The following is a 56,181-nucleotide window of genomic DNA, read 5'->3' on the forward strand; positions in this document are numbered from 1 at the left end:
GATGGTAGTGTGGGGTTACCCATGTGAGAGTAAGTCATCGCCAGCTCATTATTCCGAAAAATCCCCCTCCGCTATAAAGCAGAGGGGGATTTTTTATGCCTGAAGGAAAGGGAAAGTAAAGAGACTTTATCTGTACAATTCCTCATTATTTTCAGACTTGTAGTCTGGGAAAGGAATAATGCAAAATATGTAAAATAAAAATATAGGAATATAAAATGAAACAGAATAAGCAATTCGAAATACAATTAAACGAAGACCAAGCAGCACATCTTTTAAATATTTTAAAAATACGATTTGAACAGAATATGCAGCGGCATAAAGCAATGCAATGGTCAAAAATCCAGCAAAAGCTGGAAGCAAGCCCAACTAAAATGTGGTCATTGCATGAAATGGAACGAACAGGTGGTGAACCTGATGTCGTATTGCATGATCATATCACCGATCACTATGTTTTTATGGATTGTAGTATAGAGAGCCCATCGGGTCGTAGAAGCTTATGTTATGACCGAAAAGCACTAGATTCCAGGAAAGCCCATAAACCTGAAAATTCAGTCTTAGATCTTGCTTCAGTTATGGGAGTCGAATTGTTAACCGAGCATGATTATTATGAACTGCAAGCAATAGATTCGATTGATATGAAAACTTCAAGCTGGTTATTTACACCGGATGATATCCGCAAGAAAGGTGGCGCTCTTTTTGCTGATAAGCGTTATGGACGAGTTTTTGTTTATCATAATGGAGCAGAATCTTATTATGCTTCTCGAGGTTTTCGGGCGTTAGTTAGAGTCTAGATATAACAAATGAATATGAATAATATCCTCCTATCCAATAGGCAGGAGGATTTTGATTAAATTTATAAAGCACCCTTTAAAGTGTTGTGATGTTGTTTAACTTGCCTTGCATACTTTTCACCTTGTTTTTTCATTTTAGAGCTGGAGTTATAGCCCGCAGGTCCAACATTATAATAAGCAAGCGCTTTAGGCCAACTTCCTGCTTTATTGTTATAGGTGGATAAAATATAGGTGCCGCAATTAATATTATGATATTCATCACTTAAATCACCTGGACATGTTTGTTGCCAGTAACGTGGAATCACCTGAGTGAGTCCAACGGCACCCGCGGGTGAAATGGCATAGTTCCTATAACTTGATTCTTGTCGAATCATGGCAGCTACTAGTAATGGATCAACAGCATATTTGTCCGAACTTTGGATAATCATGGGAGATACACGATTTGCTGTATCGGGTGCAACAGCATATGCTTTTTGTATGCCTGTGGATAATTTGGCAGATCGTTTAGCGACTGAACTCCCACCAAAGGATGTACAGCCGGTAAAAGCTAGAGCAGTAATGACGATAGCTGTTGATTTAAATGTAAAAAAATTATTATGGGATAATTTTGAACGTAAATGAGATAAATAGCGCGTAATCAACAAGGTTAGAAACCCAAAGTAAAATTTTATTGAAGTTATGCTAGTGGTCTGTGTAGCGTGAGTCAATAGTTGATGTTTTGTATTATTCAAATGATTTGTGAAGTATTTTGATGAATTGATCATTCAATAATTGAATATGACAAGCTTTAAATTAAAGCGTCCCATTACGTTAATGGGACTTATCGCTTAGAGATTTTGTTAATTATCCAATTCTTGCAAAATAGCTTGATTAAAGGCAGGGATATCATCGGGGCTTCGCGATGTGATCAATGGCCAATTATTGGTATTGCAGCGATGAACTTCTTCATCAACCCAATTCGCACCGGCATTTTCTAAATCCAGTTTTATACTTTTATAAGAGGTTAAATTTTTATCTTTAATTCTTTCCGCATTAATTAATACCCACGGTCCATGACAAATGGCAGCAATAGGTTTTGCATTATCGGTAAAGTGCTGAATAATTTTGTGAGCATCCTTATTTAATCGAAGGGTATCAGCATTTACCGTTCCTCCAGGAATGACCAAAATATCATAGTCCTCCGGAGAGACTCTAGATAAAGTGGTTTGCGGTGTATAAGAGGTTGCATGTTCCTTATCACTCTTAACCGTTTGAACATCCTTTTGTTCTTCTGCGGCATGAATCACTTCAATACCTTTTGATTGTAAATATTCAGACGGTTTGATCAGCTCATCTTGTTCTACGCCCACATTTGAAGTAATAAATAAGGCTTTTTTAGACATTTTAGTGATCCTGAATGACTGATTGAAACTTTAACATTAGCAAGCTGAACCAATGAAGCTGTACAAATTTTGGCTTATTCTTGTTAAGGTTTGAAAATTCTTGGCAAAAAATAAGCCCCATCATCGTGACGGGGCTTATTCATATTAGTTACAAGGTACAACTCCTGTTTTACCTTTATGCATCCTGCTTATATCGTTTATTATTTTTATTATGGAAACATCTTGCTTCCTAATATTTTTATATTAAGGCTCATGCTGATTTTAGCATAGGCGTCAATGAAGGCTTTCTGTGTAAGCAAATGCTGACATGGGGTTATAAATCAAAAGGCTTAATATAAGAAATCTCAAATTAAAGAAGGTTCTTTTTAATGCTAGAACATTGTTTAAAATGTAGAAGAATTACAGTCGTTTTTCCATCCAAATTTCACAGGCATGACTATGACCTGTGTTGCCTTTGGGATGATTTAAATACTCAAACCCTAATTTTTCATAAAGTTTGACGGCTTGCCAAAGTTCTTTGGTGGTTTCTAGGTAACAAGATTTAAAACCTTGCTGTAGGGTAAACTGAAAAGCTTTTTCTAGCAGTTGCTTAGCAAATCCTAGACCGCGTATTTCTGGTAAAAAATACATTTTTTGAATTTCTAGAAGGGTGTGATCACCTTTTAAAGGAGATAAACCACCGCCACCCAAAATTTCACCCTGTTCATTTTCAATCACCCAGTATTGAGCATTAGGTTGATGATAAACTTTGTATAAGTCATCTAAAATTGGGTCAGCTACAGCAAAACCTGATTCAGGAGCAAGTCCAAATTCTTGGGAAACTTTGCGAATGATGCGTGCCATTTTAGCATTATCTTGTGCTTGAATAGGTCTAACTTGATACATAAGCTTAAATCTATAGAAATAAAAAGAGATGGATTTTTATAACCCTATACCTGATAAAAATCCATCTCCTTTAAGGTTTTATGCAGAGAAAATGCATAAAACTTATTTTAATTCACTCGAACTCTTGCCTAATTCACGTCGTGCGATAATCAATTGCTGAATTTGTTGGGTACCTTCAAAAATATCGAGAATTTTTGAGTCACGTGCCCATTTTTCCAGTAATTCATCTTCGTTATAACCAATGCTTGCAGCAAGTTCTACGCATTTTAAGGTGATTTCATTACACATCCGTCCCGCTTTTGCTTTGGAAATGGAGGCTTCACGTGAGTTTGGCTTTTTATTATCTGCCATCCAGGCCGCTTTCATGGTGAGTAAGCGAGCAGCTTCCCATTCCGCCTCCATACGGTAAATTTGTGCTGCGATATGGGAGGTTTGCAAATAGGGCGTAGCGTAATTTTCATCTAATTGATCTTTAAAAATTTCTTTAATTCTTTCTAAAGAGGCTTTTGCACAACCGACAGCCATCGCTGCAACCAAAGGGCGAGTATTGTCAAAAGTTTCCATGACACCAGCAAAGCCTTTGGCAACATCAATTTCAGCATGGCCCAATAAGTTTTCTGCAGGCACACGACAGTCAATAAAACTGATGACCGCGGTATCAGACGCTTTAATCCCCAGTTTATGTTCAAGGCGTTCCACTTTCATTCCTGAAGTGCCTTTAGGAACCACAAAGGATTTAATAGCCGCACGTCCGAGTTTCTTATCTAATGTTGCCCAGACCACAACAGAGTCAGCACGCTCACCAGAGGTCACAAAAATCTTTTCACCATTTATGATGTAATCATTACCATCTTTGGTAGCCGTGGTTCGAATCGCTGCTGAGTCGGAACCACAACCGGGTTCAGTAATCGCCATAGCCGCCCACGTGCCTTTAAAGCGTTCCAACTGTTCATCATTTGCGACTGCTGCAATGGCAGAGTTGCCTAAACCTTGACGGGGCATACTGAGTAATAAGCCAGTATCTCCATAGCACATCTCGATCACGCCGAGTACGGTGGACATGTTGACGCCATTTTTATTTCCTGCTTCTGTGCTTCCACGTTTTCCAACCGCAGCCCCCGCATTTATTCCGTCGCCACCATCATTCATGCCATCAATTAATGAGGCAAACATGTCGAGTTCTTTCGGATAGCTGTGTTCGGCTTTGTCATATTTTCGTGAAATCGGACGTAATACATTTAAAGCTGATTCATGCGCCTGATCTATCAGCATCTTAAATTTTTTAGGATTTTGTAAATTCATTTGCGTAATTCCTTATTTTTATAGATTAAGCATGTAAGCCTGAATGTAAGATCGCTGTGGCGCGTAAGTCACGGTACCAACGCTCAACCGGATGTTCCTTGGTAAATCCATGACCACCCAGAATTTGCACACCATCCGTGCCAATTTTCATTGATTTTTCTGCACAGAGTAGGCGTGCTAAATAGGCTTCGCGATGAAAAGGTTGACCTGCCTCAGCAAGACTGGCAGCGTTTAAGATCAGCATACGCATGGCATCAATTTCAATCGCCATATCTGCAATCATAAACGCCACACTTTGTCGGTGTGAAATAGGCTCACCAAAAGCAGTACGCTCATTGGCATATTGAATACAGTAAGCTTTTACTGCTTCACAGGTTCCCACAGCCATCGCACACCACATTAAATTGCCTAAATCCAAGAAAGCAGTGTAATTAAAGTCATCATCACCTAATAATTCAGCAGGGCTATTATTGAAATATAATGTTACGGTTTCTGCAGCTTTTAGACCCATTGCTGAGCTTTTCTTTGCGGTAATACTATTGTCACGTTTGACGATAAAAACCTCGGGCGAGCCATTCAGTTCAGCATTCACCAGAAATAAATCGGCAGTTTCACCTAATAGCACTAAAGTTTTTTCACCCTGAAGGGTGTATTTTCCATGGGTTGAACTTGCTTTGGTCTTTAGGTTGAATGGGTTAAATGCAGGAGTCGCTTCTTGTACGGCAAATGTAGCGTGAATATCGGGATCATTTGTGAAGCTTGCTAAATAGGTAGACTGAACTTTTTCAGAACCCCATTGTGTAATTGCATTAATCACACTAAATGTTGAAAGTAAGCCTGCCGTTAAGGTGAAATCACCTTTGGCCAAATGTTCAGCAATCAGGATATTACTTAGAATGTTTTTTTCGGTTGCAACTCCACCCAGAGCTTCTGTAAGAGCATAGTCATTCAGTCCTAAGTCGGTAGCATGTTGCCAAAGTGCTGCGGGAAATTTTTCATTATTGTCTGCTTCAGCCGCTAAGGGATAAAGCACTTCTGATGCAAATTGGTCCATTGCATCACAGGTCATTTGCTGTTCTTTAGTCAAGCTTAAATCAAATAATGACTTGTGTTGATTGGGTAAACGTTGTTTGCTGACATTGGAATTGGCTTTAAATGCTTTTTGGGTTTTAGTTAAGGTTTTAAAACCGATTTTTGAACCTTGATATAACGATTTTTCAAGAAATTTACGCAGTTTGAATTGATCAAGAACATCGCTACCGGCAATTTTAGTGATGAGTGATAGCCCAAATCCTTGTGCTTTGTTTACCATATTGGTCATTGTTATCGTCCATCGATTTTCGATTCTTTGTATTTTTATGCTGACATGCAAACTTAGAAAAGACTATGTCATGACTGACAATTAAAATTGACTTAGATGAACGGTTTAAAATGAATTTTAAAGTTATTAAATGATTGAATAATATTTATTTTTAATCATTATAAAGGTGGGTTATAAAGGTAAGGTTGACTAGAATGACAATGCAGCCACTCTAGTCAGAATCGATTATAAAAATTTTGCGACCATCTTGCGCACATTGGTTTTTGCATCGATCACGGTCATAAATGTGTATGCCCCAATGAATTTACGGCTAATAAACATAAATTCTTTCGGGGGGACGCTGAAATAACGCGATGCCATCGATTTGGATGCACGTTGCATCACGCGACTATGCAATTGGCTTTTTTTCCAGTCATAGCGTTGCTGCTCATCCATCACACCTTCAGGTAAGTCTGGATTATTAGCAGTTGTGCTAAATGCTTCAGTGGCCAATAAAAACACTTTTGCCATATCTGGCTTAATGCTTTGCGGAATTGAATCAAAGAATTCATAACCGGTCATGGCACGAACCATTTCATCACTATCGTGACGATAACCGGCCTGGATTAAATTGCGTGCAACACTCAGCAAGTGCTCATCAAATTGACGAATGGCCCCAAAATCTAACAGGATAATTTTATCTTGGCTATCTGAACCATTACCCAAACGAACCAAATAATTACCAAAGTTTGGATCGGTCTGCATTTCACCCCATTCAAAAATTTCACGTACTGCAATCTCGAGTGAAGCTTCACCGATTTGATTGCGACGCTCTTGAGGCAAAGAGAGCATGACAGGGCTATTGATCGGCACACCGCGTTCAAAGGTCATGCACAAAATTTGATCTGTGCAATAATCATCAATAATTTGTGGCACGATATAGCGCGGATCGTCTTTTAAACGTTCGGCAAAACGACGTGTCGTTGCAGCTTCAATATCATAATCAACTTCACGGTGCATCATTTCGCGAACTTCATCAAACCACTGATCAAATTCACGAGTTTGCGGCACCATGCGGGTCAATTTGAGCATATTTTTAAATAAGCTCATATCCGAATCAATGGCATCGGCTACGCCAGGATATTGAATTTTAAGTACAATTTCCATACCATCTGATTTACGCGTGGCGCGATGGACTTGCGCTAAAGATGCGGTGCCTAATGGTTCATGATCAATAGTTAAATCATTCAGTTTAGAACCCAATTGTTGTTCTAAATGTTCTTTAATCGCTGGCCATGCAAGCGCGATGGTTTGATTATTTAAAGTATTCAGCGCTTGAGTAATTTCTTCTGGCAAAAAATGTTCGCCATAAAGCGCCATCATTTGCCCGATCTTAACGATAGAACCTTTTAATTTTCCAATTTCAGAAACAAGATAATCCGCCTGTTCTTTCATGGCTTTTTTACGTTTCTTTTCTTTGTCTGCTTCATTGGAGAACATAGTGGTTGCGCTAGAGGCAGCCCAACGCGTTCCTGCTAGTAATGAAGCTTTAGCGATAGATAAGCGTCGATCCATAGAGGAAGTTTTGAGTTGTTTAAGCTTATCGTTCTGATCTGACATTAAACAAAATCCTTTAATCAGCAAGTCGCAGAATAATTAATTGTAGCGGATATTACCGTGTATTCACGTATTAAAAAAGTTCAACCTGCTGTACAGAGCATTAATATGCTTAATATTTAATTTATTTTTCAATAAAAAGCCTGAGTCTTATGAGATGTAGAGGCTTTTTCACACTGTTGAACTAAATTGGTAACAACCTTATTTATTCGCTTTTAGAGGAATACGAGCACAAGAAATTGTCTTGTCTGTATATAAATGTTTACATACGGAATTGAATTTTAATGTCACTTTTTTGCTGCAATACGGTTTTATTGTCTTGAATATGTTTAAAAATCATGGCTTGAACGCTGTCATGTTTAAAACCAAGAGCATAACCTTTTACAATAATAATGCTCGGTAAACTAAAGAACAGATATTTGGCATCATCTTCTGATGGGGCTGTGTAGATATCGTGTTCAATCAAGGTTTGCTGAAAGAATTGTTTCTCGCTTTCAACCTGGACTGAAGCTGTATCATTCCAATAGTTTTGGCGCATTGCCATTAAATTATTGTGTTTGTAGCTCATAAAAAAAATATTTAGACAAAGAATGAAAACTATATAAGGGCATTTGCTGCAGATTCAATGTGTAATTGTAAAGAAGTTTTTATCTGATTTAGGCTTAAACTGCCGTGATATAGGAATTTGCACATGATTGTTGTAGTATCCCTGAATAAACAAAACAATAGTATTTAAAATTGAGTCATTTAAGACAGGGGAATGTGATGCGATTTGTACTACCAGTGATTTTTAGTGTAGCTGCTTTGGGTTCGAACTCAGTTTTAGCACAAGGATATTCTGATGAATATAACAAATGTCTAAACACATCTTATGGTCAAACTGCAACAGTTAAAAACTGTGTGGATAAGGAATTAAAAACGCAGGGAAAACTTTTAAACAAATACTATAAAAATTATTTAAAAAATAGTGGTGATAATCAAAGCAGTGTTAAGCAACAACATCAACTCTGGGTAAACCGTCTTAATCAACAATGCTATTACAATGTGACCTCTGCATCTATAGAGGTTCGACAAGCAAAATGCGTATTAGAAATGACAATGGAGCGAGCTTACTATTATAAAACTAAGCAAATTGCGTATAGATAATTGTTTTGAAGCTGATTGAAACATTATAAAAAACGGTTAAAACAAGGTATCATAAGGCGCTTTAAAAAATTTGACCTTGGAGATGCCTTAAGTGGATCAACTGACTATTAGCCCTGAACATTTACAGGAAGCCGCTGAAAACCTAAGCACAATTCGTGATTTTATCCGTTTTGGTGTTTCAGCTCTACGTCAATACGATGCACACTTAGGTCAAGGTACAGAAGACTTTTTTGCAGAAAGCTCGGCTTTAGTATTGCAAACATTGGCATTGGACTGGAGCGCAAATCCAGAAATTCTAGATGCGAAATTACTGCCAAGTGAAAAAGCTGAATTTATCAGTTTGCTTGAACGTCGTATCAATGAAAAAGTGCCAACTTCATATTTATTGAATCTTGCATATTTCTGTGACAAACCTTATTACGTTGACGAACGTGTACTTATTCCACGTTCACCAATTGCAGAATTGATTCAAAACCGTTTCGCGCCATATTGCTTAGATGAAAATCATCAGCCACGTGAAGGTGTCAACAACTTACCGGAAAATCCAAATCCTATAATGCCACGTCGTATTTTAGATATGTGTACTGGTTCAGGTTGTATTGCCATTGCACTCGCTTATGCATTCCCAGAAGCAGAAGTGGATGCGACAGATTTATCGAAAGATGCGTTAGAAGTGGCTCAGATTAACTGTGAACATCATAACCAACAATTCCAAGTAGCATTGATGGAATCAGATCTATTTGCAAAAATTCCTGCTGAAAATCAATATGATTTAATCGTGTCCAATCCTCCGTATGTAGATGCTGAAGATATGGCGGATTTACCGGCTGAATTTTTGCATGAGCCAGAACTTGCACTTGCTGCAGGTCAAGACGGTTTAGACTTGGTTCGTAAAATGTTAGCGCAAGCTGCGGATTACTTAACTGAAGATGGTTTAATTATCATTGAAGTAGGAAATTCTGAATGGGCAATGAAACAGAACTTTAATACCGTGGATTTCCATTGGTTAACTTTCCAAAAAGGTGGTTCGGGTATTTTTGCTTTAACAGCAGAACAATGCCGTAAATACCGTGATTTATTTGTACAATCTGTTCAAGCATAAGGAGTTGTGAACATGGCAGGTAATAGTATTGGACAACTGTTCCGTGTAACGACTTGTGGTGAATCTCATGGCGTTGGCCTGATGGCAATTGTCGATGGTGTGCCGCCTGGGATTGAACTGACTGAAGCAGATTTACAAAAAGATTTAGACCGTCGTAAGCCGGGAACCTCTAAATTCGCAACTCAGCGTAAAGAGCCGGATGAAGTTGAAATTATTTCCGGTGTATTTGAGGGTAAAACCACAGGTACATCGATTGGTTTATTGATTCGTAATACGGATCAAAAATCGAAAGATTATGGCAATATTGCGCAAACTTTCCGTCCGGGTCACGCCGATTATACCTATACCCAAAAGTATGGTTTCCGTGATTACCGTGGTGGCGGTCGCTCAAGCGCGCGTGAAACTGCAATGCGTGTGGCAGCCGGTGCAATTGCAAAAAAATACCTGGCTGAAAAGTTTGATATCGTGATTCGTGGTCATGTAACGCAAATTGGTACAGAAAAAGCTAATACATTGGATTGGAATGAAGTTCCAAACAATCCATTTTTCTGTGGTGATGTTGATGCCGTTCCACGCTTTGAAGCTTTAGTGACTTCACTTCGTGAGCAAGGCACAAGCTGTGGTGCGAAGCTGGAAATTCTTGCAGAGAATGTTCCAGTCGGTTGGGGCGAGCCAGTATTTGACCGATTAGATGCCGATATCGCACATGCCATGATGAGTATTAACGCGGTTAAAGGCGTTGAAATTGGTGATGGTTTTGCGGTTGCTGAACAGTTTGGTCATGAATCACGTGATGAATTGACGACAGAAGGTTTCCTTGCCAATCATGCGGGTGGGATTCTGGGGGGTATTTCCAGTGGTCAAACCATTCGTGTGGCAATCGCACTGAAACCAACTGCAAGTATTACCACACCGGGTAAAACCATTAATATCGACCGCGAAGATACGGACGTATTGACCAAAGGTCGTCATGACCCTTGCGTAGGCGTGCGTGCGACACCAATCGCTGAAGCCATGTTTGCGATTGTGTTGATGGATCACTTCATGCGTCATCGTGCACAAAATGCGGATGTAGTTGTGCCATTTGCACCGATTTAAGCCTAAGTGAATAGCAACAAAAAAGCACTACTTTGTTAGCTACAAACTTAGATAAAAAAACCAGACTTAAAGTCTGGTTTTTTTATGGATAGAATTTTGTTTGATGATGCTTTGTGGTAATTTTTATTAAATTCAATTTTTTTAGAAAAATAATGAAGTCATTAAGATATAGAACCGCAAATTTAAATGATATCGACAACCTAATAAGTTTAATTAATCAGGCATATCGTACCAATACAGGGGTTAGCTGGACCAGTGAACAAGATATTATGGCCGGAGATCGAATCAATCATCAGCAATTATTAAAGAGTTTAGAACAAAAAAATTTCTCTTTATTTGTTGCTGAAACTTTGGGAAATAAGCAGTCTGATTTAGTCGCCTGTATAGGTTTAACCTTTCAGCAAAATAACGTTGAAATAGGAACTTTTTGTGTCAATTCACACTGGCAAAATCAGGGTATTGGAAAGCATGTTTTGGAATATGCTGAAAAAAGGGCCTTAGAAATTTTTCCAGCATTCAATCATTATGAAATGTTTGTACTCGATGCAAGAACAGAGCTGATTCAATATTATGAAAGATGTGGTTATTCAAAAATAGCATGTATCGAGTCTTATCCGATTCATGCAAATGTAGGGCAACCTTTGATTGATTTGAAATTACAGCATATGACCAAGTCGGTAATTAAATAGAGATAAATCAGTTAATGTGGAATTTTCAATGCTTGACCATTTTGCTTAAAAAATAAAATCCAATTAAGTGCCTGATCTTATCGTTTTAAGAGAGCCAAATCAGAGCGTTGAATTCATATAAATGTGCAATTTGAATAACTGATTTCAATTCATTTTTACCAGATTTAAATTTTTATAATTCTTTTTTAATCTTAATTATTTGATATACAACTCTATTTTTATTTAAGTGGAATTAATTAACAAATAAATGAATTTAGTGCTCGCGAATGGTACAAAAGTTGCTCATATTAATATAAGCAATTATTGCAGGAGAGATGTTCTTCTGTGAACACGCCGAAGGAGCAACGACCCCGGAAACTCTCAGGCAAAAGGACTGTAATAATTTCAAAAATCTGGAGAGAAGCATATTAAATATGCTCACCGAAGGGGATGGTCAGTGTTAAGTTTTTAACGTCATGATCGAAGCTCTCAGGTATCAATGACAGATGGGGCTCAGAAGAAATGTATACACATTTCCAGGGAGTGTCGTATGTGTCGTATCGTGGTGATCGGATCCGGAATTACCGGTGTTACTTCCGCCTATGAGCTGGCAAAATTGGGCTATAAAGTCACGGTCATAGATAAACATTTGTATCCTGCGATGGAAACCTCATTTGCCAATGGTGGACAAATTTCTGCCTGTAATGCAGAAGTCTGGAATCAAAAAGCCACAGTACTGAAAGGTATTAAGTGGATGTCGAATAAGAATGCACCACTGTTACTTAACCCTTCATTTGACCTGCATAAATATGGCTGGTTAATGGAATTCATGAGCAATATTAAAAATTATGAAGCCAATACTCGCGATACCGTAAAAATGGCGTTATTAGCCCGTGAGCATTTATTCGCTGTTGCTGAACAAGAAAATATTCAGTTTGATTTGGAAAAGCGTGGAATTCTGCATTTCTACCACAGCAAGCTTGATTATGACGTGGCAACTCGGGTTAATACTTTGCTTAATGAGGGTGGTTTGGAAAGAATTCCGGTTACACCGGCAGAAATTAAAAGTATAGAGCCGAGTTTGAAAGAAGAATATTATGGCGGCTTTTATTGTCCCGGAGATGCCACAGGCGATATTCATAAATTTACCAAGGGGCTTGCCGAGGCATCTGAAAAATATGGCGTGAAATACCTGTTTGGCATGGAAGTGACTGATGTAAAACATCATGCCAAAGGTGTCACTGTGCTTTACCATGCTAGCAATGAAAATATGCGCTTAGATGCAGCGACAGTTGAATCATTGGAAGCGGATGCTGTGGTGGTTTGTGGGGGGGTAGGAAGTTATCACTTGGCAAATTTACTGGGCGATCGGGTCAATATATATCCAGTTAAAGGTTATTCCATTACTCTAGATTTAAATGATGAGGACAGTGTCAAAAATGCGCCGTGGGTCAGCCTGCTGGATGAAAGTTCTAAAATTGTGACTTCACGTTTAGGTGCAGATCGTTTACGTGTTGCAGGAACGGCTGAATTTAATGGTTATAACCGAGATATTCGTGCAGATCGCATACAACCACTGACAGATTGGGTGAATAAACATTTTGATATTAGTACTGAAAATGCGGTGCCTTGGGCAGGTTTACGCCCAATGATGCCCAATATGATGCCAATTGTTCGACGAGGAAAACGTGAACGGGTTTTTTATAATACCGGACATGGTCATTTAGGCTGGACATTATCTGCAGCTACAGCGGTGATGATTAGTCAGGAAGTCGCTTCACAACATCCAGTTTAAGTAATTAAAAAAGCATGGAGTTTTAGCTTCATGCTTTTTATTTTATCGCCTCTAAACCTATTTTCTGGTGTTTAGGTAATTTACTGATCACCAGTTCATATGAGGCAATGACTAAATCTTTTACCAATTCCATGGTGATTTCTTGGCCTGGATAAATCGTGATCCAGTGCTTTTTATTCATGTGATATCCCGGACGAATCGATGGATAGATATCACGCAGCATTTCAGCGTCTTGCGGGGAGCATTTCACAGTGATAATTTTTTCGCCTTGATAAATCATGGTCATCATAAAAATTTTATCTAAGACTTTATATACATCCACACCAAAGACAAAAGGTTGTGAGTGTTCAGCCGCCACTAAGCTTGTAGCTGTCTCAAGAGCAATTTTCTGAATCGAATGATCATCCATCAGCGCAATACTTTTTAAAAATCAAACTGAGTAATTAATCATAAATCCGGTATACACCGACAAAACGCTCACAACCTTTCTGTTCTGTTTTTACCGATAAAATGGCCTTATTAAAATCGAACTGATATTTGCAATCATGTTCATTATCAGTAATCTCACTTTTCTGTTCAGGCGTTGTATAGGCCAAGAAAGGAACAGTTTGTGTTTCTAATTTATTGTTCGGATTACGGTAGGCGATGCCTTCAATTTTAATTCTATCTTTGCTGAGTTGGTGGACTTGTAAATGTACGGGTTGACTGGCAATTTGCCCATTTTCAAATTTTAAATAATGATTGGTTAAACTCTGATTCAGGGAAGTATAAAAGTTGAGATCTTCAATGCGCAGTTCAAATTGTTGCTTATAACAGTCCAGACTTTTACATTGTTGTAAGCGCTTAAACCATAAAGTATGCGTATCTTCTAATAGGTGAACCGGTGCATCACTGACCAAAAATGCAGTGATATAATGATTGGTTAATTTCTCTCGAGATTGGGCAAAATTTTCAGCACAAATCTGTTTCATTGACGAGGTGTTGGGGCTGGAACAGTCAATTTTTTGAGCATGAGCCAAAGTTGAGCACAAACAGCCAATACTGAATAATGTGCTTAATGTTTTAATGAGATTAATATCGGTATTCACCAGCATGATCGCTTATAATTTCACTATGTTGCGCTGATGTAACTATAGCGAAATAGAAAGCGTGAATACAACATCTCAATCATTTATTTCTTAAGGATGCTCAAAGTGGTCGCACAAATTCGAATTGGTCAGGGAATGGATGTACACGCCTTTGAAGAGGGTGATTTTGTTACTTTGGCAGGGATTAAAATTCCACATACTCAAGGTTTAAAAGCACATTCAGATGGTGATGTGGTACTTCATGCTTTATGTGATGCATTATTGGGTGCTTTGGCTTTAGGCGATATCGGACAGCATTTTCCAGATACCGATGCAAAATTTAAAGGTGCTGATAGCCGTGTTTTGCTTAAACATGTCTATCAACTGATTTTAGACCGCGGTTATGTTCTGAATAATGCCGATATTACTGTTGCCTGTGAACGTCCAAAACTGGCGAAACATAATCTGGAAATGCGTCAAAGTATTGCAGATGTTCTGGATGTACATGTCACACAAATTAGTGTCAAAGCCACAACCACAGAAAAATTAGGCTTTACCGGACGTGAAGAAGGGATTTTATCGACGGCAACAGTTTTGATTTCGCATCAGGCAAAATGATCTGGATGGATCAGCGATTGCTGTAATTCTTTGGTGGCTTTGCGACCTTGCAGTTGTAGGGCTACCGCATGGATGAGACCTGTCCAAGTTTCATTCGGTTCCCAAATGCTATGCATCAGCTCTTGCGCCGTAGGCATATCCATATCCATATAGTATTGACGATATAAATACATCAAACTACTGACATGATAATTTTTGCTGCAATGCACCCAAACCATTTGTTCTTGTACTAAATGAGCCAGCATGTCTAAGATCAGTAAACATTGATCATCAGACGGTATTTCTGGCGAAATCGGAAATTGAATATAATTTAAGCCTAAATCTAAACAAATTTTATCTTCATGAGCTAAATGCTGCTCTGCATCAGACAATCCCAGATTCACAATCGTGGTCACGCCGTATTCTTTAATCAGTTTCAACTGTTCAGCCGTGGGCTGAGCTGAGGTGAATAGGTGTTCGTGAATAAACTGGAAATTCTCGATGTGGCTTAATACATTTTCAATTTCATTCATAAGATAAAATTTTTCCTAAGGTTAAAGTAGAAACGCCATCTGGTTAGATGGCGTTTTAAATCTCTTAGCGATTTGATAAAACGTCTTTGAGTGCTTCATGCATATCGAGCAGGGCTTTTTCAGTAGTTTCCCAATCGATACAGCCATCAGTCACTGATTTGCCATATTCAAGATCATCCAGATTTTCAGGAATATCTTGGCGACCACCTTTAAGATGGCTTTCAATCATCAGACCAACAATCGACTTGTTGCCATCAAGAATCTGTTCTGTGATGTTTTTCAATACAAGCGGTTGTAAGTACGGGTCTTTGTTTGAATTGGCATGACTGGCATCAATCATGATCTTGTTGCTGACTTTGGCTTTCGCTAAAGCATTTTCAGCTTCTGCAACAGAACCTGCATCATAGTTCGGTTTGCCATTACCACCACGAAGTACCACGTGGGCATATTGGTTGCCACTGGTACGAATGACTGAAACCTGACCTTGATCATTTAGACCGAGGAAGCTGTGACCATGTTTAACCGATTGCATTGCGTTGGTCGCAACCGTTAAACCGCCATCTGTACCATTTTTAAAGCCTACAGGTGATGATAAGCCTGAAGACATTTCACGATGCGTCTGGCTTTCGGTCGTACGTGCGCCAATTGCTGACCATGAAATCAGATCTTGATAATATTGCGGTGAGTTAGGATCAAGTGCTTCAGTTGCACATGGTAAACCTTTTTCATTCAGTTCAACTAAAAGCTGACGACCAATACGAAGACCTTTTTCAATATTGAAAGAGTCATTCATGTCAGGGTCATTGATTAAACCTTTCCAGCCCACAGTCGTACGCGGTTTTTCAAAATAAACGCGCATTACAATATAAAGGGTATCTTTCACTTTTTCGCTTAAAACTTTTAAACGATCCGCATATTCATGTGCAGCAACCGTGTCGTGAATTGAGCAAGGACCAATGACCACGAATAGACGTTTGTCTTTACCATCTAGGATGTTGCGAATGGTTTCACGACCTTTTAGCACGGTTTGATAGGCATGTTCAGTCAGAGGCAACTCTTTTTTTAATTCAGCAGGAGTTACCAAAGGCTGAATGCTTTGTACATTCACGTCATCGATGTCAGATTGTGTAATAGGATTTGACTGTAGTGTATTCATTGCCGTCACTGGTTCGATCATACAAAAGTTTTATTAGTAGCCTGAATATAACACGAATGTATGTTCACAATGTTATAAAAAAGATCAATATATAGGTCAAAAAAAAGTGATGAATCGTATAGTTAAATTAAACTTTCATCGTTTTTTCAATAATGATCACTTGCGCTGTAGCCGGTTTTTCTGCAGGTTTTGCTTTGACCGGATGAAGCATGAAATTCATGCCTAATGCGAATAGGGTAATACCGAGAATCTTACGGATAATTTTTTCTGGCAGGCGGGAACTGATCAAAGTTCCAACGATAATTGCAGGAATTGAACCGACCAATAACCATCCGAGTAAATGTAAATCTACATTACCCGAGCTCATGTGTCCAAGCCCTGCGACTAAAGTCAAAAGCACTGCATGGACGACATCGGAACCGATAATACGAATCATGGGTAAATTCGGGAACATCAGCACAAGCGCCATAATCCCAAATGCACCAGCACCGACTGAAGAAAGGGTCACAAATACGCCAAGTACAATACCCATAATGATAATATAAGCACGTTTGTCTTTCGCTTGCAGGTTAACCTTTTCTAAATCCTGCGTCATATCCAAAGGGACATCTTTACGCATCTTGTTAAAGAAACGTTCAATGTGGCCGCGGAACACGATGGAAATACCGGTCAGGGTCAACATAAAGCCCAACACCATGGTCAAAACAGCTTTATAGCTACTTGATTGACTCAGATAGTTTTCTAGAACCCAATGCGTCGCAAGCGAAGCGGGAATACTACCCACAGCAAGCCAAAGGACAATCGGCCAGACAATATTCATTTTTTTTGCGTGCACCAAAGACCCGCAGAATTTTGAAATTGCGGCATAAAGCAAGTCTGTTCCAATGGCAATATGTGGCTCGATTCTAAACAGGCTAATCAGGATGGGAGTCATTAATGAACCTCCACCTACACCTGTAATCCCAACGCAGAAACCGACCAAAACACCTGCTAAAATAAATTCGAGTGGACCAAACATGGTTATATATGCCAAATATCAAAAAACGTGCATATGTTATGACTTTTTCATATAAGTCGTTGTCTTGATTATTGATTTGCTTATTCTAAAAAAAGAAATAGAAAATAGCGTTGATTAGGCAGGACGATAAAGCCTCATTTCTGATGAGAAAAAATAGCTTTGCAGCGCTATCATGATTAATCTGAAAGATCAGCTATGTTAAACTTTAAAAAATTTGAGGATAAACACTTGCAAAATCGGAAGCTTAAAATCGGTATCGTTGTCGGGGAAGTGTCTGGAGATACGCTTGGCGCTAAACTCATCCGTAGTTTTCGTGAGCAAGGAATTGATGCCGAATTTGAAGGCATCGGTGGTCCGCAAATGATTGCAGAAGGCTTCAAAAGCTATTATCCGATGGATATTTTATCGGTGATGGGAATCGTTGAAGTCTTAAAAGATATTAAAAAGCTCTTCGCAGTCCGTGATGGATTGGTCGATACGTGGACTAAAGATCCGGTCGATGTATTTGTGGGGATTGATGCACCGGACTTTAATTTACGTTTATCTAAAAGCTTAAAACAGCACAATTTACCGATTAAAACCGTGCAATATGTCAGTCCTTCGGTTTGGGCATGGCGTCAGGGACGGGTATATGGCATTAAAGCCAGTATTGATTTGGTGCTGTGTTTATTTCCGTTTGAAAAAGCCTTTTATAAGCAATTTGATGTTCACGCTGCTTTTGTCGGGCATCCATTGGCAAGTCAACTGCCGCTCACAAACCCACTGATTGAGGCCAAGCAAGAACTTGGCTTGAATGTTGAATATAAACATATCGCACTTTTACCGGGCAGCCGTCGTGGTGAAATTGAAAGACTCGGTCCGTTAGTGCTGGATGCAGCCAAAATCATTAGTCAAAAGCACCCCGAATATGTGTTTTTGATTCCTGCGATTAATGATACACGCAAGCAGCAGATTGAAGCATTGCTAAAACAATATCCTGCTGATTTTGTCGCTAAAATTTGTTTGATGGAAAATACAGATACAGAGTCAAAAATTGGTCGTCAGGTCATGAATGCCTCAAATATTGTGGCCTTGGCGTCAGGAACTGCAACTTTAGAGGCAATGTTATTGCATCGTCCGATGGTGACGTTTTATAAGTTGAATTGGCTGACGTATGTGGTGATCAAATTCCTGATCAAAATTCCTTATTATTCTTTACCCAATATTATTGCCGGTAAAAAAATCATTCGAGAATTGATTCAAAGTGATGCAACGCCGGAAAATTTGGCTGCAGAAATTGAAAAATTGATGAATGTTGAAACTGCACAAATTCAGGCGATGCAGCACATCACCATGCATAAGAAATTGCTTTCCGGAAATAGTGAAGATCCTGTTCAAGCGATTTTGAATACCTTAAATGCCGTGAATACATCAAATCCAGAATGATTTACTGAAATTGTTGCCGATACTGGCTAGGGGTTAAATCAAATAATCGTTTAAAAGTTTGGCTAAAGGCCGTTTCTGAAGAATAGCCAACGCGATGGGCAATTTGTTGAATCGATAATTGTCCTTCGCGTAAATGCTGTGATGCCAAACGGAAACGATATTGCTGTAAATACGCCAACGGTGTTTCACCCACGATATTGCTAAATAAAGTGGCAAACTTCGAGCGCGACATACAACATTGTTCCGCCAAGCTTTCCACCGTCCAAGCCTGTTCAGGCTTACCGTGAATAGCGGCTAAAGCATTCGCCAGTTCGGTATGCGCCAAAGCTCTGAGCCAGTTATTGGAATCCTGCAATTGTGCAATATAGTCACGGACACATTCAATAAATAGAATACTGACCAAATGATCGAGAATTTTGTCGCGACCCGGTCGAATTTGATAGGCTTCAACCGCCAAAAAATGTAAGCCAATCTGTAGCCATTCAGGTGCGGTACTGCCGGTAATATGGTGAATATGAATATAGTTGGGCAGGGCATTGAGTAACGGACGCGCCATAATTGTATCAATATGACAACGAATCGCTAAAATGAGAGCAGGTTCACCGCTAACACTTCCAAACTCGATAGTTTCCTGTCTTTTTTGATCAAAAAGTGCTGTGATATTTAGAGCTTCAATTAAATTACTTTTATTATTGCTATGGCAAGAGTGGTTTTGCCCTGAAGGGATCAGCACCAGATCACCCGCTTCGACCTGAAGTTGGGTGTGTGGATTCAGTTGAATCGTCATGTTGCCCACCAGAACCACATAGCCAATCATGGCATCTTGTTCCTGATAAGAATATGCCCAGTCACCTTGCGGTTTTAAATAAATATATTCAGATTTATTAAGATGAATATCATCAAAAATTTTACTTAAAGCATCCATGTCTTATCGTTCTGTCATCATCTAATAAAAATTATAAAAAGCCTTGATTCACTCAAGCATGTGTTTTCAGGTCAAATATTGGCTATTGATGCCAAGGACGTTTGCATAGCTTTTTTGGACGTTTAAAACTGTTCTTGATGGCCCATTTCTAGAAATATAACGGTAGAACAAAAAATAGGGAAGATCGCCAGCATGAATGCACCAGTAAATTTAAATCAAACGACAATTCAAACCCTGCCCACTGCTTCAGGTTTAGCACTCGATAAAAAACGCTATTGGTGGTTATTAAGCCCGGGTTTACCTGTGATTGGTATGGGTATTTTGGCAGGCTATCAGTTTGGTCCTAAAGCCACAAAAAAAATATTTGCTTTAGGTGGTCCTCTATTACTGCATGTGATTATTCCCAGTGTTGATGCCATTGTAGGCAAAGACAATAACAACCCAAGTGATGACCAAATTACCTCATTAGTGAACGATCCTTATTACGACCGTATTGTGAAACTGTTTATTCCTTTGCAGATGGCAGCCAATCTATTTGCCGGCTATGTAGTGAGCCGTAAAGAAACCTCTTTTGTTGATCAAATTCTGTTGGGTGTTTCCATGGGGGCAATTAATGGTGTAGGGGTAAATACTGCTCATGAGTTGTCACACCGTCCGAATAAAAAAGATCACTATCTTTCTCATGCCACGTTAATGCCTTTGTTTTACAACCACTTTCGGGTTGAGCATCCTTATGGACATCATAAACGTGCTGCAACGCCTGAAGATCCGGCATCTTCTAAAATGGGGGAAACTTTCTATGAGTTTTGGCCAAGAACGGTATTTGGTGGTCTTAAGTCTGCCGTAGAAATTGAAAAGAACCGTTTAAAACGTAAAGGTTTATCATTCTTTAGTAAGGAAAATGAGCTGTTTCAAGGCTGGGCGATGAGTGCAGGTTTTCATGCCACCATGTTGAAGCTGTTTGGCAAAGATGTAATTCCGTATTTGGTCACACAGGCTTTTTATGGAGTGAGTTTATTTGAAATAATTAACTACATTGAACATTACGGTTTAATGCGTGATAAAAAACCAGATGGTTCTTATGCGCGTACCATGCCAGAGCATAGCTGGAATAATAATAACATTACCACCAATCTGTTTTTGTACCAGTTACAGCGTCATTCAGATCATCATGCCTATCCGACACGTCCATTCCAGGCGTTACGTAATTTTGATGAAGCGCCTGAATTGCCAAGTGGTTATGCCACCATGTTATTGCCGGCTTTGATTCCATCGCTATGGTTTAAAATGATGGATAAACGCGTATTTGACCATTATGAGGGCGATTTAAATAAAGCCAATATTCATCCAAAACGCCGTGCGAAAATTTTCAAGAAATTTGGCGTGATTGATCGCTTATTGAATAAAGAATAGTGGATATAAGTTGAAAATTTAATATTTTTGACCAAGTCTCTAATTGATAAATCATTAAAAAAGCCCATTCGAGGGTGAATGGGCTTTTTGTAATTTGCTATAATATTGATTTTATATGACAATTTAATTACATTCCGTATAGCGTATATTATGTTGATTTTGGGAAAACCAACATAAGTGTCCTTCTTTTATTTACAGTAGATCAATGCCGAAATGTCGCAATATAGCAGCCCATAAAATGAAGATAAGAACAGTCATTACACAGCAAATGGCTATAGATGGCCAAAATCCATAACGCTGATAAAGTATGGGGAAGGCTAAGAACATAGGCAAGGTCGGCACCACATACCAAAAGGTATACCAAGCATGATTTGAAATTTTTTGTGGATCTTGATCCTCAATTTTCATCCATATCAGCACAAGTACCGTCACGATAGGTAAGGCTGCAATTAGTCCTCCTAAGCGGTCACTACGTTTAGCCACTTCTGAAATAAGTACAATCATACCTGCCGTGATAGCGTACTTAGTGATAAGCCAAGCCATGGAAATGTCCTATAGCCAAAATGCTATTTTATAGTTTGTTTAGCAGTATAGTTGTTACAAGAAGTCAAAAAAGTATGGATCTGATGTCCATTCCATCCAGCAGAGTTTTCCTACTGCAATACTTGTATATTAATATAAATATCAATGACTTAAAAATTTAAGTCTGAGCAATAAATAGGCGACAACCCAGTTTTTAAATAACCTGGTTGTTTATTAATCAATTATGGCAGTTTTAGCTCGTAAAGATTCAGGGCTATTTCCTCTCGTCTCGAATCCAGACAAGAACATCTAAAGACAAATTAGTATTGCAGCTAAGCTCATTGTATTGCCTGTACTATCGTAGTTGAAATTATTAATGTTTAATATGCTCTAAATTAGTGCAATAATATGATGCAATTTAGACTAAGCCTTGAGGATCAATATGAATTTTTTAAAAAAGAAAAATAAAGCTAGCTTTGTATTCTTCATCATCACACTTTATTCATTTATCGGATTCGGTTTAGGTTACGTCATTTGGGAATATTTTTTATAGGGGCTCTGCCTTGAAGGAGAGCTTCCCACAAGAAATATAGAAGTTTCAATGTTGAGTGAAAACTGAAGCTTTAGTTTTTATTTTATTTTTGAGTTTTAATTACATTTAATCTATAAATACAAGCATTTAACATACATGCTTTTATGTAATAAAGTGGTTATTAATTACTTAGATTATCAGACAAAGTGTCCCATAGATGAGTTGATAAGCTAAAAATAGCCTAAGCATGCTAAACATTGACTTTGAAAAAAGCATATAATCTACTTATCCCGTTTTTTATATCATCGACAAATGACACCTGCTTGCAAAGTTTTAAAATCAAATAAAATTGAATTTTCTATCCATGAATATGAGCATGATGTAAATGCAAAAAGTTTTGGATTAGAAGCGGCTGAAAAGTTAAATTTAGAAGTCAAAGAGGTCTTTAAAACCTTATTGGTAACCGATGATAAAAATTACTATGTTGCTGTTTTACCTGTTGCACATCAATTAAGTTTAAAGAAAATAGCTGCAGCAGTAGGCGCTAAAAAATTACATATGGCATATCCTAAAGATGCCGAACGCTTAACTGGATACTTGGTGGGTGGGATCAGTCCAGTCGGGCAGAAAAAACTTTTAAAAACAGTTATTTGTGGTAGTGCTAAACAGCTTGAATCTATGTATGTGAGTGGTGGAAGAAGAGGGTTGGATATAGGGGTGAAGCCTGATGATCTAGCTCGGGTTTTAGGTGCTAAATTTGCCGATATTATTGATGAATAATCATGTGATTTAACACTATTAATTTGAGTATGGTTTTAGGTGTTACTCACATTATTACTCACTTTTCCTATTCCCTTAAAATAACAAAAGCCGCATTAAGGGTCACGTTTTGATGTAGAGGGATGGTTACTGCAATTTGGGGCATGGTTATATACCAACACAAGTTCAAGCGGTCGTACTGTGAATCCTATTGCCGTAGCTATGGGCATTAGTTAAGGCATTCTTTGAAACAAGAGAATTTATTCGCTCACAAGACCAAAACTATAACAATATTCACAACAAATTATCACTTCAACTTGATCTGGCTAAATCAGATGCAAGCCTGGCGGGTAGTGTTTTAGGAAGTTATCGCAAGAAAAGAGATTTATTAATGACTGCAATTACTGAAGTTGAGAGACTTATGCAGCCATGCTTATTTGAATAAAAACCACACTCTCGCCATCTCCGGGTGGTTTTTTAATGCTTGATAAATAACCTGCTTCAGCTATAAATGAATCTTATACATTTAAAATGTAGGGATATTTTGAACAAGATTATAGCTTTAGTGCTTTTAACTTTGGTTGCAACTATAGCTTATTCGCATAGTGGTCACACAGCTAGTGATGGATGTCACAATGAAAGAAGTACAGGAACACGACACTGCCATTAATAATAAAAGCACCCTAGGGTGCTTTTTTAATGCCGCTTATATGTAGAACTTGTGGTTGTTTGCTCTTTTATTATTCAGGCGTGGTTTTTTCTTGTGGTTGGGGGGTGCTGGTTGGGGCAGCTTCTTGGATTGTTGCCTTGGGTTTGCGGTTAGGCATATAGTCTGGGTCGCTGGTCATGGCTAAGTATAGGAAAGTAAAAAAGATAGTGGTTATAGCACCAACTATGGCAACGAATTTCCAACCTAAAACGGTTGATTCTGAGTCATCTGATGAGGAGTTGTTTTTCATGAAAAAGCCTAAATAGCAAAAAATAAAAGTGTCACCTTTGTATTATAAAACTGATTTATGAGAAAAACCATGTTATATGCATTTATGGAATATCAACCACTTTTAGTTTTTTAACGCCAAAAGAAAAGCACCTCATGGTGCTTTTTTAATGCTTAAATTTTTCCCCGAGATTCCATCATGAATGATTTTTTATTAGCAACAAATCGAAGTATTAAAGTTCCTATTTTGGATATTGATATTGAAGTCCATCAGATCCAAATGAAGGACTTTGATACTTGGGCGATGCATGCAGAAGTACTTAAAAACTTTATTAAAGATAAAGATCATTTAGATGAGATTTTGACAGAGTTGTTTAAAGCCCATGGTGGGCTTATTGCGAAAGAAATTTCGAAAGTTTTAATTGAGTATGAAAAGCCCTCAATTGAGGGCTTTGACAGAGGCATTAGCTTATAGTTCTTCAAGAGCTACTCTTAGGTGTTTATCTTGGCTTCTAATATATGATTGATATATTGTAGCATCTAGTCGATCTTCTTCAGACTGGCTGTTACCTAATAAGCTATACAACCTGTCTATTGCTAAAAAAAGAGTTTTAAATTCAATATCAAAGTAGTAATCATCATAAAAATCTTCATTCTTAATTTGTTGATTCAACTTTTCATAATTTCTTTTGAACGTATTTAGCATGTCTTTAGCAAAATTTATATCTGTTGAATCACAGCTAAAAATTGCATTTTGTGTTTTTTCTAGTGGATAGAATGATTCTGCTCCAATTGTATCTTTTACAATCTTTGTTAAATCTATCATCGGTTATTCTCTGTATTTTTTAGTATATCTATATTGATTATTTATTTTAAAGTGGTCAAGAGATGATCAATTAATTAAAACCTTAAAGTTTTTTCGATATTTTATATATCCCTGTACAGACTAAAAGAGCCACCAAAAAAACCATTTCTCTATGTTTTTGCTGTGTTACTGTAAACAGCAAGAAAGAAGAATACACAATAATTAAGCTATCAAATTTCAGTTGCTGACAAGCACTTAGTTGAAAATTATCAACCCGTTAAAAAACAAAAAATATGAGTTGAATATAGAATGGACAAAATTCATTAAACTGCTATTGTTGCGTGTATAAAAATAAAATTTGGTTAAATTGAATAATGAATCAAAACAATAAGATTCTTATCGCTGCAAGCCTAGCGAATGGTGGCTGTTTTTCGATGATTTTGCCCATACTTGCACCTTTGGTTCGTCAAATGAAAATGACAGAACTGCAAGGCGGAGCTTTGATATCAGCAGGTGCATTGTTGATGGCAATCGGGGCAATCTATATTTCTAAACAGCAAAATAAATACAGTATTTATAGCTTATTAAGTGTGGGTTTTATCGGTATGACCCTCACTTGGGGGTTATTTACTGCGGTTTTGGCTTATGGGCTTGAATATCATCTTGCTACGATGCTGCTGTTTACTTTGTTATTGTTGGCTCGGGCAAGTATGGGCGTATTTATGGCTATGCCGCAAATCGCTTTACAAACTTATGTCATGACTAGATATACCTCAGAACAACAACGCAGCCAGACCATGTCCAAGTTTGGAGCGTTAAATAGTGCAGGTTTGGTGCTTGGACCATTTTTAACGACGCTTTTATTGGCTTGGGGTATGCTGACGCCGTTATGGGTTGCCTTTATTATTTTTGCTTTCATTAGTCTATATATTGTATTGAAATTTGATCGTCACGAAACTGAGTTTTCTCATACTTCTGAGCAGGTTATACCAACGGAAAATACGACATTTTCCCACAATGAAGCATTTTCTTTGCGTAACAGTATGGGGTGGTTTGGATTAGGATTTAGTCTCTATATTGCGATTGTCACAGTAAATCTAACCGCAGGTTTTTATATACAAGATCAATTTCAAATTTCGACTCAGCAGAGTGCAATTTACTTTGCCCAATGTTCTTTGATTGCCGGAATATCATTAGTGATTATGCAAACGGCTATTTCCAAGTTTTTACAATGGTCTGTGCAGCGCTTATTGTGGATTGGGTTGGTGTGCATGATGCTGGGCTTGCTGATCTCCATTCGCACCACACATATTCATATTTTCCAAAGTGCCTATGTTTTATATGGTGTTGCTGTGGCTTGTCTTACTCCGGCATTTACCACCGGGGCTGCCCAATCTGCACCACAGCATTTACAGGTTAAAGTTGCCAGTTTTTGTACTGCGACCCAGGCTTTAAGTTTTGTATTTGGTCCATTGGTCAGTACCGGTTTGTATCAGTGGCATAGCGATTATCCATTTTATTTATTAATGATAATGTTTATGTTGCTCGCTGTTTATTTCTTGTGTTATCAAAAGAATATGCAGCCATCTTCAGTTCCGGTGTGATTTTCTTTATGCAGTTATAGTCCTAAGTTGGTGGCTGGGGATTTATTGATAAAGCAATGAAGTTTGTGACACGATTTAAGTATGAAAAAGCTGAATATAATTCAGTGTTGGTTGAATATTACTAAATCAATGCCTCGAGAAAATTAATATTATTCATGCTTTAATAAGGTGATTGAATTTAAAGTGATTTGATGTGTGTTCTTAAAGCCTTCTACGCCTGTTGTTCCTACACTTGCAGGGGATTATCCTGAATGGCATCGCGGACGCGAGCATTTTTCGTTATGGTATATCGAAATTGAGCATCCAGAATTATTAGAGTATTTAAATCAGCTGCGTTCGGTTTTTTCAGATTTTTTATATTCGCCAAATATCCGTCAATTTCACATTACTTTATTTATTTGTGGCTTCCTTACGGAACAAAACCCAGTTTGGGATGATGATTTTTGCATTGAAAAAATGCATCAACATATTCGACACTTAACAGATAATTCCCAGAATAAAATTCAATTAAAAACAGGTCGCATCAACAGTTTTGAAAGTGCCTTATTTGTCGAAATTATTGATGAAAATGATGTGCTTTTAAAATTGCGTCATTTATTTGGACAAAGTTGCAATGAAATTGCACCGCTCGACTATTGTCCACATCTTACTTTAGGTTTGTATCATCAAGATTTTAATAGCGATTTAATTTTTGATCATATAAACAGCATTGAACAAAAAAGCTTTGAATTTTCAGTCGATCAACTGACTTTTGGCACATATAACGCAAAAATATTGCAAGGTCAGCTCTATCCATTTCATCAATTTCAATTGGGTGACGTATGATGCAACTTATTTTAGGTGGCGCACGTTCTGGTAAAAGTCGCCTTGCGGAACAAATCGCAAAAGATTCAGGTTTGGCTGTAACTTATATTGCAACCGCACAAGCGTTCGATGCCGAAATGCAGGAACGTATTCATCATCATCAAGCGCAACGACCAAAGCACTGGACTGTGATAGAAGAGCCTTTATATCTGGCCAACTGTCTAATCGAGCTTGATCAACCCAATCAAGTGATTCTTGTCGATTGCCTGACTTTGTGGATGAGTAATTTATTGATGCATGAAAATCCTGAATTACAGAGGCATCAATGCCAAAAACTGCTGGATATCTTACCGATATTAGAATCAGAAGTTATTTTAGTCAGTAATGAAACCGGCTTAGGCGTGATACCAATGGGCGAGATCAGCCGCAAGTTTGTAGATGAATCGGGGCGTTTGCATCAACAGTTGGGGCAAATTGCCGATAAAGTTGTATTTTGTGTTGCGGGTTTTCCCATGATTTTAAAAGGAGATAAATAATGAACTGGTGGTTGGATGCGTGTAAAACGCCAAGTGTGGAAGCAAAAAAACAGGCTGAAGAACGTCAATTACAACTGACCAAACCCACAGGCTCATTATCTGAACTTGAAAATACCGCCGTGCTATTGGCAAGTTTGCAAGCAAATCCACGTCCCAATGTAAATCAACCTTGGATTACGATTTTTGCCGGTGATCATGGGGTGATGGAAGAAAATATTTCTGCCTATCCACAAGCCGTGACGCGTCAAATGCTGCAAAACTTCACCACCGGTGGCGCTTGTATCAGCGTAATTGCCAAAGAATACAATGCCAAATTACAAGTCATTGACTGTGGTTCTGTGGGGGATGCCTATGAATATGCAGGCGTAGAACGTCATTGCATTATTCCGGGAACAGCGAATTTTGCCAAACAAGTTGCCATGACTGAAGCGCAATGTATTGAAGCGATGAATCTGGGACGTCAAAGCGTAGAGGATGCCGTTGCTTATGGCGCATCTATTTATGTCGCTGGGGAAATGGGCATTGGCAATACCTGTTCTGCATCAGCAGTCGCCTGTTTTTTACTGAATGAGCCTGCTGAACAGCTCACAGGTGTGGGTACGGGTATTCGTGAAGAACAATTGATTCATAAAAAAAATGTTATTAACCAGGCTGTTGCTTTACATCAAGAATATGTCGGTCAAGATGTTTTTAAAGCACTTTGCGCGGTGGGTGGTTTGGAAATTGCAGCAATGACGGGTGCCTATATTCGTTGTGCACAGCTCGGTTTGCCTATGGTGGTCGATGGTTTTATTACCACAGTTTCAGCGCTTGTAGCGGTACGTTTAAATCCTGCAGTCCGTGAGTGGATGCTGTTTGGGCATCAATCGGCTGAATATGGACATCGCCGTTTATTGCAGGAACTGAATGCAAAACATCCATTACTCAAACTCAACTTGCGTTTAGGCGAAGGTAGTGGTGCTGGGGCTGCTTTAGGCGTGATTAAACTGGCATGCAGTCTGCATAACCACATGGCCACTTTTGCAGAAGCAGCCGTTATTGGCGAAAAAGTTTAATCCTAAGAGGATTCAACAGGATATTGAACATGTTAAAGATTGATCTGCTTCGTCATGGTGAAACGACTTTAAGTCATACCTTACGCGGTTCTACAGATGATGATTTAACCGAATTGGGTTGGTCGCAGATGCAGAAAACCATAGATCAGTCTTGGCATGCTGTTAAGCACGATTCTATGCATAAACCGGTGCAATGGGATGTGATCTTTACTTCGCCTTTAAAACGTTGTCGTTTATTTGCAGAATCGGTCGCAGATCAAAAGCAACGACCTATCTTTTATGACGCAGGTTTGCAAGAAATGCATTTTGGCGATTGGGAAGGCATATCGACCCAAGTCATTTATGAAAATGAGCCTGAATTACTGGCGAATTTTTGGCAACAACCGACTCAATTTACCCCGCCCAATGCAGAAAATATGCAGGATTTTTATCAACGCATCCTCAATAGTCTTGAAAACATGCAACAACAGATGCTGGAAAATGGTTTGCAGCATGCTTTGGTGGTGACGCATGGCGGTGTGATTAAACTTTTAAAATGTATCGCTTTAAATCATTCACTGGATGATATTTTAAAAATGACAGCAGAATTGGGGCAACTCAATTCCCTTGCAATTCATGAAGATGCTTCAATCCAGTTGCTCAAGGAATAACAGTAATGACACCATTTTTTATCGCTTTGCAGTTTTTAACGACATTTCCGATTCAATTGAAAGAAATGCCGAGCAAACAGCAAAATGGTCAATCTTTACTGTTTTATCCACTCATTGGTTTGATGATTGGTGCAATTTTATTTGCCATAGCCACGGTGCTGCATGCATTGCCGGTGATCTTGCTAAGCAGTCTAATTTTAGTGGTCTGGATCTGGTTGACGGGTGGTTTGCACCTGGATGGTTTAGCGGATACTGCCGATGCCTGGGTCGGTGGTTTTGGCGATAAAGAACGTACTTTAACAATCATGAAAGACCCGAGTTGTGGGCCGATAGGGGTTTTAAGTTTAATTATTCTATGTCTAATTAAATGGTCAGCACTGTATGTATTATTAGAAAAACAACTCTATTCAGCCCTGCTTTTATTTCCAATATTGGGTCGCTTGGCACCACTATTTTTATTTTTGACTACCCAATACGTGCGTGAAAGAGGTTTAGGATCTTCAATTGCAGAATTTATTCCTAAAACGGGTGCAGTGACTCTCTTTATATTGTGTTTAGTTGCCTCTGCATATTTTGCATGGGTGGGTATTTTAACAGCAATTATATTTATAGGCACCTTAATATATTTACGCTACAAATTTATCCAGCGGATTGGTGGAATTACTGGTGATACAGTTGGGGCAAGTATTGAGATTTGTGAGGCTGTGAGTATTTTGAGTTTTGTGATGAGTCTTTTTTATTTGAATTTTTCGTAGCCTAGGTTATTGCTTAAATGAGATTCCATTTATGAGGTTTTTTTATAACAAAATTTGGATGAATTATATGAAGAAGTAAAATCTTTAACGATCCATTTAAGAAAAATAAAATTACAAATAATATAAATATTTGTGAAATATTCAGATAATAAGTTAAGTGAAAAATATCTTTTGTGTAAAAATAATATTGAAAAAATTATAAAAACAACTCATCAAAAAATGTTTTTTAGTCGAAAATAAATTTAACTTAATGTTACATAAATATACATTTATATAATTTATCTCATTGAATAATAAAATCTATTTTTTTAAATATTTAATTTTAAACATGTTTCTTATGTTGTTTTTTTGTGATCAATATACCTAATTACAGTGATATCAATCTCATTTTATTTCTCTTTTAATTACAAATAACCATTTTGACTAAATTAGTGGTACGGATGAAGGAATTGAATATGAAATTTGCCAACATTTTGTTGATGCTTATTTTGTTGCAATTTTCAGGAAATATTTATTCTGCAAACCAAACTTCTTCAGTGGATATTGTGACGACTATTCCTGTGAGTTGTCAATTTTCCAATGTCAGTCCACAAATTATTGTTTCTGAAAATGGCAGTGTTTCTAGCGGAAATTTTACCTTGAATTGTAATAAAAATTTTGAACTGCAGCTCAGTTCAAGGTCATTAAAAGATGGCGATCAGACAACTTCTGTAAAATCAGTAAATGGAACTAAGTTGAATACGGTCGTAAAAGTAAATTTTCAGGGGAATACATTTGAGTTAGACCGAGCTAGGCAGATTTCTGTACTAGACCCATCGAATTCAGAGCTTGGAACAATCAGTATAAATTTAGCAAATCCAGTTCATGCAACTACACCTGCTGGGGTTTATCAGGATGTATTGTATTTGGATGCTACCTTTTAGTCACTCATTTAATGAGAGAGAAAATAATGAAAATATTTGTTCAGTCAGCTGCATTTTTAGTTGTGTTATTGGGGAGTGGCTTGAGTCAAGCCGCAACGACTACAGCCAGTATTCCTATGGGTGTAGACATTCCTAAAAGCTGTTCATTTTCAAATGTAAGTGCAGGAATTATTGTTCCTGAAGATGGGACTAAAGCAACCGGTGCATTTACGCTGATGTGTAATACAGGTTCTTTTTCAGTTCAATATACAGCAAATTCTCGTGCAAATGGTTCAACCTATTTAACAAGTGCGAATGGTACAAAATTAAAAACTAATATGAATGTTGCTCCTATAACGGGATATACGGTTCCATTTAATGGTTTTTATCAACATGGCTTTATTGGCTTTTATGGAATACCGGTAAATGGTTTTTTTGAAGTCGGTCTGCAAAGCCCAATTACTGCAACAACTGAAGCAGGAGTATATACCGATACTTTAAATATGAATGTGACGTATTAATTTTTAATAAAAAAATTCAAGAGAACAATCTTATGAAGATATTCATAAAATCTGCCGCGATTTTGGCAGCATTACTGGGGAGTGGTTTAACTCAAGCTGCTAATACCACTGCCAGTATACCTATGGGTTTGGAAGTGCCTAAAAGCTGTTCATTTACTGATGTCAGTACGGGGATAGTTATTCCTGAAAATGGAAGCGAAGGCGTTGGAAGTTTTACCTTTCAATGTAATGTAGCATTCACATCAGAATTTCAATCTGAATCTTCTGCTGTATGGGGTTCAGGTAAATCATCTGTGTTATCTATTTCAGGTAAAAAGCTTGAGACAGTCATTAAATTAAATTTACCTCAATTCGGATATTCAAATTCCCCTTTACCACATGGCTGGGTTTGGGCGAACTGGGGATATCGTGCACAAGCCCAAACAGGCAGTATTGCGATAAGTCTAAAAGAACCAATTACTGCAACTACACCAGCGGGTATTTATATAGATACCTATAAATTAGATCTTTATTACTAAATATTAATCCTATTGAGAAAAAAAACATGAAAACATTAACAAAAATTACTTTAGTTGCAATCGCTGCTTTATCAAGTGCTTTAACTCAAGCAGCTACAACATCTGCAAGTATTCCAGTCAGTCTGACTATTACAGAAAAATGTACCATCAGTGATGTGTCAACCAATATTGCTATTCCTAATGATACAACAAGTGGGACGGGAGCTTTTAAAGTAACGTGTAATACACCGTATAGCATTCGCACTAGTACTACCAATACTTCAGATGCAACCACCTTTGTTAAATCTACAACAAACTCAAGCCATACATTAAATACAAATATCACTGTGAATTTAAATGGTACTGCTGTTCCTGTAAATGTAGGTACAGCATTGTCTCAGCCTGGTTTAACTGTAGATACTTATAACGTGAATGCTGCACTTATTGCTGCTGTAGTGTCGACTACACCAGCAGGTACGTATAACGATACTTTAAATATTAGTGTGGATTACTAGTTTTAAAGTTTCATTGAGTATTAAATCATGAAAAAAATATTCTTAGCGATCACCGCTCTTATGATGGGATGTCATGCATTTGCTGCTACAGCAACGTCATCTATTCCCATGAGTGTGGAAATTGCAAAACAATGTACTTTTTCCAATGTGGCTTCTGAAATTATTTTGAAAGAAGATGGTTCAGATACGACTGCAGGTTATACAGTAACGTGTAATACACCCTATAGTATTTCTACTGATAATGCGAAATGGTATGAAGGTTGGTATTCGTATATTTCCAATGCTCAAAATGAGTGGTTAAAAACAGGTGTAGGCACTCGTGCGGTTCGCGATAATACGTTAGTAACCTTACATGCAGGAACACCGCTTGCAAGACCTGGTTATTCTGTAGATGACTATGAGGTTAGCATTCATGTTTCTACGCCTATTACTGCTACGACTCGCGCTGGTGTATACACTGATACTTATTTAATTAGTGTGTATTACTAAACCATAAATTTTTAAAATCGCATAAAAGATAAGCCATTTATCTTTTATGCATTTTCTATAGCTTTTTTAAATATTTTATTGGGGAAAATTTATGCGAACTGTGAAAAATACAAGCGGTCTGTTGTTTGCATTACTAACATTAATACAGCCAGAAGCTCATGCAGATCTGACCATTTCACCCGTTCAATTATATATTTCTGGTGATCGTCAACAACGCAGTACAACGGCAACACTGAATACCAAAGGAGAAAAAACGGATCGCACTTATGAAATTAGTGTATTTCGCTGGACTCAAGATGAACAAGGTAACGATGTTTTAACACCAGATACAGACTTGGTGGTTAATCCCAAAGCTCTTATTTTACTACCAGACAGTAATAAAGTGATTCGATTTGGATTTCGCCAATCCATTGCAGCCATGAATTTAAAACAAGAAGGAACTTGGCGAGTTAAATTTAGTGAAATTCCATCGCCATTACAAAAAACAGGGATGAGTATTGCCTTAAATTTTAGTGTTCCTGTATTTGCGGGCAATGGTTTTCAACCTGATATGTCCTTTCATTTTGTTAAAGATGAAAAAAACAATACTGTTTTAATGGCTAAAAATAGTGGGAAAGCACATTTTCAAATAACGAAATTCAGTATTCAAGATGCCTCAGGTAAAGTATTAAAAGACATTGATACTATGAAATATATTTTGCCGGATCGCCAAGTGTCTATTCCTATGGACGGATTTAATACGACATCCATTAAAGGACTAAAGTTTGTAATGGCATCCAACGCTTCTAAAACTTCCGTGGTTTATGATATTACGGAGAATTAAAGCATATGGGCAAACCCCAATATAATCTTATATTCCTTGCTCTCCTGATTATAGTTCGACCAGATCATGCTATGGCGAATGAATTGTCTGTACCTAAACAAAATGAGGAAATGCAGCAAGACATGATTCTTGGGTTGTGGATCAATGGTGTGGATCAACATCAAGATGCTATGCTAACTATATTTGAACAGAAAAAATATATTGAATGTAGTGTGTTACAAGCAAATTTTATGGATATTGAGAAGTTTCAGCAGCTGGCCCAGATGGGTATTCAATATTGCTTAATATCTCAGCCAGATATAGTGGTAGAAGAAGATATAGATTCACAATTATTAAAAATTAATATTCCGACACGTTATATGCAAAGTCAGCATATTCAAAATACTGAAATTCAAATGCCTGAATTACCCGGCTTGGGTGGTTTTTTAAATTATGATGCCTTTTATCAAGAGGGAGATTATTCTAAACAAGCAAATGCAGTCGCTGATTTAGGTCTTTTTTGGAAAAATACATTTTTTAGCAATGGTCATATTTTTCGCAAAAACTATCAAAATAGTGATGATGATTTTCAAAATAATACTCGATTAAATACATCTCTGATCATTGAGTTTCCTAAAAAATTAACCACTTTACAATTGGGAGATAATGTCAGTACGAATACCGGATTATCCCAATCTTATTATTTTGGCGGTTTTCGCTGGGGAACGAATTTTACTTCACGCCCAGATTTTGTTTATTGGAATACTCCTTCATTCAAAGGTAGTGCACTGGTTCCATCTACTATTGATTTAATTATTAATGGAAATAAAGCCTATAATTCAAGAATAAATCCAGGGGAATTTAATATTGATAGCAATATTAACTTTCGCGGTTTAGGCAGTGCAGAAATGGTTGTACAGGATATTATGGGGAATAAAACTGTGCAAAACGTGCCTATTTTTGTGAGTGAACGATTGTTAAAAAAAGGTCTAACTGACTATAGTCTTTCAAGTGGTAAGTTACGCTATAACTATAGTGAACAAAGTGATGATTATCGCGAATGGTTTGGTAGTGCCTATTTCAGACGGGGAATAACAGATATCACCACTTTAGGTGCTGTGGCAGATTATAGTCATGATTTAAAAAGCACAGGTCTATTATGGAGCCAATACTTATATAAACTGGGGTTATTAGAAATCAATTCAGCTTATAGTGATTCGCAAAAAGGTGATGGTTATACCGTCAGTACAGAATTTAAAAGAGATAAAGATCAATATAGCCTTGGCTTAAAAGCACAATATTATAGTTCTGATTTTCGTATGTTAGGTATGGAGGATCTAAAAGATCAATTTTTACCTGAACGAGAAAGCTTAATTTATTTATCTAAATCCGGAATTCCTGTTTTTGGAAATCTCTCCTTTACGTATGTTGAGCAGAATTATAGAAAAGGCATAGATCGCGATGATCAACGCATTTTTTCGCTACGCTCCAGTCGCAGTTTATTTGATAATTTAAGTATGTCTGTTGGAGTTAGTTATGATGCAGAAAGTCATGATAACCATCGTGTTGATTTATCACTCAGTTATCGTTTTGACGATAAACATGCTGCGTATTTTAACCAAACCGATTCAGATTCTAGTAATCTCACATTTGTTAAAAATACTTCCAATGCTGTAGGTCTGGACTATGCCATTGGCGCTGGACGAGCAAATGAACAAAATACGGGGAATGTGGCGACCCGGGTTAAAACTAAAGCAGGCGATTTAGATTTACAATATTTACAAACAGGCAATAACAACAGCTATAGCGCAACTTTTCATGGTGCATTGACATGGTTGGGTCACAGTGTCGATTTAACAAAGTCAGTAAATAATGGTTTCTCTTTAGTTCAAGTTACCAATAGTCCAAATGTTGATGTTTATCGCAATGATTTATTTATTGGTAAAACAAACAAGCATGGAGAAATATTTGTCCATGATTTAATTGCTTATACCAATCAGCATCTTTCTTTTGATGAAAACCAGTTACAGATTGAAGATAAGGTCATTGCGGCACGTAAAACAATTATGCCACTCAATAAACGGGGCTATATTGTGGATTTTCCAGTCGTGCATACACGTGAAGTAGACTTTAAATTGGTTGATTTGGCCGGTCAGGCACTACCCTCGGGAAGTCAGATTACAGTGGATGGTAATCAGGCGGATATTTATCCAGTTGGCAGTGATAACTTGGTGACCATTTATGGTTTGACTGAGGGACAACATAAGTTAAATGTACAAGTTTCTTCCAATCAAACGTGTACGGTTGATTTTAGCTTGGACTCTGATGAGACTAGTAATGTTCCATTACAGTTAGTATGTAAATAAGGGAAAGTATGAAAACGATGATTTTAAAAGTTTTGGCGAGTAGTATTTTCTTTTTTGCATGCTCAAATGTATTTGCAGCATGTACTATTTCCGATACGGGAGCCGGAACTATACGTCTTCAACCTACATCTGGAAGTACATCCACCATACAACTGAATATTAAGTGTGATTCTGAATTTAATATTCGCTTTGACAGCCAAAATTTAGTTGATTCCAATGGTAGCAGCACATTAAAGAATGAATCTGCATTGGCTTATACAAAATTAAAAAACAGTATAGATGTAAAATATGAATTATCGGGTGATGCGGGTTCACAGTGGCAGCTATTAAAAACTCAGAAAAAAAAGGCACAGCATATTTATGTTATTGTCGCTCGATTAGGAAGTGTTAACTTAGCGAGTTTAGCTGCCGGAGATTATCGCGATCGTATTACTATCACAATGGATTATTAATTTAAATGTCTGTTAAGAGCATGAATCTAAACTCATGCTCAGAAAAAAAGCTTAAAGAAAATTGACAACCAGATGAATAATACTCGGTCCCAACAACACCATAAATACCCCCGCAAGTACCATTGTTAAACAGGCAACAACGCCTTCTTCACGATGACGCATAAAGGCTTTACTAGTGCCAAAACCATGTGCTGAATTACCCAAAGCTGCCCCTTGCGCAAAGCGTGAATTTAGCTTTAAGGCAAGCAGAATCATATCGGCTATGGCAACACCGGCAATACCAGTAATCATGGTAAATAAAATCACCAGTTCAACCGAACCGCCAATATTTGAAGTCAGTTCCATGGCAAATGGTGTAGAAATAGAGCGTGCCATTAAGCTATAAGTGGTTTCTTGATTAAAGCTAAATAACTTTGCCAAATAGAATGCGCTCATTACGCCAGCAATCATTCCCACCACAATACCCAAACTAATCGAGAGCACATGTTCTTTAATGACTTTGCGATATTCATAAATAGGGATGGCAAAAGCAATGGTTGCAGGTCCAAGCATCCATATGATCCATTTATTTTCCATCATGTAGGTGTCATAAGAGACATTAAAAATGACCATCAGCACCATGATAATAAATGGCACAAAAATCCCAGGCGCTAATAGCATATAGGGATATTTTTTATGCAGCTTTTTACTGAGGATATAACCAATAGAAGTACCGACAAAGCAAAGAATAGCAACCAAGTTCATCTTACTCTCCCTGTTTTAACAGTCGGTTTGAATGAGACTTATGCTTTTGCTTTAAACGCGCTTCTAGTTTAAATCCAAAATACACACTATATGCAGTTGCAAGCATCACACAAAGCGTGCCGATAAATACAGCGAGGATCAGTTGCCAACCTTGGGTTAAAAAGAGATCTTTATATTTAATGATTCCGACGACGCACGGAATAAATAATAAGACCAGTTCTCCCAAAATAAAATCCGAACCTGTTTTAATCCATTGCAATTTAAATAAGCCACTGAGCAAAGCAAATAAAACCAATAACAAACCAATCACACCGGCAGATACAGGTAAATTGAGTGTGCGCTGTATAACTGAAGCGACCCACCAAATAATGACCAGAAAACTCAACTGAAGGATGATTTGAGCAATATGAAGCAGCTTAGGAGAGAGTAAAGAGGTAGACATAATAACAAGAAATAAAAGCTTGGATGTATTTTAGATTTGACCCACTGTATATATTATGAATAATAAAAAAAAGATTATGCCTAAATGGAATGTTTTGTGGATATTAAGAGTTTGACAATGTTCGTTAAAATTGTGCAGTTGCAAAGTTTTACCCGTACAGCTGAAGAAATGTGTGTCACTCAGCCCACAATTAGTAAGGCAATTCATGCTTTAGAACAAGAAATTGGCGTGCCATTATTTCATAAGGGCGAAGCGGGTCGAAAACGCGATGTAGTTTTGACTTATATGGGTGAACAAATTTACCAGCATGCTTTGGTGATATTAGAGGAGCAACAACGTATTTTTGAAACAGTGGCTAAAGTCCGTCATCTGAAACAGGGCAAATTAACCATCGGACTTCCACCGGTAGGATCGGCATTACTCAGTAGTTTAATTGCCAAATTTCACAAGCAATATCCCAATATTGAATTAGGGTTCTTAGAAGTTGGCGCGACGGGCATTGAAGATGCCATTCTGGCCAAAAAAGTAGATGTGGGGATATTACTGGGGCATTTGAAACCCATTTTAAGTGGCATTCCGATTATCGATTCGCCTTTATGTTTACTCTCGCGCAAAGACACGCAATGGAAAAATAGAGCAAAAGTTTCTTTAGGGGAACTCAAAGAAGAGTCGTTTCTGCTTTATGCCGATACGTTCAGCTTAAATAGCATGATTATACAGGCAGCCAACTATGTCGGATTTGAACCCAATGTGGTGTGTAAAAGTAGTCAATGGGACTTTATTGCCAAAATGGTGGAGTCGGATGTTGGAATTGCATTGCTACCAAAAATCTATTGTGAACAATTGGATCAAGAGAAATATAATGTCAGTATCTTAGAAAATCCGAATATCAACTGGACCTTGAGTATGGCCTGGAATAACACGGTGGCGATGAATCCTGCTACCCGAGCCTGGCTAAAAATCATTGAAGATAATCAGGATGAAATTCATTTTTAATCATGAATTTACCAATAATAAAATAAGCGGATTCTCTGTTGAAGGATAAGATTTAAACGGATTATTTTTTTAAAATGCTGAATTTAATAGATTTTTTTAGTCTTTTGTGGATTCAGATTACCAGCCTTTCAATATCGAGATGAATGCGGTAACTTTTCTGGGTTAAACTTATTGTTGATGACTGTTTTTATGAGATGATTTGTCTTTATGAAATGGGATGATATTGGAGAACAACCGTGTTCAATCGCCAGAACCTTATCGGTTATTGATGATCGTTGGACCTTGCTGATTTTACGAAATGCTTTTCTGGGAATGCGCCGTTTGAATCCTTTCAACAAAATTTAGGTGTAACCCATCATGTGCAGTTTGAGCATCTAAAACGTCTGGTTGAAAATGATATTTTAATTAATTTTTTTTACGTGCAACGACAAGAACGTTATGAATATCAGTTTGACTGAAAAGGGTTTGGCGCTTTATCCGATTTTAATGTCGATGGTGAATTGGGTAGATGAATGGATGAATGAAGGCTTTGGAAAGCCGATGCAATAATTCATAAAAGCTGTGGTCATCAAATTACACCACCTGCTGTATTTCGAATGTTATGAGCCCATTCATGCCAAGCAGTTTAAACCCGAATTGACCCAAGATTATTTCAATTATTTAGAACGACATAAAATACAGTCTTAAACCTGAATCAATCATCTTTATAGACAATTCGGCGGTTTCGGGATACCTGCCAAACGGCTTAAATGACGTGCCACTAAACCGGTATTAAATTTGTCTTGTAACACTGCATTATTAATGTCGGAACTGACCGTTTTCATCAAATATTTAATCAGTGGGCGCGTTGCAGGTGAATGACCAAACTGTTGGTAGAACTGGCGTACTGCATGCAAGACTTCAAAATGCCATGCTGTGAGTTCTAAACTTAAAGTGTTTGCCAATTCTTGCGCAACGGCTTCATTCCAAATGGTGTAATCGACTAAGTGACCATCTTGATCGAGTTCTAAATTCATCATTAATCTCAAATTAGTTTAAACGTATACAACGGTTATGATTCAAGCAAATATCTGCAAATTCGGCATAAGAAATAATTTTCATATTCTCTGTCTTTTGTCCCGCCAAGATTTCAGCATCGCGATCCAGTACATAAACGCAATTCAATTGTTGCAAGAAAGGCTGTTGAAACTGCAATACAGATTCACCCATTAAAATCAAGGTATCTTCAGGGCTGTAGAGTTGTTCCAGTTTTGCCAGTACCGATGGAGTCGCTGAAAAATTACTTTGTAGCAAATATAAGCTTTTATTCGACATGATTATTTCACTCATTATCTTTACCAGTACAGCACAAAATCAAAACTTTGAATAAACTCACTATTTAACTCAACAAATTCAATATCCTGTTCAGCTTGAGCGACAAAGTCGGAGTTCTGGTTTTTCTTTTCCACTAAAACAGGGGTTAGGTCGTAAAACTCAAAGCTATCGACCATATTGGATGCGATTTTAAAGGCATGTTTAAGCTGTTCAAATTGCAGTTCTGAATTGAGTAAACTTAAGCCTGCATCTTGTAGCAAGACTTTGACTTCACAGCCAAAAGTCGCCAGTACCATCGTGGCAGACAAGCTTTCATGCACTTGTAAATTGGCAAGATTGGCTTGAGTTAAAATAACGAGTACAGATTTCACACAATTTACCTTTTAAAAGCAACAAATTCCAAAAAATAACGTCTTAGAATTGAATCAGACGTTGTGCTGATTGGACAGCATCGGCAAGTTCACCAAGTCCAACCAATTCAAAACCTTGGGCAAGATTGTGTTGGCTAATCTGATGTCGTTTTGCATTTTCCTGATCAGTAATACCACGCGCCAATGCAGCACTGACACAAACCGGTAAGCGAATGGCCAATTTTTGCCATTCTTCAGTCAAATGACGTTGATCATCAGGAGTCCACTGTAAGGCATTCGCAACAGAAACACCGTCCTGATAAAAAAACACGCGAAATGCTTGGTTCTTAGCGTGTAAAGCCTGTGCTAAGCCCAGCGCATGCCAAGCATAGATAGAGGTTGGAGCAGAGGTAATTAGTAATAAGGTACTCATCGAAATTCACTTGAGGAATGCCCAATCCAATGTTGATGCATCCAGACTTCATAAGAAAAAGGTAGTATACAATGATTTTAGTGACTGGTGGTTTAGGCTTTATAGGTTCACATATTGCTTTAAGCCTGATGGCGCATGGGCAAGAAGTCATTATTGTCGATAATTTATCCAATGCGAATTTACAAACCTTAGAACGACTCGAATTTATTTCCGGCATGTATGTGCCATTTGTCAAAATTGATATTCGAAATACACCGGCTTTAAACAAAGTTTTTGAGCAATATTCTGTAGAAGCGGTCATTCATGCCGCAGGTTTTAAGTCAATTGAAGAATCGGCACTTAAACCACTTGAATACTATAACGATAATGTCAGTTGTATTATGAGTTTGCTGCGTGCGATGCAGCGCACTGGAGTACGAACTTTAATCCATTTATCCAGTTTGGCCGTGTATGGACAGTCAAGTTCAACCCTGTCAGAAGATATGCCTTTTAACTATTCTTATCCGAATCCTTATATCAAGTCGCAACAAATGGTAGAAGAAATCATCCGAGATACCGCACTCACAGACAGTGAGTGGAAAATTGCGATCTTGCGATTAAGTAATATTGCGGGTGCGTTTGAACATGCTGTTTTAGGGGAGTTTGTTGCACCATTGCCTAAAAATATTATTCCCTTGGCATTGCAAGCTGCAGCCAAGCAACGAGACTATATTGAGTTACGTCAGCAAGCCCAGACCTTAGACCGCACCGTTGAACGCAGTTTTTTACATGTGCTGGATTGTTGTGATGCCATTATAGCGACTTTACAGTGGCTAAGAACTCAGCCCTATACCTGTGATGCTTTTAATATTGCAGGGCAGAATATGTCCATTCGTGCTTTATTGAGTGAAGTCGCCAAAGTGACCAAAAGCGAAATTAAAACCATAGATGCACCATTTTATGCTTATGCTGAATTAGACCAGATTGGGGCAACCTCGGGTAAAGCACGTGAAATTTTAAAATGGCAGCCTAAACGCACGATTACCCAAATCATAGAAGATTCATGGCGCTTTTATCAGCAAACACTAAAAGGACGTTAAAGAAACAAATGTAAATAATAATCATTTATATTTGTAAAATATTTGATTAAGATCATTAAACATGTCAAAACAGATGAATTGGCTAAAGTTATAAAACAATATGGAAATGAGGTTGATGATGCAAACACGTATTGAACACGACACGATGGGCGATGTTGAAGTTCCGAGTGAAGCAATGTGGGGTGCGCAAACACAGCGTAGTTTGCAAAACTTTAAAATTGGGCAAGAACGCTTACCACGAGCAATGATTCGTGCGATGGGTTTAGTGAAAAAAGCAGCAGCCATCACCAATGCCGAGTTAGATCAAATTCCTCATGAATTGTCGCATTATATTGTGAATGCAACGGAAGAAGTGATTGCTGGGAAATGGGATGAACAGTTCCCATTGGTGGTTTGGCAAACAGGTTCAGGTACGCAAAGTAATATGAACTGTAATGAAGTCATTGCCAATATTGCAAATCAAAAACTGGGGAATCCTTTAGGTTCGCAAAAGCCGGTACATCCGAATGATCATGTGAACCGTGCACAATCCACCAATGACTCATTTCCAACCGCCATTCATGTCGCAGCGAGTTTGCAAATCAATGAACTGCTTATTCCAGCAGTACAACGTTTACGCGATACATTAGACGAAAAATCGAAAGAATTTTCGGATATTGTGAAAATTGGTCGCACGCATTTACAAGATGCAACGCCGTTAACGCTGGGGCAAGAATTTAGTGGTTATGTGGCGCAGCTCGATCATGCCTTAAAACGTTTACATTATGCTTTGTTGGGTTTATATGAATTGCCTTTAGGTGGTACAGCAGTCGGAACTGGGTTAAATGCACATCCTGATTACGCAGTAAAAGCTGCGGCACAATTGGCAACCTTAACGGATTTACCTTTTGTCACTGCACCGAATAAATTTGAAGCTTTGGCAGGGCGTGATGCTGCGGTATTTGCATCGGGTGCTTTGAAAACATTGGCAGCCAGTCTAAATAAAATTGCCAATGATATTCGCTGGCTAGCCAGTGGACCACGTTGTGGTTTTGGTGAAATTCGCATTCCTGAAAATGAACCCGGTTCAAGCATTATGCCAGGCAAGGTTAATCCAACCCAAAGTGAAGCCATGACCATGGTCGTCGCTCAAGTATTGGGTAATGACACGACCATTAATGTCGCTGGGGCTTCGGGTAACTTTGAGTTGAATGTATTTATGCCAGTAATTGCATTTAACTTATTGCAATCGATTCAATTACTGGGCGATGCATGTAATAGTTTCAATGATCATTGCGCAGTCGGTATTGAACCAAACCGTGAAAAAATTGATTATTTCCTGCATAACTCGCTCATGTTAGTCACGGCTTTAAACCCTGTGATCGGTTATGAAAATGCTGCCAAAGTGGCAAAAACGGCTTATAAAGAAGGTAAGACTTTAAAACAGGTTGCGGTTGAATTGAACTTGGTGACAACAGAACAGTTTGATGCTGTGGTAATCCCTGAAAATATGGTTTCACCTAACGTGAAATAAGCATCTAAAGGCTTGAACACTGATCTATTGATCATCAGTGGTTTTTATCTGGTGCATATATGCGTACAATATATACCTAGAAATTAACTGCTGATGATTGATTATGCTTGATGTTTATTTAACAGATGTTCAGAAAAAGGTGCAATTTAAGGATTATCCGGGTGAGCATCCTGTTAAATTTATTTTGAATTTTAAAAAGATTTTTCCGAGTGTGATGGAACTGCTTCTTCCTGTGCTTCCTAACGACGAAAATTTGGATGAAATGACCTGGGAATCGACCACAAAAGATTTTGAGTTGTTCAAATTATTGTTAAGTGGTTGGGGCGTAATTGAATTACGTTTAAATGCGATTAGCCAATTTAAAAATAAGAACTATGCAGATCAATTGGTCAAAGCTGCGCAACAAAAGCGTAGAGAATTTGCCAAGGCCAATAAGATGCTTAAAACAGTTGAACTAGATTATTTGTTTATGCATGAAATTCATGCGTTGATTGATGCTGAATTGGTTGAAATTGGTGAAAAATTCTATTTGCCAACCTTACGTGAGATCTGGAAGAATAAAGTATCGCAAAGTGTTTTGAATGCTAAATTCTAAAACACTATAAAATGTAATAACAATCCTCCAAATATTGGGGGATTTTTTATAGCTGTGTAGTTTATGAGAGACTTGTCTGAATTGTATGCAAGAGTCTATATAAAAAATTAAAGATTTAATTATCAATAAAATGTACTAGATATTGGAATTATTATTGCATATGGTAGGGCAGCAACAAATTTGCACCTTCATTGTTACGAAAGTTGATATTTCACATTTTCTTAACAGTGTAGGCAGGTTGTTGCAAATCTTCCCGAGGAAATATCAAAGGATTTCATTCAATGTCGAATCAGTTTTTAGATTTAATTAATAAACGCCGTACCATTTATGCAGTGGGTAAAAATGTAGAGCAAAGCCCAGAATACTTAACTGAATTGATTCAACATGCCATTAAGCAAAGTCCATCATCTTTTAACTCGCAATCTTCACGTGCCGTGATTTTATTTAATGATGAGCATGAAAAGTTTTGGGGCTTTGTAAAAGAAAAACTCAAGTCTTATGCAAAAGATGAAGACGCTGCTGCAAAAACCAGTGCCAAAATAGATAGCTTTGCTGCCGGTCTCGGTACAGTTCTATTTTTTGAAGATATGGATGTGATTAAAGGCTTGCAAGAGCAGTTCCCATCTTATGCCGATAACTTCCCGGTTTGGGCCGAACATTCAACAGCGATTGCACAGTTCGCGACTTGGACTGCGTTACATACCGATGGTTTAGGTGCGTCACTTCAGCATTACAACCCAATTGTAGATGATCAAGTGCATGCTGAATGGAATATTCCTGCAAGCTGGAAACTTCGTGCACAGCTCGTGTTTGGTTCAGTAGAAGGTGAAGCCAAAGACAAAGGCTATATGGATGATGCAGTGCGTTTTAAAGTGTTTAAATAATTGTTGATTTTACAAGAAAGAAAATAAAAAAAGAGAGGTAAATATGACCTCTCTTTTTTTGAATCTGCCTTTATAAAAGGAGACTTTCTATCAGCGCTATTTTTTAGCTGCTTATTCTTAAGCAGAGGCGTGTTGACGTTTGCTTGCCTTGCGACCATGTAATAGGTAGTAAATGACGATACAGACTAAAACACACATTGCACTGTAGAAATACAGTTGTGAATAGTCGATATAATTCAGTGCCTGACCAATGAAATAAGGACCAAAGCCTAAACCTGCATCCAGAAAAATAAAGAAGGTTGAGGTCGCAAATCCCATACGTTCGATGCTGGCGCTTTTTACCGCAACGGTTTGACAAACAGACTGAATATTGCCATAACCGAAACCCAGTAAGCCTGCACAAAGCAAAAGCATAAACGAACTTTGTACCTGGCTTAATAAAACCATGGCAATCGCCATAATAATAAAAGCAGGATATATAATGATATTTTCGCCTTTACGATCCATCAATGGACCGGTAAATGGACGCGATATCAAGATGGCAATAGCATACATCAAGAAGAAAAACGATGCGGTTTCGACCAGGTCAATTTCTTTGGCATAAAAGTTGATGAAGGACAACACACCTGAATAGCAAATGGATGCCAATAACATAATAAAAGATATCGGCAGTGCTTTATGTTCAACAAATTGTGAAATCCAGCTGGGTTTTTCAACGGGTACAGAAATATCAAGTGGGTTGTTTTGTTGCGGGAGATTCGGCACTTGAATCAGAAGCGCAACCACCAGACAGCTCACTGCGATAATGCTTGAAACAATGAAAATGGCATTATAACCAATGTGCAGCATCATCCAGATGGCAAGGAAAGGACCGATCGCCGTTCCCAAAGTACTGCTCATGCTGTAGTAACCAATGCCTTCACCACGACGAGTTGGCGGCAATATTTGCGCAATAATAGTACCTAAAACAGTGGATGCCATACCCATCATAAAGCCATGCATAAATCGCACGAGTAGAAGCATGCCGACATCGAACTTCATAAAGTAGAAGCCGGAAAAGATCAGGAAGCCTGTTAAACCGACAATCAGTGTGGTTTTACGTCCAAAGCGTTCCAGAAATTTACCTACAAACAAACGGCCAATCAGCGTACCGACAATAAACAAACCAGAAACTAGACCTGCTTGCGCCGTGGTTGCACCGAGTTCAGCGACGGCATAACCGACAATAACTACTACAAGCAGATAAAAGGTCAGTACCAGCTGAAAGTTAATGGAACTGACAAGAATAAAATTTCTTGACCATAAGGGTGCATTTTCATTCATGACGGGATACCTGTTTTAAGGTCTTGCAGATGTTCCATAAGTCTATGAAGGGTGTCCAATGTGCAATTTTGCGAATTTTGATCCAGTGGCAAAAGCAATTGTTGTTCAAACACATCCATTTTTTCAGAGCATATTTGAAAAAGTTCTATACCTTTTACACTCAGGATCAGTTTCTTTTGCCGTTTATCTTCAGTATCGACTTGTTCAAGGACTTCCAGTTGCATCAGTGCATGAATACGTTTTGCAATGGAGGGCTTGGACACATTGAGATATTCCGCAATGTCGATGGAGGTACAGCCTTGTTTTAACTGAATCACATACAGCACTTGCCACAAGGAATAGTTCAATTGATGTTGCAATAAAATGGTATTGATTTCATCACTCATTAAACGCGCGCAGCGTAATAATGAAGCACGAAATTTAAGTGGGTCTGGCATAATAGTTAGCTAGGGTAACTAAATTAATTAAACTTTACGCCTCTTTAAACGGTTGTTCAAGCATTCAGCAAGCTGAAAGCAGGATTTATAGGCAAAAAAAGACCCATCACATAAATGCATTCAGACCACTTTTAAAATTCTTCTTTATAAACTGTAGTGAGTAAAGGGGGAGAGTGTATTGAAGTGCTTGGAATTTAAAAGCATATATTCAAACGCTTTCTAATAAATCGCCAAGCTATAAGTGTGAGATTAAATTTTGCTTCTACGTAGTGGGCTGCTACTTGCTTTTGCAACAGTGCTTTTACAGATTGCGGTATATCTACAGCTATTGCTACCGGAAAAATATCAGATTGCTCCGGTCTGTCTGTCCATGACCCATCATTTAATTACGCCCTCATCTCATTATGTCGATTCTTCTCATGCAGTTCATACATCAGAACATCATCTGGATTTTTTGCATCCTTATTTTTCTTATCATCACGATCATGTACACGATGTACATAATCATCAATGTCAATATTGTACGGTTTATGGTGATCTGGTTCTGCCACCTGATTTTGCTATTAAAGTAGTGGTAGATCGAATAAATATGCGGTTCTTTGCATTTTTGCAGCGCTTTAAACACATTTATTTCGAGCTGCAACGGCTATTTTTAATGCCGCAGGGGCGAGCCCCACCGATTGCTTTATAAAAACTTTGGATTCCAGCTTTTCGCCATGGAATGAACAAACCATTTTTATAGAGATTATATGTATGAATATTCATTTTCTTCCTCAATATCTGAGGAAACAGACAGCCTTTGCCAAAATTGTAGCTCATCCAAAGTGGATTGAAATAATAAATCAACATACTTTGTTTAAGATTCGGGCGTATGCTGAAACAGGTCAAAACAAAAAAATAGCGCGACTGTGTATCTCGTGCTCAATCACCACATTAACGAATTAAAAAAGGTGATGTTATGAATCTAGGTTTAACTGCACTTGAACTGGCACGAATTCAATTTGCGTTCACAGTCTCATTTCATATTATTTTCCCTGCCATTTCCATTGGTCTTGCGAGTTTCCTTGCCGTTTTAGAGTGGCGCTGGCTCAGAACTAAAAATCCGGTATATCAAGACCTGTTCAAGTTTTGGGTCAAGATATTTGCCATTGCCTTTGGTATGGGCGTGGTTTCTGGCGTGGTCATGAGTTACCAGTTCGGAACCAACTGGAGCGAATTCTCACGCGTCTCGGGCAGTGTAACGGGACCACTTCTAGCCTATGAAGTGCTGAGCGCCTTTTTTCTGGAAGCCGGATTCCTGGGTATTATGCTATTTGGCTGGGGGCGTGTTGGTCCTCGGGCACATTTCTTTGCCACCGTCATGGTGGCAGTCGGAACCTGTATTTCCATGTTCTGGATTTTATCGTCTAACAGCTGGATGCAGACGCCACAAGGTTTCAGCATTGAAAATGGCATTATCGTTCCGCAAGACTGGTTGGCCATTGTATTTAATCCTTCTTTCCCATATCGCTTGGCGCATATGGCAATGGCAGCATTCTTGGTGTCGGCCTTGCTGGTTGCAGCGACGGCAGCATGGCATTTAATCCAAGGTCGCCGTGATGCGTTGGTAAAAACGTCGTTTTCTATGGCCTTATGGATGATTTTGGCACTTACCCCCTTACAGGTTCTGATTGGAGACCTGCATGGTATCAATACCTTAAAATATCAACCCGCAAAAATCGCCGCGATAGAAGGGCACTGGGAAACCAATCACAATGAAGGCATGCCTTTGTATTTATTTGGTATTCCAGATATGCAGGCAGAAGAAACCAAATATGCGATTGGTATTCCAAACGTTGGAAGCCTGATTTTAACCCACTCCATGGAGGGCAAGGTTCAGGGCTTGAAAGAATTTGCACCTGAAGATCGGCCAAATTCAACCATCGTTTTTTGGAGCTTTCGGATCATGGTCGGTCTGGGCGTGTTGATGCTGTTATTAGCTTTAATCGGTTTATGGCTCAGGAAAACTGGCCGCTTCTATGAAAGTCCATGGTTTCACCGTTTTGCACTGATTATGGGACCCTCCGGTTTTATCGCAATGTTGGCTGGCTGGTTTACCACGGAAGTCGGGCGTCAACCTTGGGTAGTCTATGGCGTGATGCGGACTAAAGATGCATTATCACCGGTATCGGCAGAACAAGTCGGATTAACCCTGATTATTTTTGTAGTGGTGTATTGCGTGGTCTTTGGCATTGGCATTTATTACATGTTGCGAATCATGCATAAAGGCCCGGAATTTGTTCATTCAGTACCACACAGTGAAGAAAAGGTCATTCAAGCTTCGCATCGTCCATTGGGCAGTACCGATGAAGAGCTGGATGGTCCGCCTCTCGACAATCACCAGGAGAATGACAAATGATTGATTTATCTTTTATCTGGATTGTAATTATTGCTGTTGGCGTACTGATTTACGTGGTACTGGACGGTTTTGACTTGGGTATCGGCATCTTGTTTCCCTTCTTTAAGGCGCAACAAGAACGTGATGTGATGATGAATACCGTCGCCCCAGTATGGGATGGCAATGAAACCTGGATGGTATTGGGCGGGGCAGGATTATTTGCTGCATTTCCCTTGGTTTATTCGACGGTACTTTCTGCGCTATATCTACCCATCATTCTGATGGTAGTTGCACTTATTTTCCGCGGCGTGGCTTTCGAATTCCGTTTTAAATCCAGACGTAACCGGCATCTTTGGGACATGGCCTTTATTGGCGGCTCCATTTTAACCGGATTTTTACAGGGCATTATTCTGGGCGCTTATATCCAAGGGATTAAAACCACCAATGGAATATACACCGGTGGAGGTTTGGATTGGTTAACTCCATTTTCAATCTTTACGGGGATAGGCGTCGTGGTGCTTTATGCCACTTTGGGCTGTGGATGGCTGATCTTTAAAACTGATGCAGACTTGCAAAATAGAATGTATCAGCTTATGCCGAAGATGATTATTGCCTTATTCATTATTTTTGGCTGCGTCAGTATTTATACGCCTTTGGCACATCCGGCAATTGCAGAACGATGGTTCAGTCAACCGCAACTCACTTATTTCAGTCCTGTCCCAATTCTGGTTTTAGTGTTTACCTTTTTGGCTTTACGCGCTTGCAAGCAACGTAAAGAACTCAGTCCATTCATCTACACTCTAGCTTTAGTATTTTTAGCTTATACTGGATTTCTCATCAGTTTATGGCCTTATATTATTCCGCCATCCGTCACCATCTGGGATGCAGCCGCACCGCAAAGTAGTCAGTTATTTACCTTAATTGGTGCACTGCTTTTGATTCCGATTATTCTGATTTATACAGGTTTGTCCTATTGGGTATTCCGCGATAAAGTACGAGTTGGTGATAAAGGCTATCATTAAGGAGCAAATATGAAACTCTCACAAACCCAGTGGTTTATTGTTTTGTGGCTAGGTGGATTCTTTGCTTTAGCACTGGTGGCTGGGGCATTTCGGCTCTTAATTCAACTGGCCTATATCTAATAGCGAACGAAAGTTACTTTAAAAGTGGTCTGCTAAAAACAGACCACTTTGTTTTTGTCGAGCAGACCACTTCGTGGTGATTTAAGTTCTATATTATGTTTATTCACTTTATAGCGCTTATTGTCCGAGGCGATCATGCTGCGAAGCCTAAGCTTCCAATTTATCTTAGATTTTTTTGAATTTACTCAAATTGATTCTAAAAAAATTTTGCAACGACTGGGAATTGAATCCCTCGACGAATTTGATGTCATTCTTCAGCAAAGCCTAGCTGTCCGATCTGCGCAGCAATCATCTCATGATTACATCATTCAAAGTTCGACTTTAGAAAATAGCCTAAGTTATTTATTTACGCCTTTTATTTATGCGGTCTTGAATCAAAATACGATTTATATCGCACCACGACAAAATATTGTTGAACAGGTCTATGCGCATTATTTACATCTTGATGCATTAGAACTGAAAAATCAGCAATCCATTACTGAAATGAATCTATGTCTGGACTTGGTTCCAACAGAATTTAATGACGCTGAATTTAGAATATATGCTTTAGCCAAAGCCTTGCTTGATCCTGCTTGTCAGCATATGACGATGATCGGGCAAAGTGGGCTGAATCCAGCTACCAAACAACAATTGGCAAGTTTATTCCAAGTCCAGATAGATGAAATTTTACTGGATCAAAAACAGTTTAATTTGCCAGAAATTGATTTTAAAAAACTATTCTGGAAAAGAAAGACCCCTGAATTAGCACAAGTCTGTCAAAGCATTGCACAGGAAAATGCACCTTTAGTCAGCCGCCAGTTTCATATGAAATTAAACGATGCCGCGCATTTGATTGACGATTTAATGTATAGCGAACATCTTTTTGAAAAATTATCCGTCTTTGGTGAATTTACCGAAACCATCTTTAAAAACAATCTTGAATCGAAATTGAGGTATGCTAATGAATGAACCTAAAAAGCCTTTCCCATATTTAGTGGTGGGAATTAGCCTGCTGTTAGGCTGCCTGTTCCTTGGGTTGTTCTTCTTGGCAGTGACCAATGAGCCAGAGTATATGCCTTCACATCAGAAGAAACTGGCTGAAGCAGCAAAGGTTCAAGCTCAATAGATAATTCGCTCGCAGGATGAAGATCTTCTGAAGATAATGCCTTGTTTCGATAAGGCATTTTTGGTTATTGTGAAATAAATATAAGTTGGATGTGTACAGGTTGTGAAATGAAACAAAATGAATTTATCCAATTATTAAGCCAAAATCTTGCACAGACCAATGAAAATAAATTAAGAACCAAAATATATTTAGCGATTAAAGCAACCTTGCCACAATTAAACCTGCAGTCCGATTTTAAATGTCCATCCACACGGTTTTTATCCGAACACTTAGGGGTATCTCGTGACACTGTAGAAAAGGTTTATGCCCAATTAGAACAAGAAGGATTGTTGCAACGGATTAAAGGTAAAGGTACTTTTATTAGGGCACAGGTAAAAGCAGAATCTCAAACATCTGAAGCTGTTGAATACCGACTTCCAGAAAATACCGAGCAATTAGAAAATCTATTTTTTGATCAAAACCTGAATTTTTTTGCCGATGGCATGCCTGAAATACGCAATTTCCCGTTTAAAAAATGGTACGAAACTGAAAAAAATGCGCTGAGTCAGTATGGTTTAAATATTTTCTTAAAAGATAATGCTGCTGGTGATGATTTATTGTGTCAGCAAATTGCTCAACACATTAATTTAAATCGAAATACTCAAATATCTGCAGAGCAAGTGCTTATTGTGAATAGCACACAGCAAGCGTTATATCTTTGTGGAAGGGTATTATTTAATCCGAATGATAAAATCATTATGGAAAATCCATATTATTCGAATGCGTATCAACTTTTTAAGCATATGAATCTGGATTTAAAATGTATTGGTTTAGATCGTGAAGGATTAAAAATACAGGATTGTGCCGATATTCAGGATGCAAAAGCAATTTACGTGACTCCGGCTAATCAGTATCCCAGCGGCATTCAAATGAGTGCAACACGAAAAGAACAAGTTATTGAATATGCAGAGCAAAACAATAGTTATATTCTTGAAGATGATTACGATGCCCTATTATTGAATAAAACTCAAAACACGGCTATTTTAGGTTTAGACCCTTATCAACGGACGATTTATCTGGGTTCTTTCAGCAAGTACATTTTACCGAGTTTAAGACTATCTTATTTGATTTTACCCAAAGCGTTAATCGAGCCTTTTAAGCGTTATCGCAATTATATTGATGGCAGTGCGCCGTCGCAATATTTTCAGGTTTTGCTTGGAAATTTTATGCAACGTGGGCATTATGCTGAATATTTAAGACAGATGCAACAACTCTATTTAAAGCGCTATCAAACGTTTATGAGTTGTTTTGAATTTTATTTATCTGAATTCTGTTTTGTGAAACAGCATCATCCCAGTATGCAGGTCGCATGTTATTTTAAAGCAGAGATTCCAAATGCACTTGAACAGGCTTTGGTAAATGGTGCAGCGCTACACAATATTGCGATTACACGTCTAAGCCAGTTTTATGAATATGATCGCGAATATGGTTTTGTTCTTGGGTTTAGTTCACTTAACGATACTGAAATTAAACTGTGTATGAAAGAACTGCGCCAACTCATACACAATGAATTGGCGCGCCTGATATAAAGCAATCTGATATTTTTTATAATAAGAATTTAATCCTGTTATTTATTCTGTTTACGATAAACACTCGGACGTACAGGACGGGAACTTTTCCATAAACCTTTTTTCTGTTTTTTGGCTTTATCTTGAAGTGACATCATATATTGTAAATGTTTTTTATCTTTGATGTATTCTTCATAGACCCAAGCCGCACCACGTTTGACCATCTCTTCATTCATGCTTTTACGATAGCGGTAAATGACCCCGACACAGCGTCCATACCGATCAACATCGGTAATTTTTATCCGTACCCATTTTTGGTGCACCATACTTTTAATCAAACGTGCCGATTCTTTGCCATAGTCCTGATTTGATTCTGGCGCATCGACATAGGCAAAACGTAATTTGGTTTCTGAACGTCGTAAGTTTAAGCGATGGCAGGTGAGAGTATCACCATCACTAATGGCTGTGACTCGGCAATAATAGCTTTTTCCCTTTTTAAAGGGTCTCAATAATTGGGTAAAAAATTGAGCAATTTTTCGGAAAATAAAAAACAAAACAATGCACAACAGCATGCCCAAAATAATGAGCCAAATAGGGGAGAGACTTGCCAACATAGAAGAAATCTTTGTTGAAATTGGCTTGAAAACTTCAGTCCAAATTCAGCAATAAAAAAGAGAAATATGAGGTTTTAGTGTAATTCAAATGGCAAAAATTAAGTGCTGAATAAATAGGCAAATAGCGCTGAAACCTTCACCAACTCAGTATTTCGTCTATTTATTCAGCAAAAGATTATATCTAAATAACAAATAACGCAGATCAATATAAGATGCTAAAACAGCTATAAATAGCCTAAGTGAATTCTATGTCTTCTTATACAAAAAATTAGCTATAAAAAACCCATTTAAAAAAATAACATGAGTTGATTTTATACCTAAATAGCCTAAGCAGATTAATATCATTATTATAAAATAGCCTAAGTAAAAATTTTGGAAATTTCGCTTCGCAAAAAAATATGCCGCAAATTTAATTTCAAATCCTTATGCCAATACATCCCCAAATCAATATTTGGAAGTTCAACAGGGACATCAAAAATATTTAGACCATCTGCCAATTGTAAATGAACCAATATATTTTTAGGAATGGTGAGAATAGCTTGAGGCTGTTGGCTTAAAATCTGCAGGGCAGTTGAATAATGCTGACAACGTAAAAAAATCTGACGAGAAAGCTGTTTTCGGTTCAAATAAATATCTTCAACCAAAACCCCAGTACGTCGTGATGAAACTCCAATATGCGGTGAGGCCAGATAAATATCTTCAGTCATGCTTTGCTGCTGAGTACACACCACAAACTGGTCCTGCACCAGTTTTTCAAATTGAATTTTTTCCCCAAAGTTTTGTTCTAAATCAATCACAAAATCTACTTGCTGAGTGGCCAGATCGGTAACGACATTTTTACGGTCTAGCTTAATACTGGAAAATTGAATCGCTAAATTAAGTTGGTGAAAATGTTCCACTAATTTGGGGAAGATAATCGGCTCAATTTCATCATGCACTGCAATTTTTAAGGTTTGCACCATGCTCGAATCAAAATTTCGTTTTTGTATTGAAATACCTTTAATTGCAATCAAGGCATTTTTAATCACAGGATAAATCTGTTCAGCAAATGGTGTGGGTAACATTTTACTGCCTGCACGGACAAATAAATCATCCTGCAAATGTTGTCTTAGCCGTTGCAAGGCATGACTGGCCGCAGATTGGCTAATACATAAAATCTGCGCAGATTTGGAAATACTTCTTTGCTCATAAATCGCAATAAAAAGTGGATATAAATTAATATCGATACGGTGGAAAATTGCCAGATCAACGGTACTACTAATCGGACTTTTATTATGAATACTGTTCATAGTTTCGTATTGAATTAAATCATTTTGTTCATAGTAGTTTTTGAGCTAAGGTGTTGTAAAGAGCAGTAATGACAATATTTAGAGGGAAGTTGCCATGTTTGAATTATCAGCACGTGCACAAGATTTTGTAGAACGTACCAAAACCTTTATAAAAAATGAAATTGAACCGGTTGAAACAGAATTTTGGAATGAAGTTCATGCGTTGAATCAAGGTGGTGACTGGACAAAATGGCAATGGCCAGCACAAATCGAAGTCCTTAAAAATAAAGCCAAAGCAGCTGGGCTTTGGAACATGTTCCTACCGGATCCTGTTTTAGGACAAGGTTTATCTGTACAGGAATATGCCCATATTGCCGAACTGACAGGTCGCAGTTTAATTGCACCTACCGTATTTAACTGTAATGCACCTGACAGTGGCAACATGGAAGTGTTGTGGCGTTATGGTTCTGATGCCCAAAAACAACAGTGGTTAACGCCCTTACTCGAAGGCAAAATCCGGTCAGTGTTTTGTATGACTGAACCAGATGTCGCTTCTAGTGATGCAACCAATATGCAGGCGACGGCGGTCATTGAAGGTGATGAAATTGTTTTAAATGGTCGTAAATGGTGGTCGTCAGGTTTAGGCGATCCTAATGCAAAACTCATCATTTTTATGGCGCATACCCCAGACGCAAGCAAAGACCGTCATCATCAACATTCTATGGTTCTGGTTCCTGTAGAAACTTCAGGCGTGAAAATAGAACGGATGTTGCCGGTTTTTGGTGATTACGATGCACCACATGGTCACGGCGAAATCAGCTTCAATAATGTCCGTGTTCCGGTTGCCAACTTTATTGGTGGTGCGGGGCAAGGTTTTGAAATTGCCCAAGGTCGTTTAGGACCAGGTCGTATTCATCATTGCATGCGTTGTATTGGCGCGGCAGAAAAATCACTTGAACTGATGATTGACCGCGGCATGAGCCGAACTGCTTTTGGTAAAGAAATTTTAAAATTGGGCGGTAACCTGGAACGTGTTGCTGAAGCCCGAGTTGCCATTGATCAAGCTCGACTTTTAACTTTGTATGCCGCGTATAAAATGGATACTTTAGGCAATATGGCTGCTTTAACTGAAATCTCTGCGATTAAAGTAGTTGCGCCAAGTGTGCTGGAAAAAGTAGTCGATATGGCAATCCAGATTCACGGCGGTGCAGGGGTTTCGCGTGATACACCACTGACAGGTTTCTTTGCTCAAGCACGTAGCCTACGTTTGGCCGACGGTCCCGATGAAGTGCATA

The 56,181-nt window shown here is 38.2% G+C and carries 65 protein-coding genes, 2 pseudogenes and 1 riboswitch (1 of these 68 only partly in view); of the genes and pseudogenes, 41 read left to right on the plus strand and 26 right to left on the minus strand.

What is annotated here, in order from left to right; genetic code table 11:
• Window positions 1–215: 215 nt before the first annotated feature.
• A complete protein-coding gene (locus HLH14_RS09395; RefSeq protein WP_067722812.1) occupies window positions 216–791 on the plus strand; it encodes a DUF4256 domain-containing protein in 576 nt (191 codons plus the stop codon).
• A gap of 62 nt (window positions 792–853) precedes the next feature.
• On the opposite strand, the gene HLH14_RS09400 is transcribed toward HLH14_RS09395, so the two are convergent.
• The 7 genes from HLH14_RS09400 to HLH14_RS09430 all read right to left on the minus strand — a co-directional run bounded on the left by HLH14_RS09400 (window position 854) and on the right by HLH14_RS09430 (window position 7,845).
• Entirely contained in the window at window positions 854–1,462 is a 609-nt protein-coding gene (locus HLH14_RS09400; protein ID WP_228139704.1) for a lytic transglycosylase domain-containing protein, read from the minus strand.
• A 168-nt stretch (window positions 1,463–1,630) separates the two neighbouring features.
• Window positions 1,631–2,173 carry a type 1 glutamine amidotransferase domain-containing protein gene (locus HLH14_RS09405; RefSeq protein WP_086194783.1) on the minus strand — a complete coding sequence of 181 codons (543 nt, stop codon included), beginning with the start codon at window positions 2,171–2,173 and terminating at the stop codon, window positions 1,631–1,633.
• A gap of 399 nt (window positions 2,174–2,572) precedes the next feature.
• Window positions 2,573–3,058 (minus strand): GNAT family N-acetyltransferase, encoded by a 486-nt coding sequence (locus HLH14_RS09410; protein ID WP_067722808.1) that lies wholly within the window; start codon window positions 3,056–3,058, stop codon window positions 2,573–2,575.
• A 102-nt stretch (window positions 3,059–3,160) separates the two neighbouring features.
• Entirely contained in the window at window positions 3,161–4,360 is a 1,200-nt protein-coding gene (locus tag HLH14_RS09415; protein WP_067722807.1) for an acyl-CoA dehydrogenase family protein, read from the minus strand.
• A gap of 25 nt (window positions 4,361–4,385) precedes the next feature.
• A complete protein-coding gene (locus HLH14_RS09420) occupies window positions 4,386–5,672 on the minus strand; it encodes an acyl-CoA dehydrogenase family protein (RefSeq protein ID WP_171255142.1) in 1,287 nt (428 codons plus the stop codon).
• Between the two features lie 234 nt (window positions 5,673–5,906).
• Window positions 5,907–7,280: an ABC1 kinase family protein gene (locus tag HLH14_RS09425; protein ID WP_067722803.1), complete on the minus strand. Its 1,374-nt coding sequence runs from the start codon at window positions 7,278–7,280 to the stop codon at window positions 5,907–5,909.
• Between the two features lie 259 nt (window positions 7,281–7,539).
• On the minus strand, window positions 7,540–7,845 hold the full coding sequence (locus HLH14_RS09430) for a hypothetical protein (protein WP_067722801.1): 306 nt from the start codon (window positions 7,843–7,845) through the stop codon (window positions 7,540–7,542).
• Window positions 7,846–8,042: 197 nt separating this feature from the next.
• On the opposite strand from HLH14_RS09430, the gene HLH14_RS09435 reads away from it, so the two are divergent.
• The 5 genes from HLH14_RS09435 (at window position 8,043) to HLH14_RS09455 (ending at window position 13,086) form a co-directional block, all read left to right on the plus strand.
• Window positions 8,043–8,423, plus strand: coding sequence for a lysozyme inhibitor LprI family protein (locus tag HLH14_RS09435; RefSeq protein ID WP_067722799.1), 381 nt, complete (start codon window positions 8,043–8,045; stop codon window positions 8,421–8,423).
• Between the two features lie 91 nt (window positions 8,424–8,514).
• Entirely contained in the window at window positions 8,515–9,525 is a 1,011-nt protein-coding gene (prmB, locus tag HLH14_RS09440; RefSeq protein ID WP_067722797.1) for a 50S ribosomal protein L3 N(5)-glutamine methyltransferase, read from the plus strand.
• Window positions 9,526–9,537: 12 nt separating this feature from the next.
• A complete protein-coding gene (gene aroC / locus HLH14_RS09445; RefSeq protein WP_067722795.1) occupies window positions 9,538–10,623 on the plus strand; it encodes a chorismate synthase in 1,086 nt (361 codons plus the stop codon).
• A gap of 152 nt (window positions 10,624–10,775) precedes the next feature.
• Window positions 10,776–11,312 carry a GNAT family N-acetyltransferase gene (locus tag HLH14_RS09450; protein WP_067722793.1) on the plus strand — a complete coding sequence of 179 codons (537 nt, stop codon included), beginning with the start codon at window positions 10,776–10,778 and terminating at the stop codon, window positions 11,310–11,312.
• 296 nt (window positions 11,313–11,608) lie between these two features.
• A riboswitch (glycine riboswitch) is annotated at window positions 11,609–11,698 on the plus strand.
• Window positions 11,699–11,841: 143 nt separating this feature from the next.
• Window positions 11,842–13,086, plus strand: coding sequence for a D-amino acid dehydrogenase (locus HLH14_RS09455; protein ID WP_067722791.1), 1,245 nt, complete (start codon window positions 11,842–11,844; stop codon window positions 13,084–13,086).
• Window positions 13,087–13,123: 37 nt separating this feature from the next.
• Here HLH14_RS09455 and HLH14_RS09460 read toward each other — a convergent pair whose 3' ends face one another.
• Entirely contained in the window at window positions 13,124–13,495 is a 372-nt protein-coding gene (locus HLH14_RS09460) for an MmcQ/YjbR family DNA-binding protein (RefSeq protein ID WP_067722789.1), read from the minus strand.
• Between the two features lie 34 nt (window positions 13,496–13,529).
• The gene (locus HLH14_RS09465) at window positions 13,530–14,180 is read right to left on the minus strand and encodes an A1S_1983 family putative colistin resistance protein (protein ID WP_067722787.1); all 651 of its coding nucleotides are present in this window, start codon (window positions 14,178–14,180) and stop codon (window positions 13,530–13,532) included.
• 99 nt (window positions 14,181–14,279) lie between these two features.
• Here HLH14_RS09465 and ispF point away from each other — a divergent pair, with 99 nt between their 5' ends.
• Entirely contained in the window at window positions 14,280–14,771 is a 492-nt protein-coding gene (ispF, locus tag HLH14_RS09470; protein WP_067722784.1) for a 2-C-methyl-D-erythritol 2,4-cyclodiphosphate synthase, read from the plus strand.
• Here the strand turns inward: ispF and HLH14_RS09475 are convergent.
• The 3 genes from HLH14_RS09475 to HLH14_RS09485 form a co-directional block, all read right to left on the minus strand.
• Entirely contained in the window at window positions 14,759–15,283 is a 525-nt protein-coding gene (locus HLH14_RS09475; protein WP_067722782.1) for a protein tyrosine phosphatase family protein, read from the minus strand. The two genes, ispF and HLH14_RS09475, sit on opposite strands and share 13 nt — an antisense overlap.
• A 64-nt stretch (window positions 15,284–15,347) precedes the next feature.
• On the minus strand, window positions 15,348–16,439 hold the full coding sequence (locus tag HLH14_RS09480; protein WP_214645278.1) for a 3-deoxy-7-phosphoheptulonate synthase: 1,092 nt from the start codon (window positions 16,437–16,439) through the stop codon (window positions 15,348–15,350).
• Window positions 16,440–16,566: 127 nt separating this feature from the next.
• Window positions 16,567–17,457: a sulfite exporter TauE/SafE family protein gene (locus HLH14_RS09485; RefSeq protein WP_171533001.1), complete on the minus strand. Its 891-nt coding sequence runs from the start codon at window positions 17,455–17,457 to the stop codon at window positions 16,567–16,569.
• Between the two features lie 228 nt (window positions 17,458–17,685).
• Here HLH14_RS09485 and lpxB point away from each other — a divergent pair, with 228 nt between their 5' ends.
• Entirely contained in the window at window positions 17,686–18,882 is a 1,197-nt protein-coding gene (gene lpxB, locus HLH14_RS09490; RefSeq protein WP_171533002.1) for a lipid-A-disaccharide synthase, read from the plus strand.
• Window position 18,883: 1 nt separating this feature from the next.
• On the opposite strand, the gene HLH14_RS09495 is transcribed toward lpxB, so the two are convergent.
• Window positions 18,884–19,807: a cupin domain-containing protein gene (locus tag HLH14_RS09495; RefSeq protein ID WP_171533003.1), complete on the minus strand. Its 924-nt coding sequence runs from the start codon at window positions 19,805–19,807 to the stop codon at window positions 18,884–18,886.
• Window positions 19,808–19,999: 192 nt separating this feature from the next.
• Between HLH14_RS09495 and HLH14_RS09500 the strand changes: the two genes are divergently transcribed.
• The gene (locus HLH14_RS09500) at window positions 20,000–21,220 is read left to right on the plus strand and encodes an alkane 1-monooxygenase (protein WP_171533004.1); all 1,221 of its coding nucleotides are present in this window, start codon (window positions 20,000–20,002) and stop codon (window positions 21,218–21,220) included.
• Window positions 21,221–21,412: 192 nt separating this feature from the next.
• On the opposite strand, the gene HLH14_RS09505 is transcribed toward HLH14_RS09500, so the two are convergent.
• The gene (locus tag HLH14_RS09505; protein WP_067722774.1) at window positions 21,413–21,763 is read right to left on the minus strand and encodes a DUF3147 family protein; all 351 of its coding nucleotides are present in this window, start codon (window positions 21,761–21,763) and stop codon (window positions 21,413–21,415) included.
• Between the two features lie 421 nt (window positions 21,764–22,184).
• Between HLH14_RS09505 and HLH14_RS09510 the strand changes: the two genes are divergently transcribed.
• The 3 genes from HLH14_RS09510 (at window position 22,185) to HLH14_RS09520 (ending at window position 23,703) form a co-directional block, all read left to right on the plus strand.
• Window positions 22,185–22,295 carry a hypothetical protein gene (locus HLH14_RS09510; RefSeq protein WP_086194801.1) on the plus strand — a complete coding sequence of 37 codons (111 nt, stop codon included), beginning with the start codon at window positions 22,185–22,187 and terminating at the stop codon, window positions 22,293–22,295.
• Window positions 22,296–22,586: 291 nt separating this feature from the next.
• Complete coding sequence (gene ybaK, locus HLH14_RS09515) at window positions 22,587–23,054, plus strand: Cys-tRNA(Pro) deacylase (RefSeq protein WP_131271890.1); 468 nt, start codon at window positions 22,587–22,589, stop codon at window positions 23,052–23,054.
• Between the two features lie 490 nt (window positions 23,055–23,544).
• Window positions 23,545–23,703 carry a YHYH domain-containing protein gene (locus tag HLH14_RS09520; protein ID WP_228139703.1) on the plus strand — a complete coding sequence of 53 codons (159 nt, stop codon included), beginning with the start codon at window positions 23,545–23,547 and terminating at the stop codon, window positions 23,701–23,703.
• 70 nt (window positions 23,704–23,773) lie between these two features.
• Here HLH14_RS09520 and HLH14_RS09525 read toward each other — a convergent pair whose 3' ends face one another.
• Complete coding sequence (locus HLH14_RS09525) at window positions 23,774–23,992, minus strand: hypothetical protein (protein WP_067722770.1); 219 nt, start codon at window positions 23,990–23,992, stop codon at window positions 23,774–23,776.
• Window positions 23,993–24,169: 177 nt separating this feature from the next.
• Between HLH14_RS09525 and HLH14_RS09530 the strand changes: the two are divergent.
• A pseudogene (locus HLH14_RS09530) lies at window positions 24,170–24,358 on the plus strand (hypothetical protein); the annotation flags it as partial.
• An 81-nt stretch (window positions 24,359–24,439) separates the two neighbouring features.
• On the opposite strand, the gene HLH14_RS09535 reads toward HLH14_RS09530, so the two are convergent.
• Window positions 24,440–24,796: a hypothetical protein gene (locus tag HLH14_RS09535; RefSeq protein ID WP_067722768.1), complete on the minus strand. Its 357-nt coding sequence runs from the start codon at window positions 24,794–24,796 to the stop codon at window positions 24,440–24,442.
• Window positions 24,797–25,149: 353 nt separating this feature from the next.
• On the opposite strand from HLH14_RS09535, the gene HLH14_RS09540 reads away from it, so the two are divergent.
• The 14 genes from HLH14_RS09540 (at window position 25,150) to HLH14_RS09605 (ending at window position 36,723) form a co-directional block, all read left to right on the plus strand.
• Window positions 25,150–26,379, plus strand: coding sequence for an MFS transporter (locus HLH14_RS09540; protein WP_131271888.1), 1,230 nt, complete (start codon window positions 25,150–25,152; stop codon window positions 26,377–26,379).
• Window positions 26,380–26,574: 195 nt separating this feature from the next.
• On the plus strand, window positions 26,575–27,204 hold the full coding sequence (locus tag HLH14_RS09545; protein ID WP_131271887.1) for a 2'-5' RNA ligase family protein: 630 nt from the start codon (window positions 26,575–26,577) through the stop codon (window positions 27,202–27,204).
• Window positions 27,201–27,719 (plus strand): bifunctional adenosylcobinamide kinase/adenosylcobinamide-phosphate guanylyltransferase, encoded by a 519-nt coding sequence (gene cobU / locus HLH14_RS09550; RefSeq protein ID WP_131271886.1) that lies wholly within the window; start codon window positions 27,201–27,203, stop codon window positions 27,717–27,719. Before HLH14_RS09545 ends, cobU begins: the two co-directional genes overlap by 4 nt.
• Window positions 27,719–28,774, plus strand: coding sequence for a nicotinate-nucleotide--dimethylbenzimidazole phosphoribosyltransferase (gene cobT / locus HLH14_RS09555; protein ID WP_131271885.1), 1,056 nt, complete (start codon window positions 27,719–27,721; stop codon window positions 28,772–28,774). Before cobU ends, cobT begins: the two co-directional genes overlap by 1 nt.
• Before the next feature lie 29 nt (window positions 28,775–28,803).
• A complete protein-coding gene (locus HLH14_RS09560) occupies window positions 28,804–29,424 on the plus strand; it encodes a histidine phosphatase family protein (RefSeq protein ID WP_171533005.1) in 621 nt (206 codons plus the stop codon).
• A 5-nt stretch (window positions 29,425–29,429) separates the two neighbouring features.
• A complete protein-coding gene (locus HLH14_RS09565; protein ID WP_131271883.1) occupies window positions 29,430–30,179 on the plus strand; it encodes an adenosylcobinamide-GDP ribazoletransferase in 750 nt (249 codons plus the stop codon).
• 455 nt (window positions 30,180–30,634) lie between these two features.
• Window positions 30,635–31,102, plus strand: coding sequence for a hypothetical protein (locus tag HLH14_RS09570; RefSeq protein ID WP_131271882.1), 468 nt, complete (start codon window positions 30,635–30,637; stop codon window positions 31,100–31,102).
• Window positions 31,103–31,128: 26 nt separating this feature from the next.
• Window positions 31,129–31,602 carry a hypothetical protein gene (locus HLH14_RS09575; protein ID WP_171533006.1) on the plus strand — a complete coding sequence of 158 codons (474 nt, stop codon included), beginning with the start codon at window positions 31,129–31,131 and terminating at the stop codon, window positions 31,600–31,602.
• A 32-nt stretch (window positions 31,603–31,634) separates the two neighbouring features.
• On the plus strand, window positions 31,635–32,120 hold the full coding sequence (locus HLH14_RS09580) for a hypothetical protein (protein ID WP_131271880.1): 486 nt from the start codon (window positions 31,635–31,637) through the stop codon (window positions 32,118–32,120).
• Between the two features lie 26 nt (window positions 32,121–32,146).
• Window positions 32,147–32,614 carry a Csu type fimbrial protein gene (locus HLH14_RS09585; RefSeq protein ID WP_131271879.1) on the plus strand — a complete coding sequence of 156 codons (468 nt, stop codon included), beginning with the start codon at window positions 32,147–32,149 and terminating at the stop codon, window positions 32,612–32,614.
• Window positions 32,615–32,641: 27 nt separating this feature from the next.
• Entirely contained in the window at window positions 32,642–33,103 is a 462-nt protein-coding gene (locus HLH14_RS09590; RefSeq protein ID WP_067722745.1) for a Csu type fimbrial protein, read from the plus strand.
• A gap of 91 nt (window positions 33,104–33,194) precedes the next feature.
• A complete protein-coding gene (locus HLH14_RS09595; RefSeq protein ID WP_171533007.1) occupies window positions 33,195–33,926 on the plus strand; it encodes a fimbrial biogenesis chaperone in 732 nt (243 codons plus the stop codon).
• Window positions 33,927–33,931: 5 nt separating this feature from the next.
• Complete coding sequence (locus HLH14_RS09600; RefSeq protein ID WP_171533008.1) at window positions 33,932–36,271, plus strand: fimbria/pilus outer membrane usher protein; 2,340 nt, start codon at window positions 33,932–33,934, stop codon at window positions 36,269–36,271.
• An 8-nt stretch (window positions 36,272–36,279) separates the two neighbouring features.
• On the plus strand, window positions 36,280–36,723 hold the full coding sequence (locus HLH14_RS09605; RefSeq protein ID WP_171533009.1) for a hypothetical protein: 444 nt from the start codon (window positions 36,280–36,282) through the stop codon (window positions 36,721–36,723).
• Between the two features lie 51 nt (window positions 36,724–36,774).
• Here the strand turns inward: HLH14_RS09605 and HLH14_RS09610 are convergent, their stop codons facing one another.
• Window positions 36,775–37,467 carry an LrgB family protein gene (locus HLH14_RS09610; RefSeq protein WP_171533010.1) on the minus strand — a complete coding sequence of 231 codons (693 nt, stop codon included), beginning with the start codon at window positions 37,465–37,467 and terminating at the stop codon, window positions 36,775–36,777.
• Window position 37,468: 1 nt separating this feature from the next.
• The gene (locus HLH14_RS09615) at window positions 37,469–37,909 is read right to left on the minus strand and encodes a CidA/LrgA family protein (RefSeq protein ID WP_067722735.1); all 441 of its coding nucleotides are present in this window, start codon (window positions 37,907–37,909) and stop codon (window positions 37,469–37,471) included.
• 96 nt (window positions 37,910–38,005) lie between these two features.
• Between HLH14_RS09615 and HLH14_RS09620 the strand changes: the two genes are divergently transcribed.
• Window positions 38,006–38,905, plus strand: coding sequence for a LysR family transcriptional regulator (locus HLH14_RS09620; RefSeq protein WP_171533011.1), 900 nt, complete (start codon window positions 38,006–38,008; stop codon window positions 38,903–38,905).
• Window positions 38,906–39,112: 207 nt separating this feature from the next.
• A pseudogene (locus tag HLH14_RS09625) lies at window positions 39,113–39,592 on the plus strand (winged helix-turn-helix transcriptional regulator).
• Between the two features lie 17 nt (window positions 39,593–39,609).
• On the opposite strand, the gene HLH14_RS09630 reads toward HLH14_RS09625, so the two are convergent.
• From HLH14_RS09630 to tusD, 4 genes are read right to left on the minus strand one after another with little or no spacing between them, the layout of a single operon-like run.
• Window positions 39,610–39,921, minus strand: a complete 312-nt coding sequence (locus tag HLH14_RS09630; RefSeq protein ID WP_171533029.1) for a TusE/DsrC/DsvC family sulfur relay protein — start codon at window positions 39,919–39,921, stop codon at window positions 39,610–39,612.
• Between the two features lie 13 nt (window positions 39,922–39,934).
• Window positions 39,935–40,234, minus strand: coding sequence for a DsrH/TusB family sulfur relay protein (locus HLH14_RS09635; protein ID WP_235940492.1), 300 nt, complete (start codon window positions 40,232–40,234; stop codon window positions 39,935–39,937).
• A gap of 5 nt (window positions 40,235–40,239) precedes the next feature.
• On the minus strand, window positions 40,240–40,590 hold the full coding sequence (locus HLH14_RS09640; protein ID WP_171533012.1) for a hypothetical protein: 351 nt from the start codon (window positions 40,588–40,590) through the stop codon (window positions 40,240–40,242).
• Window positions 40,591–40,633: 43 nt separating this feature from the next.
• On the minus strand, window positions 40,634–41,002 hold the full coding sequence (gene tusD / locus HLH14_RS09645) for a sulfurtransferase complex subunit TusD (protein WP_171533013.1): 369 nt from the start codon (window positions 41,000–41,002) through the stop codon (window positions 40,634–40,636).
• Window positions 41,003–41,073: 71 nt separating this feature from the next.
• Between tusD and HLH14_RS09650 the strand changes: the two genes are divergently transcribed.
• The 4 genes from HLH14_RS09650 to HLH14_RS09665 all read left to right on the plus strand — a co-directional run bounded on the left by HLH14_RS09650 (window position 41,074) and on the right by HLH14_RS09665 (window position 45,073).
• On the plus strand, window positions 41,074–42,081 hold the full coding sequence (locus HLH14_RS09650) for an NAD-dependent epimerase/dehydratase family protein (RefSeq protein WP_171533014.1): 1,008 nt from the start codon (window positions 41,074–41,076) through the stop codon (window positions 42,079–42,081).
• Between the two features lie 118 nt (window positions 42,082–42,199).
• Complete coding sequence (fumC, locus tag HLH14_RS09655) at window positions 42,200–43,594, plus strand: class II fumarate hydratase (protein WP_171533031.1); 1,395 nt, start codon at window positions 42,200–42,202, stop codon at window positions 43,592–43,594.
• 103 nt (window positions 43,595–43,697) lie between these two features.
• Window positions 43,698–44,189 carry a hypothetical protein gene (locus tag HLH14_RS09660; RefSeq protein ID WP_171533015.1) on the plus strand — a complete coding sequence of 164 codons (492 nt, stop codon included), beginning with the start codon at window positions 43,698–43,700 and terminating at the stop codon, window positions 44,187–44,189.
• Between the two features lie 281 nt (window positions 44,190–44,470).
• A complete protein-coding gene (locus tag HLH14_RS09665) occupies window positions 44,471–45,073 on the plus strand; it encodes a nitroreductase family protein (protein WP_171533016.1) in 603 nt (200 codons plus the stop codon).
• Window positions 45,074–45,190: 117 nt separating this feature from the next.
• Here the strand turns inward: HLH14_RS09665 and HLH14_RS09670 are convergent, their stop codons facing one another.
• Window positions 45,191–46,396, minus strand: coding sequence for an MFS transporter (locus tag HLH14_RS09670; RefSeq protein ID WP_171533017.1), 1,206 nt, complete (start codon window positions 46,394–46,396; stop codon window positions 45,191–45,193).
• Complete coding sequence (locus HLH14_RS09675; RefSeq protein WP_171533018.1) at window positions 46,393–46,833, minus strand: MarR family winged helix-turn-helix transcriptional regulator; 441 nt, start codon at window positions 46,831–46,833, stop codon at window positions 46,393–46,395. The genes HLH14_RS09670 and HLH14_RS09675 overlap by 4 nt, the downstream gene beginning before the upstream one ends.
• 256 nt (window positions 46,834–47,089) lie before the next feature.
• Between HLH14_RS09675 and HLH14_RS09680 the strand changes: the two genes are divergently transcribed.
• The 7 genes from HLH14_RS09680 (at window position 47,090) to pdxR (ending at window position 53,025) form a co-directional block, all read left to right on the plus strand.
• The gene (locus tag HLH14_RS09680; protein WP_171533019.1) at window positions 47,090–47,524 is read left to right on the plus strand and encodes a DUF2946 domain-containing protein; all 435 of its coding nucleotides are present in this window, start codon (window positions 47,090–47,092) and stop codon (window positions 47,522–47,524) included.
• A gap of 267 nt (window positions 47,525–47,791) precedes the next feature.
• On the plus strand, window positions 47,792–49,231 hold the full coding sequence (locus HLH14_RS09685) for a cytochrome ubiquinol oxidase subunit I (RefSeq protein ID WP_171533020.1): 1,440 nt from the start codon (window positions 47,792–47,794) through the stop codon (window positions 49,229–49,231).
• Window positions 49,228–50,232, plus strand: coding sequence for a cytochrome d ubiquinol oxidase subunit II (cydB, locus tag HLH14_RS09690; protein WP_086193304.1), 1,005 nt, complete (start codon window positions 49,228–49,230; stop codon window positions 50,230–50,232). Before HLH14_RS09685 ends, cydB begins: the two co-directional genes overlap by 4 nt.
• 9 nt (window positions 50,233–50,241) lie before the next feature.
• The gene (locus tag HLH14_RS09695; protein ID WP_086193303.1) at window positions 50,242–50,352 is read left to right on the plus strand and encodes a DUF2474 domain-containing protein; all 111 of its coding nucleotides are present in this window, start codon (window positions 50,242–50,244) and stop codon (window positions 50,350–50,352) included.
• Window positions 50,353–50,487: 135 nt separating this feature from the next.
• Window positions 50,488–51,300 (plus strand): hypothetical protein, encoded by an 813-nt coding sequence (locus HLH14_RS09700; protein ID WP_171533021.1) that lies wholly within the window; start codon window positions 50,488–50,490, stop codon window positions 51,298–51,300.
• Entirely contained in the window at window positions 51,293–51,457 is a 165-nt protein-coding gene (locus HLH14_RS09705; protein ID WP_165493776.1) for a hypothetical protein, read from the plus strand. The genes HLH14_RS09700 and HLH14_RS09705 overlap by 8 nt, the downstream gene beginning before the upstream one ends.
• A gap of 107 nt (window positions 51,458–51,564) precedes the next feature.
• Entirely contained in the window at window positions 51,565–53,025 is a 1,461-nt protein-coding gene (gene pdxR, locus HLH14_RS09710; RefSeq protein WP_171533022.1) for a MocR-like pyridoxine biosynthesis transcription factor PdxR, read from the plus strand.
• A gap of 38 nt (window positions 53,026–53,063) precedes the next feature.
• Here the strand turns inward: pdxR and HLH14_RS09715 are convergent, their stop codons facing one another.
• Both HLH14_RS09715 and HLH14_RS09720 read right to left on the minus strand, forming a co-directional pair.
• Window positions 53,064–53,618, minus strand: a complete 555-nt coding sequence (locus tag HLH14_RS09715) for a thermonuclease family protein (protein WP_131271858.1) — start codon at window positions 53,616–53,618, stop codon at window positions 53,064–53,066.
• A gap of 359 nt (window positions 53,619–53,977) precedes the next feature.
• Window positions 53,978–54,907 (minus strand): LysR family transcriptional regulator, encoded by a 930-nt coding sequence (locus tag HLH14_RS09720; protein ID WP_171533023.1) that lies wholly within the window; start codon window positions 54,905–54,907, stop codon window positions 53,978–53,980.
• A gap of 94 nt (window positions 54,908–55,001) precedes the next feature.
• On the opposite strand from HLH14_RS09720, the gene HLH14_RS09725 reads away from it, so the two are divergent.
• Window positions 55,002–56,181: the 5' portion of an acyl-CoA dehydrogenase family protein gene (locus HLH14_RS09725; RefSeq protein WP_171533024.1), read on the plus strand. The gene runs 59 nt beyond the window's last position; only the first 1,180 of its 1,239 coding nucleotides appear in the window; it begins with the start codon at window positions 55,002–55,004; its stop codon lies off the right edge, out of view.

Source organism: Acinetobacter terrae, assembly GCF_013004375.1.
GTDB classification, from domain to species: Bacteria; Pseudomonadota; Gammaproteobacteria; order Pseudomonadales; family Moraxellaceae; genus Acinetobacter; species Acinetobacter terrae.

Bases quoted from the DNA above. Each gene is read 5' to 3' on its own strand.
- HLH14_RS09495 (WP_171533003.1), bottom strand. From the start codon at position 19,807: ATGGATGCTTTAAGTAAAATTTTTGATGATATTCATCTTAATAAATCT.
- HLH14_RS09670 (WP_171533017.1), bottom strand. From the start codon at position 46,396: ATGAATGAAAATGCACCCTTATGGTCAAGAAATTTTATTCTTGTCAGT.
- HLH14_RS09415 (WP_067722807.1), bottom strand. From the start codon at position 4,360: ATGAATTTACAAAATCCTAAAAAATTTAAGATGCTGATAGATCAGGCG.
- HLH14_RS09715 (WP_131271858.1), bottom strand. From the start codon at position 53,618: ATGTTGGCAAGTCTCTCCCCTATTTGGCTCATTATTTTGGGCATGCTG.
- HLH14_RS09525 (WP_067722770.1), bottom strand. From the start codon at position 23,992: ATGAAAAACAACTCCTCATCAGATGACTCAGAATCAACCGTTTTAGGT.
- HLH14_RS09705 (WP_165493776.1), top strand. From the start codon at position 51,293: ATGAATGAACCTAAAAAGCCTTTCCCATATTTAGTGGTGGGAATTAGC.
- pdxR (WP_171533022.1), top strand. From the start codon at position 51,565: ATGAAACAAAATGAATTTATCCAATTATTAAGCCAAAATCTTGCACAG.
- HLH14_RS09590 (WP_067722745.1), top strand. From the start codon at position 32,642: ATGAAAAAAATATTCTTAGCGATCACCGCTCTTATGATGGGATGTCAT.
- HLH14_RS09500 (WP_171533004.1), top strand. From the start codon at position 20,000: ATGAATGCACCAGTAAATTTAAATCAAACGACAATTCAAACCCTGCCC.
- HLH14_RS09460 (WP_067722789.1), bottom strand. From the start codon at position 13,495: ATGGATGATCATTCGATTCAGAAAATTGCTCTTGAGACAGCTACAAGC.
- HLH14_RS09615 (WP_067722735.1), bottom strand. From the start codon at position 37,909: ATGTCTACCTCTTTACTCTCTCCTAAGCTGCTTCATATTGCTCAAATC.
- HLH14_RS09480 (WP_214645278.1), bottom strand. From the start codon at position 16,439: ATGAATACACTACAGTCAAATCCTATTACACAATCTGACATCGATGAC.
- tusD (WP_171533013.1), bottom strand. From the start codon at position 41,002: ATGAGTACCTTATTACTAATTACCTCTGCTCCAACCTCTATCTATGCT.
- HLH14_RS09430 (WP_067722801.1), bottom strand. From the start codon at position 7,845: ATGAGCTACAAACACAATAATTTAATGGCAATGCGCCAAAACTATTGG.
- HLH14_RS09450 (WP_067722793.1), top strand. From the start codon at position 10,776: ATGAAGTCATTAAGATATAGAACCGCAAATTTAAATGATATCGACAAC.
- HLH14_RS09595 (WP_171533007.1), top strand. From the start codon at position 33,195: ATGCGAACTGTGAAAAATACAAGCGGTCTGTTGTTTGCATTACTAACA.
- HLH14_RS09580 (WP_131271880.1), top strand. From the start codon at position 31,635: ATGAAGATATTCATAAAATCTGCCGCGATTTTGGCAGCATTACTGGGG.
- HLH14_RS09420 (WP_171255142.1), bottom strand. From the start codon at position 5,672: ATGGTAAACAAAGCACAAGGATTTGGGCTATCACTCATCACTAAAATT.
- fumC (WP_171533031.1), top strand. From the start codon at position 42,200: ATGCAAACACGTATTGAACACGACACGATGGGCGATGTTGAAGTTCCG.
- HLH14_RS09535 (WP_067722768.1), bottom strand. From the start codon at position 24,796: ATGATAGATTTAACAAAGATTGTAAAAGATACAATTGGAGCAGAATCA.
- HLH14_RS09585 (WP_131271879.1), top strand. From the start codon at position 32,147: ATGAAAACATTAACAAAAATTACTTTAGTTGCAATCGCTGCTTTATCA.
- HLH14_RS09605 (WP_171533009.1), top strand. From the start codon at position 36,280: ATGAAAACGATGATTTTAAAAGTTTTGGCGAGTAGTATTTTCTTTTTT.
- HLH14_RS09720 (WP_171533023.1), bottom strand. From the start codon at position 54,907: ATGAACAGTATTCATAATAAAAGTCCGATTAGTAGTACCGTTGATCTG.
- HLH14_RS09505 (WP_067722774.1), bottom strand. From the start codon at position 21,763: ATGGCTTGGCTTATCACTAAGTACGCTATCACGGCAGGTATGATTGTA.
- HLH14_RS09455 (WP_067722791.1), top strand. From the start codon at position 11,842: ATGTGTCGTATCGTGGTGATCGGATCCGGAATTACCGGTGTTACTTCC.
- HLH14_RS09425 (WP_067722803.1), bottom strand. From the start codon at position 7,280: ATGTCAGATCAGAACGATAAGCTTAAACAACTCAAAACTTCCTCTATG.
- cydB (WP_086193304.1), top strand. From the start codon at position 49,228: ATGATTGATTTATCTTTTATCTGGATTGTAATTATTGCTGTTGGCGTA.
- ybaK (WP_131271890.1), top strand. From the start codon at position 22,587: ATGACACCTGCTTGCAAAGTTTTAAAATCAAATAAAATTGAATTTTCT.
- HLH14_RS09675 (WP_171533018.1), bottom strand. From the start codon at position 46,833: ATGCCAGACCCACTTAAATTTCGTGCTTCATTATTACGCTGCGCGCGT.
- HLH14_RS09700 (WP_171533021.1), top strand. From the start codon at position 50,488: ATGCTGCGAAGCCTAAGCTTCCAATTTATCTTAGATTTTTTTGAATTT.
- HLH14_RS09510 (WP_086194801.1), top strand. From the start codon at position 22,185: ATGAATTTTTTAAAAAAGAAAAATAAAGCTAGCTTTGTATTCTTCATC.
- HLH14_RS09665 (WP_171533016.1), top strand. From the start codon at position 44,471: ATGTCGAATCAGTTTTTAGATTTAATTAATAAACGCCGTACCATTTAT.
- HLH14_RS09475 (WP_067722782.1), bottom strand. From the start codon at position 15,283: ATGAATGAAATTGAAAATGTATTAAGCCACATCGAGAATTTCCAGTTT.
- HLH14_RS09485 (WP_171533001.1), bottom strand. From the start codon at position 17,457: ATGTTTGGTCCACTCGAATTTATTTTAGCAGGTGTTTTGGTCGGTTTC.
- cobT (WP_131271885.1), top strand. From the start codon at position 27,719: ATGAACTGGTGGTTGGATGCGTGTAAAACGCCAAGTGTGGAAGCAAAA.
- HLH14_RS09410 (WP_067722808.1), bottom strand. From the start codon at position 3,058: ATGTATCAAGTTAGACCTATTCAAGCACAAGATAATGCTAAAATGGCA.
- HLH14_RS09575 (WP_171533006.1), top strand. From the start codon at position 31,129: ATGAAAATATTTGTTCAGTCAGCTGCATTTTTAGTTGTGTTATTGGGG.
- HLH14_RS09465 (WP_067722787.1), bottom strand. From the start codon at position 14,180: ATGCTGGTGAATACCGATATTAATCTCATTAAAACATTAAGCACATTA.
- HLH14_RS09635 (WP_235940492.1), bottom strand. From the start codon at position 40,234: ATGAGTGAAATAATCATGTCGAATAAAAGCTTATATTTGCTACAAAGT.
- HLH14_RS09405 (WP_086194783.1), bottom strand. From the start codon at position 2,173: ATGTCTAAAAAAGCCTTATTTATTACTTCAAATGTGGGCGTAGAACAA.
- HLH14_RS09600 (WP_171533008.1), top strand. From the start codon at position 33,932: ATGGGCAAACCCCAATATAATCTTATATTCCTTGCTCTCCTGATTATA.
- cobU (WP_131271886.1), top strand. From the start codon at position 27,201: ATGATGCAACTTATTTTAGGTGGCGCACGTTCTGGTAAAAGTCGCCTT.
- HLH14_RS09395 (WP_067722812.1), top strand. From the start codon at position 216: ATGAAACAGAATAAGCAATTCGAAATACAATTAAACGAAGACCAAGCA.
- HLH14_RS09540 (WP_131271888.1), top strand. From the start codon at position 25,150: ATGAATCAAAACAATAAGATTCTTATCGCTGCAAGCCTAGCGAATGGT.
- HLH14_RS09660 (WP_171533015.1), top strand. From the start codon at position 43,698: ATGCTTGATGTTTATTTAACAGATGTTCAGAAAAAGGTGCAATTTAAG.
- HLH14_RS09570 (WP_131271882.1), top strand. From the start codon at position 30,635: ATGAAATTTGCCAACATTTTGTTGATGCTTATTTTGTTGCAATTTTCA.
- HLH14_RS09695 (WP_086193303.1), top strand. From the start codon at position 50,242: ATGAAACTCTCACAAACCCAGTGGTTTATTGTTTTGTGGCTAGGTGGA.
- HLH14_RS09560 (WP_171533005.1), top strand. From the start codon at position 28,804: ATGTTAAAGATTGATCTGCTTCGTCATGGTGAAACGACTTTAAGTCAT.
- HLH14_RS09435 (WP_067722799.1), top strand. From the start codon at position 8,043: ATGCGATTTGTACTACCAGTGATTTTTAGTGTAGCTGCTTTGGGTTCG.
- HLH14_RS09565 (WP_131271883.1), top strand. From the start codon at position 29,430: ATGACACCATTTTTTATCGCTTTGCAGTTTTTAACGACATTTCCGATT.
- HLH14_RS09610 (WP_171533010.1), bottom strand. From the start codon at position 37,467: ATGAACTTGGTTGCTATTCTTTGCTTTGTCGGTACTTCTATTGGTTAT.
- aroC (WP_067722795.1), top strand. From the start codon at position 9,538: ATGGCAGGTAATAGTATTGGACAACTGTTCCGTGTAACGACTTGTGGT.
- HLH14_RS09630 (WP_171533029.1), bottom strand. From the start codon at position 39,921: ATGAATTTAGAACTCGATCAAGATGGTCACTTAGTCGATTACACCATT.
- HLH14_RS09520 (WP_228139703.1), top strand. From the start codon at position 23,545: ATGAATCTTATACATTTAAAATGTAGGGATATTTTGAACAAGATTATA.
- HLH14_RS09685 (WP_171533020.1), top strand. From the start codon at position 47,792: ATGAATCTAGGTTTAACTGCACTTGAACTGGCACGAATTCAATTTGCG.
- HLH14_RS09650 (WP_171533014.1), top strand. From the start codon at position 41,074: ATGATTTTAGTGACTGGTGGTTTAGGCTTTATAGGTTCACATATTGCT.